Source organism: Demequina sediminis (genome assembly GCF_039545075.1).
In the GTDB taxonomy this organism is placed as follows: domain Bacteria; phylum Actinomycetota; class Actinomycetes; order Actinomycetales; family Demequinaceae; genus Demequina; species Demequina sediminis.
This window is the reverse complement of the sequence record NZ_BAABRR010000002.1, coordinates 111,395-166,669: the sequence shown is the minus strand read 5'-3', so window position 1 is coordinate 166,669 and position 55,275 is coordinate 111,395. Positions and strand designations below refer to the sequence as shown.

The 55,275-nt window shown below is 71.4% G+C and carries 55 protein-coding genes, 3 tRNA genes and 1 pseudogene (1 of these 59 running past the window's edge); 36 read left to right on the top strand and 23 right to left on the bottom strand.

Annotation, left to right across the window (positions count from 1 at the left end; all coding sequences use genetic code 11):
* Positions 1–222, bottom strand: the start of a protein-coding gene (locus tag ABEA62_RS02805; RefSeq protein ID WP_345378450.1) for a glycoside hydrolase domain-containing protein. Its footprint begins 2,001 nt before the window's first position; only the first 222 of its 2,223 coding nucleotides appear in the window; its start codon is at positions 220–222; the stop codon falls past the left edge of the window.
* Between the two features lie 225 nt (positions 223–447).
* Here ABEA62_RS02805 and ABEA62_RS02800 point away from each other — a divergent pair.
* Positions 448–523: transfer RNA gene (locus ABEA62_RS02800), tRNA-Ala, on the top strand.
* Between the two features lie 92 nt (positions 524–615).
* Complete coding sequence (locus ABEA62_RS02795; protein WP_286214042.1) at positions 616–1,350, top strand: SDR family NAD(P)-dependent oxidoreductase; 735 nt, start codon at positions 616–618, stop codon at positions 1,348–1,350.
* Here the strand turns inward: ABEA62_RS02795 and ABEA62_RS02790 are convergent.
* Both ABEA62_RS02790 and ABEA62_RS02785 read right to left on the bottom strand, forming a co-directional pair.
* Positions 1,347–1,679 (bottom strand): hypothetical protein, encoded by a 333-nt coding sequence (locus ABEA62_RS02790; protein WP_286214040.1) that lies wholly within the window; start codon positions 1,677–1,679, stop codon positions 1,347–1,349. The two genes, ABEA62_RS02795 and ABEA62_RS02790, sit on opposite strands and share 4 nt — an antisense overlap.
* 32 nt (positions 1,680–1,711) lie before the next feature.
* Positions 1,712–1,897 carry a hypothetical protein gene (locus ABEA62_RS02785; protein ID WP_345378446.1) on the bottom strand — a complete coding sequence of 62 codons (186 nt, stop codon included), beginning with the start codon at positions 1,895–1,897 and terminating at the stop codon, positions 1,712–1,714.
* Between ABEA62_RS02785 and ABEA62_RS02780 the strand changes: the two genes are divergently transcribed.
* A complete protein-coding gene (locus tag ABEA62_RS02780) occupies positions 1,896–2,843 on the top strand; it encodes an FKBP-type peptidyl-prolyl cis-trans isomerase (protein WP_286214039.1) in 948 nt (315 codons plus the stop codon). The genes ABEA62_RS02785 and ABEA62_RS02780 overlap by 2 nt on opposite strands.
* Before the next feature lie 80 nt (positions 2,844–2,923).
* Here ABEA62_RS02780 and ABEA62_RS02775 read toward each other — a convergent pair whose 3' ends face one another.
* Positions 2,924–3,145 carry a hypothetical protein gene (locus tag ABEA62_RS02775; RefSeq protein WP_345378443.1) on the bottom strand — a complete coding sequence of 74 codons (222 nt, stop codon included), beginning with the start codon at positions 3,143–3,145 and terminating at the stop codon, positions 2,924–2,926.
* A 253-nt stretch (positions 3,146–3,398) separates the two neighbouring features.
* Between ABEA62_RS02775 and ABEA62_RS02770 the strand changes: the two genes are divergently transcribed.
* Positions 3,399–4,202, top strand: coding sequence for a transglutaminase-like domain-containing protein (locus tag ABEA62_RS02770; protein WP_286214034.1), 804 nt, complete (start codon positions 3,399–3,401; stop codon positions 4,200–4,202).
* Between the two features lie 14 nt (positions 4,203–4,216).
* Here ABEA62_RS02770 and ABEA62_RS02765 read toward each other — a convergent pair whose 3' ends face one another.
* On the bottom strand, positions 4,217–5,254 hold the full coding sequence (locus ABEA62_RS02765) for an ornithine cyclodeaminase (RefSeq protein ID WP_286214032.1): 1,038 nt from the start codon (positions 5,252–5,254) through the stop codon (positions 4,217–4,219).
* 218 nt (positions 5,255–5,472) lie between these two features.
* Here ABEA62_RS02765 and ABEA62_RS02760 point away from each other — a divergent pair, with 218 nt between their 5' ends.
* Entirely contained in the window at positions 5,473–5,916 is a 444-nt protein-coding gene (locus ABEA62_RS02760) for an Lrp/AsnC family transcriptional regulator (RefSeq protein WP_286214030.1), read from the top strand.
* A 9-nt stretch (positions 5,917–5,925) separates the two neighbouring features.
* Here the strand turns inward: ABEA62_RS02760 and ABEA62_RS02755 are convergent, their stop codons facing one another.
* Positions 5,926–7,440, bottom strand: a complete 1,515-nt coding sequence (locus ABEA62_RS02755) for a dolichyl-phosphate-mannose--protein mannosyltransferase (protein ID WP_286214029.1) — start codon at positions 7,438–7,440, stop codon at positions 5,926–5,928.
* 55 nt (positions 7,441–7,495) lie between these two features.
* Here ABEA62_RS02755 and rsmI point away from each other — a divergent pair, with 55 nt between their 5' ends.
* The 7 genes from rsmI (at position 7,496) to ABEA62_RS02720 (ending at position 14,611) form a co-directional block, all read left to right on the top strand.
* Positions 7,496–8,335, top strand: a complete 840-nt coding sequence (rsmI, locus tag ABEA62_RS02750) for a 16S rRNA (cytidine(1402)-2'-O)-methyltransferase (protein ID WP_286214027.1) — start codon at positions 7,496–7,498, stop codon at positions 8,333–8,335.
* A complete protein-coding gene (locus ABEA62_RS02745) occupies positions 8,332–9,195 on the top strand; it encodes a M15 family metallopeptidase (RefSeq protein ID WP_345378438.1) in 864 nt (287 codons plus the stop codon). The genes rsmI and ABEA62_RS02745 overlap by 4 nt, the downstream gene beginning before the upstream one ends.
* Before the next feature lie 43 nt (positions 9,196–9,238).
* Complete coding sequence (gene metG, locus ABEA62_RS02740; RefSeq protein WP_286214024.1) at positions 9,239–11,023, top strand: methionine--tRNA ligase; 1,785 nt, start codon at positions 9,239–9,241, stop codon at positions 11,021–11,023.
* Positions 11,024–11,026: 3 nt separating this feature from the next.
* Positions 11,027–11,875, top strand: a complete 849-nt coding sequence (locus ABEA62_RS02735; protein ID WP_345378434.1) for a TatD family hydrolase — start codon at positions 11,027–11,029, stop codon at positions 11,873–11,875.
* Positions 11,876–12,087: 212 nt separating this feature from the next.
* Positions 12,088–12,813: an aggregation-promoting factor C-terminal-like domain-containing protein gene (locus tag ABEA62_RS02730; protein WP_286214023.1), complete on the top strand. Its 726-nt coding sequence runs from the start codon at positions 12,088–12,090 to the stop codon at positions 12,811–12,813.
* Positions 12,814–12,818: 5 nt separating this feature from the next.
* Positions 12,819–13,682, top strand: coding sequence for a 16S rRNA (adenine(1518)-N(6)/adenine(1519)-N(6))-dimethyltransferase RsmA (gene rsmA / locus ABEA62_RS02725; protein WP_286214021.1), 864 nt, complete (start codon positions 12,819–12,821; stop codon positions 13,680–13,682).
* Positions 13,679–14,611, top strand: a complete 933-nt coding sequence (locus ABEA62_RS02720) for a 4-(cytidine 5'-diphospho)-2-C-methyl-D-erythritol kinase (RefSeq protein WP_286214020.1) — start codon at positions 13,679–13,681, stop codon at positions 14,609–14,611. Before rsmA ends, ABEA62_RS02720 begins: the two co-directional genes overlap by 4 nt.
* Positions 14,612–14,618: 7 nt before the next feature.
* Here ABEA62_RS02720 and mscL read toward each other — a convergent pair whose 3' ends face one another.
* The gene (gene mscL, locus ABEA62_RS02715) at positions 14,619–15,014 is read right to left on the bottom strand and encodes a large conductance mechanosensitive channel protein MscL (protein WP_286214019.1); all 396 of its coding nucleotides are present in this window, start codon (positions 15,012–15,014) and stop codon (positions 14,619–14,621) included.
* 63 nt (positions 15,015–15,077) lie between these two features.
* The gene (locus tag ABEA62_RS02710; protein WP_286216726.1) at positions 15,078–15,674 is read right to left on the bottom strand and encodes a TetR/AcrR family transcriptional regulator; all 597 of its coding nucleotides are present in this window, start codon (positions 15,672–15,674) and stop codon (positions 15,078–15,080) included.
* A gap of 108 nt (positions 15,675–15,782) precedes the next feature.
* On the opposite strand from ABEA62_RS02710, the gene ABEA62_RS02705 reads away from it, so the two are divergent.
* The 5 genes from ABEA62_RS02705 (at position 15,783) to ABEA62_RS02685 (ending at position 22,168) form a co-directional block, all read left to right on the top strand.
* Positions 15,783–15,854, top strand: a tRNA-Gln gene (locus tag ABEA62_RS02705).
* Between the two features lie 125 nt (positions 15,855–15,979).
* Positions 15,980–17,527: a bifunctional UDP-N-acetylglucosamine diphosphorylase/glucosamine-1-phosphate N-acetyltransferase GlmU gene (gene glmU, locus ABEA62_RS02700; protein ID WP_345378558.1), complete on the top strand. Its 1,548-nt coding sequence runs from the start codon at positions 15,980–15,982 to the stop codon at positions 17,525–17,527.
* Complete coding sequence (locus ABEA62_RS02695) at positions 17,524–18,504, top strand: ribose-phosphate diphosphokinase (RefSeq protein ID WP_286214018.1); 981 nt, start codon at positions 17,524–17,526, stop codon at positions 18,502–18,504. Before glmU ends, ABEA62_RS02695 begins: the two co-directional genes overlap by 4 nt.
* Positions 18,505–18,605: 101 nt before the next feature.
* Positions 18,606–21,119, top strand: coding sequence for a sodium-translocating pyrophosphatase (locus tag ABEA62_RS02690; RefSeq protein ID WP_425557951.1), 2,514 nt, complete (start codon positions 18,606–18,608; stop codon positions 21,117–21,119).
* Positions 21,116–22,168 (top strand): glycosyltransferase family protein, encoded by a 1,053-nt coding sequence (locus ABEA62_RS02685; protein ID WP_286214017.1) that lies wholly within the window; start codon positions 21,116–21,118, stop codon positions 22,166–22,168. The genes ABEA62_RS02690 and ABEA62_RS02685 overlap by 4 nt, the downstream gene beginning before the upstream one ends.
* Here ABEA62_RS02685 and ABEA62_RS02680 read toward each other — a convergent pair.
* Entirely contained in the window at positions 22,114–22,839 is a 726-nt protein-coding gene (locus tag ABEA62_RS02680) for a phosphatase PAP2 family protein (protein ID WP_286216724.1), read from the bottom strand. The two genes, ABEA62_RS02685 and ABEA62_RS02680, sit on opposite strands and share 55 nt — an antisense overlap.
* Positions 22,840–22,844: 5 nt before the next feature.
* Positions 22,845–23,642 (bottom strand): DUF1206 domain-containing protein, encoded by a 798-nt coding sequence (locus tag ABEA62_RS02675; protein WP_345378429.1) that lies wholly within the window; start codon positions 23,640–23,642, stop codon positions 22,845–22,847.
* 212 nt (positions 23,643–23,854) lie between these two features.
* On the opposite strand from ABEA62_RS02675, the gene ABEA62_RS02670 reads away from it, so the two are divergent.
* The 5 genes from ABEA62_RS02670 (at position 23,855) to ABEA62_RS02650 (ending at position 30,002) form a co-directional block, all read left to right on the top strand.
* Entirely contained in the window at positions 23,855–24,442 is a 588-nt protein-coding gene (locus ABEA62_RS02670) for a 50S ribosomal protein L25/general stress protein Ctc (RefSeq protein WP_286214015.1), read from the top strand.
* A gap of 76 nt (positions 24,443–24,518) precedes the next feature.
* Entirely contained in the window at positions 24,519–25,091 is a 573-nt protein-coding gene (pth, locus tag ABEA62_RS02665) for an aminoacyl-tRNA hydrolase (RefSeq protein WP_286216723.1), read from the top strand.
* A 149-nt stretch (positions 25,092–25,240) separates the two neighbouring features.
* On the top strand, positions 25,241–25,993 hold the full coding sequence (locus tag ABEA62_RS02660) for an HAD family hydrolase (RefSeq protein WP_286214013.1): 753 nt from the start codon (positions 25,241–25,243) through the stop codon (positions 25,991–25,993).
* Positions 25,990–28,509 (top strand): glycoside hydrolase family 65 protein, encoded by a 2,520-nt coding sequence (locus tag ABEA62_RS02655; protein WP_286214012.1) that lies wholly within the window; start codon positions 25,990–25,992, stop codon positions 28,507–28,509. The genes ABEA62_RS02660 and ABEA62_RS02655 overlap by 4 nt, the downstream gene beginning before the upstream one ends.
* A 65-nt stretch (positions 28,510–28,574) precedes the next feature.
* Positions 28,575–30,002, top strand: coding sequence for an HNH endonuclease signature motif containing protein (locus ABEA62_RS02650; protein WP_286214010.1), 1,428 nt, complete (start codon positions 28,575–28,577; stop codon positions 30,000–30,002).
* Between the two features lie 37 nt (positions 30,003–30,039).
* On the opposite strand, the gene ABEA62_RS02645 is transcribed toward ABEA62_RS02650, so the two are convergent.
* Genes ABEA62_RS02645 through ABEA62_RS02620 form a run of 6 tightly spaced genes read right to left on the bottom strand, consistent with a single transcriptional unit; the run spans position 30,040 to position 35,812 of the window.
* Positions 30,040–30,804 carry an amino acid ABC transporter ATP-binding protein gene (locus ABEA62_RS02645; RefSeq protein WP_286214009.1) on the bottom strand — a complete coding sequence of 255 codons (765 nt, stop codon included), beginning with the start codon at positions 30,802–30,804 and terminating at the stop codon, positions 30,040–30,042.
* Positions 30,801–31,661: an amino acid ABC transporter permease gene (locus ABEA62_RS02640; protein WP_286214007.1), complete on the bottom strand. Its 861-nt coding sequence runs from the start codon at positions 31,659–31,661 to the stop codon at positions 30,801–30,803. Before ABEA62_RS02640 ends, ABEA62_RS02645 begins: the two co-directional genes overlap by 4 nt.
* A 7-nt stretch (positions 31,662–31,668) precedes the next feature.
* The gene (locus ABEA62_RS02635; RefSeq protein WP_286214005.1) at positions 31,669–32,526 is read right to left on the bottom strand and encodes an ABC transporter substrate-binding protein; all 858 of its coding nucleotides are present in this window, start codon (positions 32,524–32,526) and stop codon (positions 31,669–31,671) included.
* Positions 32,527–32,583: 57 nt separating this feature from the next.
* On the bottom strand, positions 32,584–33,024 hold the full coding sequence (locus ABEA62_RS02630; protein ID WP_286214004.1) for a cupin domain-containing protein: 441 nt from the start codon (positions 33,022–33,024) through the stop codon (positions 32,584–32,586).
* Positions 33,021–34,346 carry an amidohydrolase family protein gene (locus ABEA62_RS02625; RefSeq protein WP_286214003.1) on the bottom strand — a complete coding sequence of 442 codons (1,326 nt, stop codon included), beginning with the start codon at positions 34,344–34,346 and terminating at the stop codon, positions 33,021–33,023. The genes ABEA62_RS02630 and ABEA62_RS02625 overlap by 4 nt, the downstream gene beginning before the upstream one ends.
* Positions 34,343–35,812: an adenosylhomocysteinase gene (locus ABEA62_RS02620; protein ID WP_286214002.1), complete on the bottom strand. Its 1,470-nt coding sequence runs from the start codon at positions 35,810–35,812 to the stop codon at positions 34,343–34,345. The genes ABEA62_RS02625 and ABEA62_RS02620 overlap by 4 nt, the downstream gene beginning before the upstream one ends.
* 141 nt (positions 35,813–35,953) lie before the next feature.
* Between ABEA62_RS02620 and ABEA62_RS02615 the strand changes: the two genes are divergently transcribed.
* From ABEA62_RS02615 to ABEA62_RS02565, 11 genes are all read left to right on the top strand, one after another.
* Positions 35,954–36,424: an S-ribosylhomocysteine lyase gene (locus tag ABEA62_RS02615; RefSeq protein ID WP_425557950.1), complete on the top strand. Its 471-nt coding sequence runs from the start codon at positions 35,954–35,956 to the stop codon at positions 36,422–36,424.
* On the top strand, positions 36,421–37,131 hold the full coding sequence (mtnN, locus tag ABEA62_RS02610) for a 5'-methylthioadenosine/S-adenosylhomocysteine nucleosidase (protein WP_286214001.1): 711 nt from the start codon (positions 36,421–36,423) through the stop codon (positions 37,129–37,131). The genes ABEA62_RS02615 and mtnN overlap by 4 nt, the downstream gene beginning before the upstream one ends.
* Positions 37,132–37,180: 49 nt before the next feature.
* Positions 37,181–40,711 (top strand): transcription-repair coupling factor, encoded by a 3,531-nt coding sequence (gene mfd / locus ABEA62_RS02605; RefSeq protein ID WP_425557949.1) that lies wholly within the window; start codon positions 37,181–37,183, stop codon positions 40,709–40,711.
* Between the two features lie 5 nt (positions 40,712–40,716).
* Positions 40,717–41,334, top strand: coding sequence for a hypothetical protein (locus ABEA62_RS02600; protein WP_286213998.1), 618 nt, complete (start codon positions 40,717–40,719; stop codon positions 41,332–41,334).
* Positions 41,327–41,977 (top strand): nucleoside triphosphate pyrophosphohydrolase, encoded by a 651-nt coding sequence (locus tag ABEA62_RS02595; RefSeq protein ID WP_286213997.1) that lies wholly within the window; start codon positions 41,327–41,329, stop codon positions 41,975–41,977. The genes ABEA62_RS02600 and ABEA62_RS02595 overlap by 8 nt, the downstream gene beginning before the upstream one ends.
* 77 nt (positions 41,978–42,054) lie before the next feature.
* The gene (gene eno / locus ABEA62_RS02590; RefSeq protein ID WP_286213996.1) at positions 42,055–43,335 is read left to right on the top strand and encodes a phosphopyruvate hydratase; all 1,281 of its coding nucleotides are present in this window, start codon (positions 42,055–42,057) and stop codon (positions 43,333–43,335) included.
* Between the two features lie 101 nt (positions 43,336–43,436).
* Positions 43,437–43,979, top strand: a complete 543-nt coding sequence (locus ABEA62_RS02585; RefSeq protein ID WP_286213994.1) for an FtsB family cell division protein — start codon at positions 43,437–43,439, stop codon at positions 43,977–43,979.
* Between the two features lie 10 nt (positions 43,980–43,989).
* Positions 43,990–44,496, top strand: coding sequence for a DUF501 domain-containing protein (locus ABEA62_RS02580; RefSeq protein ID WP_286213992.1), 507 nt, complete (start codon positions 43,990–43,992; stop codon positions 44,494–44,496).
* Between the two features lie 25 nt (positions 44,497–44,521).
* Positions 44,522–45,499: a Ppx/GppA phosphatase family protein gene (locus ABEA62_RS02575; RefSeq protein WP_286213989.1), complete on the top strand. Its 978-nt coding sequence runs from the start codon at positions 44,522–44,524 to the stop codon at positions 45,497–45,499.
* A 4-nt stretch (positions 45,500–45,503) separates the two neighbouring features.
* A tRNA-Leu gene (locus ABEA62_RS02570) sits at positions 45,504–45,577 on the top strand.
* A 36-nt stretch (positions 45,578–45,613) separates the two neighbouring features.
* Complete coding sequence (locus tag ABEA62_RS02565; RefSeq protein WP_286213988.1) at positions 45,614–46,153, top strand: YaeQ family protein; 540 nt, start codon at positions 45,614–45,616, stop codon at positions 46,151–46,153.
* Between the two features lie 26 nt (positions 46,154–46,179).
* Here ABEA62_RS02565 and ABEA62_RS02560 read toward each other — a convergent pair whose 3' ends face one another.
* The 5 genes and pseudogenes from ABEA62_RS02560 to ABEA62_RS02540 all read right to left on the bottom strand — a co-directional run bounded on the left by ABEA62_RS02560 (position 46,180) and on the right by ABEA62_RS02540 (position 50,586).
* Entirely contained in the window at positions 46,180–47,046 is an 867-nt protein-coding gene (locus ABEA62_RS02560; RefSeq protein WP_286213986.1) for a methylenetetrahydrofolate reductase, read from the bottom strand.
* A gap of 22 nt (positions 47,047–47,068) precedes the next feature.
* On the bottom strand, positions 47,069–48,178 hold the full coding sequence (locus ABEA62_RS02555; RefSeq protein ID WP_286213985.1) for a putative PEP-binding protein: 1,110 nt from the start codon (positions 48,176–48,178) through the stop codon (positions 47,069–47,071).
* 80 nt (positions 48,179–48,258) lie between these two features.
* Positions 48,259–48,858: pseudogene (locus tag ABEA62_RS02550) on the bottom strand (PTS sugar transporter subunit IIA); the annotation flags it as partial.
* A 19-nt stretch (positions 48,859–48,877) separates the two neighbouring features.
* Positions 48,878–49,828, bottom strand: a complete 951-nt coding sequence (pfkB, locus tag ABEA62_RS02545; protein WP_345378410.1) for a 1-phosphofructokinase — start codon at positions 49,826–49,828, stop codon at positions 48,878–48,880.
* A complete protein-coding gene (locus ABEA62_RS02540) occupies positions 49,825–50,586 on the bottom strand; it encodes a DeoR/GlpR family DNA-binding transcription regulator (RefSeq protein WP_345378408.1) in 762 nt (253 codons plus the stop codon). Before ABEA62_RS02540 ends, pfkB begins: the two co-directional genes overlap by 4 nt.
* 225 nt (positions 50,587–50,811) lie before the next feature.
* Between ABEA62_RS02540 and ABEA62_RS02535 the strand changes: the two genes are divergently transcribed.
* Positions 50,812–51,633, top strand: a complete 822-nt coding sequence (locus tag ABEA62_RS02535; RefSeq protein WP_286213983.1) for a Bax inhibitor-1/YccA family protein — start codon at positions 50,812–50,814, stop codon at positions 51,631–51,633.
* Between the two features lie 70 nt (positions 51,634–51,703).
* Here the strand turns inward: ABEA62_RS02535 and msrA are convergent, their stop codons facing one another.
* Positions 51,704–52,348, bottom strand: coding sequence for a peptide-methionine (S)-S-oxide reductase MsrA (gene msrA, locus ABEA62_RS02530; protein ID WP_286213982.1), 645 nt, complete (start codon positions 52,346–52,348; stop codon positions 51,704–51,706).
* A 70-nt stretch (positions 52,349–52,418) separates the two neighbouring features.
* On the opposite strand from msrA, the gene ABEA62_RS02525 reads away from it, so the two are divergent.
* Together ABEA62_RS02525 and rlmC are read left to right on the top strand one after the other, a co-directional pair.
* The gene (locus ABEA62_RS02525; RefSeq protein ID WP_286213981.1) at positions 52,419–53,651 is read left to right on the top strand and encodes an AI-2E family transporter; all 1,233 of its coding nucleotides are present in this window, start codon (positions 52,419–52,421) and stop codon (positions 53,649–53,651) included.
* Between the two features lie 9 nt (positions 53,652–53,660).
* The gene (rlmC, locus tag ABEA62_RS02520; RefSeq protein ID WP_345378404.1) at positions 53,661–54,803 is read left to right on the top strand and encodes a 23S rRNA (uracil(747)-C(5))-methyltransferase RlmC; all 1,143 of its coding nucleotides are present in this window, start codon (positions 53,661–53,663) and stop codon (positions 54,801–54,803) included.
* Here the strand turns inward: rlmC and greA are convergent.
* The gene (gene greA, locus ABEA62_RS02515) at positions 54,793–55,275 is read right to left on the bottom strand and encodes a transcription elongation factor GreA (RefSeq protein ID WP_286213979.1); all 483 of its coding nucleotides are present in this window, start codon (positions 55,273–55,275) and stop codon (positions 54,793–54,795) included. The two genes, rlmC and greA, sit on opposite strands and share 11 nt — an antisense overlap.

Below are 55,275 nucleotides of genomic sequence, written 5' to 3'. Positions count from 1 at the left end.
CAGGCGCGTGGGGACGCCCTCGGTCGAGAGGTCATAGAGGCCGTAGCCCGTGGGGTAGGCACCCGAGTAGGCGCAGGCCGACACCATGCCGAGGGGGAAGCACGCCCCCGGGTGGGTGTTGCCCACCTGCGGCTTGGGCCACCACCACGTGGCGGCGAGACCGGTCGGGGCGGGCAACGCGGTGGCCTCGGTGCCGATGAATGGATCGACGTCGTCGTACACGGCACCTCCTCCCGAGTGGCGGGCGCGCTCCCTTGCGCGTCCCCTTGGTCGAGACGGTAGGCGCCCGCCGTGTCCGTCCCATTGCGCAAGTGTGACGAACTCTTTAACTCTTCGCGCGGCGAGGCAGCGGGGCGGGTGGCGGAGGGACGATGCCGGGGCCGGCTCGGGCGGCCGCAGTCGGTGTTCGCGGGCCATCCGGCGGGGTGCTAATCTATTCGAGCACTTGGGGCTGTGGCGCAGTTGGTAGCGCGTCTCGTTCGCAATGAGAAGGTCAGGGGTTCGATTCCCCTCAGCTCCACCACGGAAGGGCCCGCCACGGCGGGCCCTTCGACGTTTCCGCCCCCGCCGGCGACGCGGCATGCTGGTGACCTCAGCCACGGACGGGGAGCACACATGTCACAGCGCACGGCGGTCGTCACCGGAGCCAGCAGCGGAATCGGCGCCGCGAGCGCACGCGCCCTGGCGGCGGACGGGTGGCGCGTCATCGTCGGCGCGCGGCGGGTCGATCGCCTCGAGGCGCTCGCGGGAGAGATCGGCGCGACCGCGATCGAGCTCGACGTCACGGACCAGTCCTCAGTGGACGCCTTCTGCGCTCGCCTTGACGCGTGCGACCTGCTGGTCAACAACGCGGGTGGAGCCTTCGGCTCCGCGTCCATCGCGGACGCCGACCTCGACCAGTGGCAGGCGATGTACGACGTCAACGTGCTCGGGACGCTCCGCATGACCAAGGCGCTGCTGCCCGCGCTCATCGCGAGCGGTGACGGCCAGGTCATCACGATCGGCTCGATCGCGGCGCGCGAGCCCTATAGGGGCGGCGGCGGGTACAACGCGGCCAAGCACGCCGTCGCGGCCCTCACCAGGGTGCTGCGCATCGAGATGCTGGGCCAGCCGGTGCGCGTGTGCGAGATCGACCCCGGCATGGTCGAGACCGAGTTCTCCCTGGTCCGCTTCGACGGCGACGCCGACAAGGCCGCGCAGGTCTACCAGGGCCTTACCCCCATGGCGGCCGAGGACATCGCCGAGGCCGTGCGCTGGGTCGCGGCGCGCCCGAAGCACGTCAACATCGACCAGATGACGATCCTCGCGACCGCGCAGATCTCCGCGCAGGTCGCCCACCGCGAGCCCTAGGCGGCTCCGGGCTCCGGCTCCGGCTCCGCGCGCGCGGTGAGTTCGACGCTCGCCCACACGTCGAGGTAGACCTTGAGACCGAGCGTGGTCGCGCGCACCCGTGGACATGGCAGCCCCATGGATGCCGTGGCGGACCAGGCGCCCCGGCATGTGCGGCCCGCCGCGATGAGCGAGCGCAGCCCGCCCGCGTGCCACTGTGCGCGCTCGGCCGCGATGAGGTCCGAGCCCGGATCGAGCCTGCCGAGCCATCGCGCGAACAAGAGCGATGCGATGCCGCCCGCGCTCGCGACCGCATAGATCGGCGGCGAGGCCTCGGTGGAACGGGGCACGAGACCTCCAGGTGGCGCGCACCGTTCGGGTCTCATCCTGCCGTGCCGATGCCCGGAGCGCGCGGGGTACCCTGGTCGGGCGCTCGCGCGCGTTGGCTCACAGTTTGCTGAGAATCGACGCGATCGGGGAACCAGAAGGACCGCCCGTCGGTTGCCTGGGCGAACCCGCGCAGCGCGCCTGCCGCGACGGCCGCGGAGAACCCCGTGAGGAGATTCATGAAGAAGAACGTGCTCACCGCGTCCGCGCTCGGCATCCTTGCCGTGCTCGGCCTCGCCGCGTGCAGCCCCGCGTCGGAGACGGGCGGCTCGCCGTCGCCCTCTGCCTCCGCCTCGGCAGACACCTCCGCGGCCGATGCCGCGGCGCTCGAGACCATCACGTGGGAGGACGTCGACGGCGTCCCCTCGCTGACCTTCGACACCCCGTTCACGGTGGGCAACGTCGCGACCCGCGCGATCAACGCCGGCGATGGCGACACGATCGAGGCCGGCCAGAACGTGGCGCTCGACTACGTGGTCTACGCGGGCGCCGACGCGTCGCAGATCTACTCGACCTACGACTCCGGCGTCCCCGAGGTCGTCAGCCTCGTCGAGGGCCAGGTTGTCGCCGACCTCTACGACGCGCTCGTGGGACAGCAGGTGGGCGCCGACCTTCTCTACGTCTACCCCGACGACTCGACCGAGGACGGCACGGCCGTCATCATGGCCGTCACCGTCGCCTCCGCGGTGACCCCGCTCGAGAAGGCCGAGGGCACGGCCGTCGAGCCGGCGGCGGGCCTTCCCGCCGTGACGCTCGACGAGACCGGCAAGCCGTCGATCGACTTCGCCGGCGCGGGCGACATGCCGACCGAGCTCGTGGTCCAGCCGCTCATCGAGGGCGAGGGTGCCGAGGTCGCCGAGGGCGACCAGGTCACCGTCCACTACACCGGTTGGCTGTGGGACGGCGAGCAGTTCGACTCGTCATGGGACCGCGGCGCCGCGGCGTCGTTCACCCTCTCGTCCGGCTCGCTGATCGACGGCTGGGTGCAGGGGCTCGCGGGACAGACCGTCGGCAGCCAGGTGCTGCTCGTGGTGCCGCCGGAGCTCGCGTACGGCGAAGAGGAGTCGGATTCGATTCCCGCGAACTCGACGCTCGTGTTCGTGGTCGACATCCTCGCCGCGAACTAACGCGGCACACACGACAGCGGCCCCGGCGGAAGCCGGGGCCGCTGTCGTTGTCTCTGGGGGGGGGACGATGCCCCACGTGCCTACGCGGCATCGTCGCCTTCCGCGGCATCGTCCTCAATGACTGCGTACGTGTGGCCGGTGTTCTTGACGATCGCGGCAAGGAGCGGCGCGGCAGGTAGCGCCAAGGAGGCGCACCTCGGGTCGGCGCGCGCGACGCTCGGCTCCATGGCCATGGAGGACAGTCGGGGGCTGGTGACGTCGTTCGCGATCCGTGCATCGATGAGCACCCACGCCAGCAGCACGACTTCCCCCCCGATGCCTGTGCCGATGAAAGGGACACGCGTCGACACGAACCGTACGAACAGCGCGGGCGGAGTGGTGTCGATCAGGTCGAGACCCCGGTGGTCAAGACGACATTGGCGCGACGACGCCCACGACTCCGCACAGTGCATCCACGGCGGTGGCTGACATACCGGTCAGCTCGCTCGCGACCGGTCTGCCGCTTCTGCGCCCGGGCTCTCCGGGGGTGGAGGGGGGCCGTGACAGGATGCGCACATGGAACGTCGACTCAGCGCCCGGCTCGATCTGCACGCCTCGGGTCCCGCACGACTCGTGCTCGCCGTGGCGGTGAGTGACGGCCACGACCGCGAGGAGTCCCTCGCCGTGACCCAGGCGGGGCGCGAGTGCGCGTGGAGCGAGCTCGCCGATTCCCACGGGGGCCGCCTGCACGTCGTGGACGTGGGGGAGGGGCCCGTGAACGTCGCGTACGACGCCCTGGTGCGGGGCATGGCGGCTCCGGTCGCCGTTGCGCCGCTCGACGAGGTGACGTACCTGCGGCCCAGCCGCTATTGCGAGTCGGACACGCTGGGGCCCACGGCGGTCGCGCAGTTCGGCGGACTCGCGGGGCACGCGCTGGTGGAGGCGGTCGCCGCGTGGGTGCGCGGGAGCCTCGCGTACGTGTCGGGGGCGAGTTCCCCCACGGATGGGGCGGCGGCGACGATGCTCGCGCGGGCGGGTGTGTGCCGTGACTTCGCCCACCTGGTGGTCGCGCTGCTGCGTGCGTGCGACCTGCCCGCGCGGGTGGTCGCGGTCTACGCCCCCGGCCTCGAGCCGATGGACTTCCACGCGGTCGCGGAGGCGCTGGTCGACGGCGAGTGGTGGGTGATCGACGCCACGGGTCTCGCGCCGCGGTCGACCATGGTGCGCATCGCGACCGGCCGCGACGCGGCGGACACGGCCTTCCTCACGAGCATCGGCGAGGGCGTCGACCTGGTGTCGATGTCCGTGAGCGCCACCGCGCAGCCCTTCACGGTGGAGGACGCCGTCGACGGCCCGGGCGCGCGTGTGCGGCTCGGCTGAGACTCGCGCGGACTCTACGCCAGTCGCCACGCGACGCGGGGCGCCGCGACCAGCGAGAACAGGTCCTTGGGGTCGGCGGGATCGGCGATGAGGTCGACGCTGCCCGCGTGCGCGGTGCCGCCCACGCGATCGAGGAGGAACCGCAGGGCGGTGAAGTCCTCGAGCGCAAAGCCCACCGAGTCGAAGAGCGTCACGTCCGCCTCGCTCTCGCGCCCAGGTGCCCCGCCCGTGAGGACCCGCCACAGCTCCGTCACGGGATGGTCGGCCGCCACCTGCTGAATCTCGCCCTCGACGCGCGTCTGCGGCTCGTACTCGACGAAGACGCTTGAGCGGCGTACCAGCGCCGCATCGAGCTCTGTCTTTCCGGGGCAGTCGCCGCCGATCGCGTTGAGGTGCACGCCCGGCGCGACCATGGCGTCCGTGAGAACCGTCGCGTAGGCCTTGTCCGCGGTGCATGTGGTGATGATGTCCGCGCCCTCCGCCGCGTCCGCCGCGGAGCGCGCCCTCACGAGCTCCACCCCAAGGGAATCGGCGTGACGCTCGAGCTTGTCGAGGGCCGCGGGGTCGGTGTCCCATGCGCGCACGGTGTCGATGCCCACGACGTCCCGCATGCCCAGGATCTGGAACTCCGCCTGGCTGCCGGCGCCGATCAGGCCGAGCACGCGGGAGCCCGGGCGCGCGAGGTGGCGCGCGGCCATCGCCGAGGTCGAGGCGGTCCGCAGCGCCGTGAGGATCGTCATCTCGGCGAGCAGCACGGGATAGCCGCTCGCGACATCCGCGAGCATGCCGAATGCGGTCACCGTCTGGAGCCCGCGCGAGGGATTACCGGGGTGTCCGTTGACGTACTTGAAGCCGTAGGATGCCGCGTCCGCGATGGGCATGAGCTCGATCACTCCCACCGGGGAGTGGGAGGCCACGCGCGCGACCTTGTCGAACTCCGGCCACCGCCGGAAGTCCGCCTCGAGGTAGGGAACCAGGTCGCGAATCAGCGCGGCGGCGCCGTGCTCTCCGACCCACTGGCGCATGAGCGGGACGTCGACGAAGGTCACCATGGTTGCTCCTCGGTGGTGAGGGGAGTGGCGGGAACTCTCGAGGCCTCCCAGGGGTTGAGGGAGGGGGACGCGACGATGCGCGAGTGGCCGAGCATGGACGTCATGGTTCCTCCTCCCACGCCCAGTGTTTCAGTGAATAGTTGATGGTTTCGTCCTGAGTGCGCGGCATCCGTGCGAGAATAGGCGCTCACGTGCAGGTTGCTTGCGAAGGGGTGGAGATGTCGATCGACGATCTGGACCGGCGGATCATCGACGAGCTGCGGATCGACGGTCGCGCGAGCTACGCGGAGATGGGCACGCGGATCGGGCTGTCGCCCTCGGCGGTCAAGAGGCGTGTCGACCGCATGGTCGCCGACCACGTGATCCAGGGCTTCCGCGTAAGGCTCGACCCGGATCTCGACGGCGCCGGAACCGAGGCTCACGTCGAGCTCTTCTGCCGCGGCACGGTGGCGCCCGAGGACCTGCGCCGCATCCTCGAGGGCATCCCCAACGTGGTCGAGGCGTTCACGGTGACCGGTCAGGCCGACGCTATCGTGCGCCTGCGGGCGGCGACGATGCCGGACCTAGAGGCGGCGCTCGAGAAGGTGCGCCTCGCGCCTCAGGTCGACAAGACTCGCTCGGCGATCATCCTGTCCAGGCTGGTCGAGAACCGCGAGGGATAGCCGCGCGGCTCATACCCAGCTGGGCAGCCACATGTGGAGTTGCCAGTAGCCGAACGGGATGGGCGTGCCCACCCATAGCGGCATGAAGAGCGCGGACACCACGAGGATGGCCGCGACCACGCCGCCCGCGACAAGGACGCCCCTGCGCGACCACCCGCCTTCCAGCCGATCCGGCTGGGCGATCCGCCGCAGCGCCCACACGAGCACGAGCACCATGAAGGGCGCGAACGCGACCGAGTAGAACGTGAAGATCGTGCGGTAGGCGTACGGCAGCCACGGCACCCAGCCCGCGAGCACTCCGGCCGCGACCGTGAGTGCGAGCACGTCGCGGTGGCGGAGCACGCGCCACAGCGCCCACGCGAGCGCGGCGGACGCGAGCCACCACAGCACGGGGTTGCCCAGCGCGTGGATCGCGCTCACGCACCGCTCGGCTCCGCACGCCGCGTCGACGTCCTCGAAGTGGAAGGCCGTGGGCCGCCACTGGAGGGGCCAGAACCACGGATTCGACATGTACGGGTGTTCCGTGGTGAGCCCCGTGTGGAAGTCCCACATCTGCTGGTGGTAGTGGAGCAGGGAGTTCAGCGAGTCGGGCAGCCACGTGACGCCCTCGCCGGGGTTGTCACGCGCCCAGTTCCTGCCGTACGAGCCGTCCGTGACGAACCAGTTCGCCCACGTCGCGACGTAGACCACCGGGACCATCACGAGCGTCGCGACTCCCGCGGGCACTGCGCGCGCCAGCGTCCCCGCGAACCACCGCTCGACCCCGACCGCGCGGCGATCGACGGCGTCCCACAGGACGGACAGCAGCAGGAAGGCCGCCGCGAAGTACAACCCCGACCACTTGGTCGACGCCGCGAGGGCGAAGGCGAGGATCGCCGCGAGCCGCCACCAGCGCACCCCGGTGCGAGGGCCGAGGCCCGCGAGCGGGGCATCGGCGCCCCATCCCGCCGCGGCGCGCGCTGCCGCCGCGCGGCGCTCGAGGAGGGCGCGGGTGCGGTCCCTGTCGATCACGAGCAGCCAGAAGCCCAGCACCACGAAGAACGTGAGGAAGCCATCGAGCAGCCCGGTGCGCGACAGCACGATCGCCTGGCCGTCGACCGCGATGAGCACGCCGGCCACTGCGCCCCACACCGTCGACCGGAACAGGCGCCGCGCGGCGAGCGCGACCATGACCGCGATCGCGGCGCCGAGCACCGCTCCCACCACGCGCCAGCCGAACGGCTCGTTGCCGAAGACCGCGATGCCCAGCGCGATGAGCAGCTTGCCGACCATGGGGTGCACCACGAAGTCGCCCTCGGTGGTGAGTCCCGAGGTGTCTCCAGTCGCGAACGCGGCGTCGTCGCCCGTCCAGTCCCCCTCGAAGCCGAGCGCGGTGAGCGAGTAGGCGCCGCGCACGTAGAAAACTTCGTCGAAGACCAGGGCATGGGGCTCCGAGAGCGCGGCGAGGCGCAGCAGCGCGGCGAGGGCTCCCACGCCGGTGGCCATGAGGGCGGCGCGCCAGCGCCACAGCGTCGCGAGATTCACACGCGAAGCCTAGCCGGGAGGCTCCCGCGCGAGTGCCGTGTGGGACAGTGGGGGCATGACTGGCCGGATCGTGCTCGCGGCGACCCCGATCGGTAACGCGGGGGATGCCTCCGACCGGCTCCGTGACGCGCTCGCGACCGCCGACGTCGTCGCCGCAGAGGACACGCGCCGCACGCGCGACCTCGCGACGCGTCTGGGGCTGCGGATCGGCGGCGAGCTGATCGCCGTGCACGACCACAACGAGGGCGAGCGTGCCGCCGTGCTCGTCGAGCGTGCGGCGGCGGGCCAGACGGTCGTGGTCGTGTCCGATGCCGGGATGCCCACCGTCTCTGACCCCGGCTTCCGCGTCGTCGAGGCCGCGGCCGCGGCGGGCGTGGACGTCACCGTCCTGCCCGGGCCGTCCGCCGCGCTGACGGCGCTCGCGCTGTCGGGACTGCCCACGGATCGCTTCGCGTTCGAGGGTTTCCTGCCGCGCAAGGCGGGCGAGCGCGCGGGCAGGCTCGCGTCCCTCGCGACGGAGGACCGCACGCTCGTGTTCTTCGAGGCTCCGCACCGGCTCGCCGCCACGCTCGCCGCGATGGCGCACGCGTGGGGCGGCCAGCGCCGCGCGGCGGTGTCGCGCGAGCTCACCAAGACGTATGAGGAGACGCGGCGCGGCACGCTCGACGAGCTGGCGGAGTGGGCCAGCGCGTCCGAGCCGCGGGGAGAGATCGTCATCACGGTCGGCGGGCGCCCGGTCGAGTCGCTCGGCCTGCCAGCTCTCGTGGCGGAGGTGCTCGCGCGCGCCGCCTCGGGTGAGCGCGCGAAGGACGCGGTCGCGGACGTCGCGGCGACCGCTGGCGTGCCCAGCCGCGAGCTGTACGCCGCGGTGCTCGAAGCGCGGTCCTCGCGATGAGGGTCTCGCACGCGCCGGTGTATCGGCGCAGGCGGTTCGTCGCGGCCGCGTGCGCGGTGGCGATCGTCGGCATGGGGCTGGGCATGCTGACTGCGGAACTGTGGAGCGTGCACTTCGGCAGCCGCGTGGAGGCCGCGCCCGTGGCCCCGGTGACGCCGGGCTCGGCGACCCCGGCATCGTCCCCCCTTGCCTCCGACGCGCCCACCTCGAGCGCCACTCCCGTGGTGACGGCCTCGCCAGCGCCGGTCGCCTCGCCGGTGCTGGGTTTTGACGCCAGCGCCCACAGCGTGGACGACCCCGACTCGATCTGGGTCGTGGTCAACAAGGCGCGGCCGATGGTCCCCCAGGACTACGAGCCCGCGGATCTCGAGACCGTCGAGGGGGCGAGTGGCACGCGTCTGCGTGCGGAGGCCGCGGCGGCGCTCGCGGGCCTGCGGGACGCGGCGCGCGCGGCGGACGCCGACTTCGCGATGTCGACCGGCTTCCGCGACCGCGACCTCCAGGGCTCGCTCTACACGACCTACGTCGAGCGGTCGGGCCAGGTGCGCGCGGATCGCTATTCGGCGCGCCCCGGGTTCTCGGAGCACCAGACCGGTCTCTCCGTCGACGTGCACGCGGGAGGCTGCGACCTGCAGTCGTGCTTCGCGGTCACCCCGGCGGGGAGGTTCCTCGCCGAGCACGCGTGGGAGCACGGGTTCATCGTGCGCTATCCCGAGGGCAAGGAGGACGTCACGGGATACATCTTCGAGCCGTGGCACCTGCGCTACGTCGGCACCGAGTTGGCGGCCGAGATGAGGGCGCGCGGGGTCGCCACGCTCGAGGAGTTCTTCGGCCTCGATCCCGCCCCCGACTACTCCTAGCGGCCCGGATTCGGGCCGCCCGGCGAACACTAGGATGGTCGCCATGTCACGCATCCTGTCCGCCGTCGCCTGGCCGTACGCGAACGGTCCCCGCCACATTGGTCACGTCGCCGGCTTCGGCGTCCCGTCGGACGTCTTCAGCCGGTACATGCGCCTCGCGGGCCACGACGTCCTCATGGTGTCGGGCACGGACGAGCACGGGACGCCCATCCTCGTGCAGGCCGAGGGCGAGGGGGTGAGCCCCCAGGAGCTCGCCGACCGCTACAACAGGGTGATCGTCGAGGACCTCACGGCGCTCGGCCTCAGCTACGACCTCTTCACGCGCACCACGACGGGCAACCACTACCAGGTCGCGCAGGCGATGTTCCGTGCCGTCCACGCGAATGGCTACATGATCTCGCAGACCACGCGCGGCGCGATCTCGCCGTCGACGGGCCGCACCCTGCCCGACCGCTACATCGAGGGCACGTGCCCCCTCTGTGGCTACGACGGCGCGCGCGGCGACCAGTGCGACAACTGCGGCAACCAGCTCGACGCGATCGACCTCAAGAACCCCGTCAGCCGGATCAACGGCGAGACCCCCAAGTTCGTCGAGACCGAGCACTTCTTCCTCGACCTGCCCGCGCTGGTGCAGCCCCTCACCGACTGGCTGGGCGCGCGCCACGGTTGGCGCCCCAACGTGCTCAACTTCTCGCGCAACCTGCTCGCCGACGTACGCCCGCGCGCGATGACGCGTGACATCGACTGGGGCATCCCCGTCCCGCTCGAGGGCTGGGAGGACAATCCCGCCAAGCGACTCTATGTGTGGTTCGACGCGGTGATCGGCTACTTGTCCGCGAGCATCGAGTGGGCGCGCCGCTCGGGCGATCCCGACGCGTGGCGGCTGTGGTGGAACGACCCCGCCGCGTTGTCCTACTACTTCATGGGCAAGGACAACATCACCTTCCACTCGCAGATCTGGCCCGGCGAGCTCATCGCGGCCAACGGCCGCGGGGCGCGCGGCGGACAGCTGAGCGAGTTCGGGGACCTGCAGCTGCCCACCGAGGTGGTGTCGAGCGAGTTCCTCACGATGGAGTCCGCTAAGTTCTCGTCGTCGCGCGGACACGTGATCTACGTGCGCGACATGCTCTCGCGCTACCAGCCCGACGCGCTGCGCTACTTCATTGCCGTCGCGGGCCCCGAGACGTCGGACGCGGACTTCACGTGGGCCGAGTTCAAGCGCCGCACCAACGACGAGCTGGTCGCGGGCTGGGGCAACCTGGTCAATCGCACCGCGTCGCTGCTGCACAAGAACGTGGGCGAGATCCCCGCGCTGGGAGAGCTCGCGGACATTGACCGCGCGGCCCTTGCCGCGTCGGAGGCCGCGTTCGGGCAGGTGGGGGAACTCATCGCGACGCAGCGTCAGCGCGCCGCGGTCTCCGAGGCCATGCGCGTGATCGGCGATGCGAACAAGTACCTCGCCGAGACCGCGCCGTGGAAGCTCAAGAACGAGGACCCCGCGCGCATGCGCACCGTGCTCGCGGTGGCGGCCCAGCTGGTGTCCGACGCGAACACGATGATGTCGCCGTTCCTGCCGCACAGCGCGCAGAAGGTGCACGAGGCGCTGGGCGGCACGGGCGTGCTCTCCCCCATGCCCCAGATGGTCGAGGTCGACGACCTTGACCTGCCCGACCGCCACTACCCCGTCATCCAGGGCGACTACCGCGGCGGGGCGTGGGAGCGCACCCCGCTCGTGGCGGGCACGCCGGTGCCTCCGCCGTCACCGGTCTTCACCAAGCTCGACGACGACATGGTCGAGTCCGAGCTCGCGCGGATGGCGGACGAGTAGCCGATGCGTGCGGGAGCCTGGCCCCCCGCGCCCGAGGCGCTGCCGGTGGCCGTGGTCGACAACCACTGCCACCTCGAGTTCCCCGCGGGGGAGCCCGAGCTGACGGTCGAGGCGCGCCTCGCCGAGGCGGCGGCGGTGGGCGTGGACCGCGTGGTGCAGATTGGCTGCGAGCTCGAGTCGGCGCGCTGGACGGCCGATGCCGTGGAGACCTTTCCGTCCCTCGTGGGCGGGGTGGCGCTCCATCCCAACGAGGCGCCTCTGCACGCGGCGGGCACCCATCCGAGCGGGGTGGGTTACGCCGACGCCTTCGCCGAGATCGCGGCGATCGCGCGGGGCGAGCGCATCCGCGTGATCGGGGAGACCGGCCTGGACTTCTTCCGGACCTCCGAGGACGGGCGCGACGCCCAGGTGGCCGCGTTTCGCGACCACATCGCGCTCGCCAAGGAACTCGACCTACCCCTGCAAATCCACGACCGCGACGCCCACGCCGAGGTTCTCGACGTGCTCGAGCGAGACGGCGCCCCCGAGCGCACGGTGTTCCACTGCTTCTCTGGCGACGCCGCGATGGCGCGGCTGTGTGCTCACCGCGGCTACTACCTGTCCTTCGCGGGAACGGTCACGTTCAGGAACGCGGCGGGCCTGCGTGCCGCGCTCGCGGTGACCCCGCTCGAGCGCGTCCTCGTCGAGACCGACGCGCCCTTCCTGACCCCTCATCCGCACCGCGGTGCGCCCAACGCTCCCTATCTGGTGCCGCTCACGATGCGCACCATCGCGCAGGTCAAGGAGGTCGATCTGGGGCTCGCGTGCACCACGATCTCGCGGACGACGGAAAGCCTGTACGGTCCCTGGTAGACCGGCGGATGTGGGCCATCCCACACGTCGTGCCCTTCAGGCTCGGCTGGCGCGTTCCGTGATCACTATGAGATAAAGGGCGTCAGAGAAGGCGACCGTGGCGGCTGTGATGCCCGGCCGCAGACGAGAGGACCTACGTGAGTTATCGACGTTCCAACCCCATGCCCGGGGGCCGGCGCGAGCGCCGCAACCGGCGCGGTGCGAGGATCCGAGTGCTGACCCAGGTGGGCGCCTCCGTCGCGATCGGATCCTTCGCGATCGGCTCGATCGCGGCCGCCGCGGTGCCCGCGCTCGACGCGAATCGCGAGCTCGCCATTCAGGCTGACCTCGCGGCGCTGCCCGAGATCGCCACGGATTCCGATGCCGCGGTCGTGACCACCGAGACTGAAGAGGTCGCGCTCGAGCCGGGCTCGGTCAAGAAGGACGACCCCAACCTCGAGAAGGGCACCGAGCAGGTGGTGACCGAGGGCAAGGCAGGCTCCGAGGTCGTGACGTACGACGTCACCTACGTGGGCGGCGTCGAGGTGTCGCGCGTCGAGAGCGTCACGGTGACCGTCGAGCCCCCGACTGACGAGGTCATCGCGGTCGGCACGCGCGAGGAGCCCGCCGTCCCCGCGACCTCCTCCGTCTCGCCGGGCACCGCCCGCGCGCTCGGTCAGCAGATCGCCGCGGACATGTATGGCTGGTCGGGAGACCAGTGGGCATGCCTCGACGCGCTGTGGGCCCGCGAGTCCGGCTGGAATCCCAACGCCCACAACCCGTCGTCGGGTGCGCACGGCATCCCGCAGGCGTTGCCGGGATCCAAGATGGCATCCGCGGGAGCTGACTGGGCCACCAACCCGTCGACGCAGATTCGCTGGGGACTGGGCTACATCAAGGGCCGCTACGGCACGCCGTGCGGAGCGTGGAACCACTCCGAGACTAAGGGCTGGTACTAGAGCCGGTGGCGCGCCTCCTTGGTCCCACCGACATCCGTCACCTCGCCCAGGCGCTCGACACCGCCCCCCACAAGAAGTGGGGACAGAACTTCGTGGTCGATGCCGGCACGGTCCGCCGCATCGCCCGACTGTCCGGCGTCGGCGCGGGCGACCACGTGGTCGAGGTGGGGCCTGGGCTCGGCTCGCTGACACTCGCGCTGCTGGAGACGGGCGCCGACGTCACCGCGGTCGAGATCGACCCCGTTCTCGCCGGTGCGCTACCCGCCACCGTGGCCGAGCGCGCGCCCGAGGAGGCCGCCCGCTTCACGTGCCTTCCCGCGGATGCCCTGCGCATCGGCGCCGCCGACCTGCCCGACCCGCCCACGGCGCTCGTCGCGAACCTCCCGTACAACGTGTCCGTGCCGGTGATCCTGCACTTCCTCGAGACCTTCCCGAGCCTCGAGCGCGTGCTCGTCATGGTGCAGGCCGAGGTCGCCGATCGGCTCGCCGCCCCGCACGGGTCACGCACGTACGGCGTGCCGTCCGCGAAGGCCGCGTGGTACTGCGCCGTGCGCCGCGCGGGCGACGTGGGCAGGGCGGTGTTCTGGCCCGTGCCGCGTGTCGATTCGGCCCTCGTCCTCATGGAGCGGCGCGAGCCGCCGGCGACCACCGCCTCGCGGGCGGAGGTCTTCGCTGTGGTGGACGCCGCGTTCTCGCAGCGGCGCAAGGCACTGCGCGGTGCGCTGTCGACGCTCGCGGGCTCGCCCGCTGCCGCGGAGGCGGCGCTGCGCGGCGCGGGCATCGAGCCGCTCACGCGCGGCGAGCAGCTGACGATCGTCGACTTCGCACGGATTGCCGAATCTCTCGCCTCTGGCAGGCTGGACCAATGACCAGGACCGTCCGCGCGAAGGCGCCCGCCAAGGTGAACCTGCAGCTCACCGTGGGCCCCCGCAGCGAGGACGGCTACCACCCGCTCGCGACGGTGTTTCAGGCGCTCGACCTGTGGGAGATCGTCGAGGCGACTCCTCGCACCGACGGCCGCATCACGCTCGCGGTCGACGCCGCGGCCGGATCGCTGATCGACACGGCCGGGGTTCCCGTCGACGAGTCGAACCTCGCGTGGCGCGCCGCCGAGCTGCTCGCGGAGTCCTACGGCATCGCGGACGGCGTCGACCTGAGGATCGTCAAGGGAGTCCCCGTCGCCGGCGGGATGGCGGGAGGATCGGCCGATGCTGCCGCGGCCCTCGTCGCGTGCGCGGAGGCCTGGGACGTGGGGGCCTCGCGCGGGGCACTCGCTGGCCTCGCGGCCCGCCTGGGTGCGGACGTGCCGTTCAGCCTCCACGGCCACACGGCGGTCGGCATGGGCAGGGGCGACGTGCTCACCCCGGCGATGTCACACGGACAGTTCCACTGGGTGATCGCGACGCAGGCCGCGGGGTTGTCGACGCCGCTCGTCTTCGCGGAGTACGACCGCAGGGTCGACGAGGGCGCGCAGTCGCCCTCCGAGCTCGCGGTGTGCACCGAGGTCATGACGGCGCTCATGGCGGGGGACCCGGTCGCGCTGGGGGCCTCCCTCACCAACGACCTCGAGGCGCCCGCCCTCGCGCTCATGCCCCGACTCATGCAGGTGCTCGAGGCGGCCGAGGCCGCCGACGCGTGCGGCGCGATCGTGTCGGGATCGGGCCCCACGGTGGTGGCGCTCGCGCGCTCGCGTCAGCACGCGCTCGCGATCGCGGCTCACCTGCGCGCCGCCAAGGTGGCCGATGCCGTGCTCACCGCATCGGGCCCGGCCGGCGGGACCGTGGTGATTCAGGACTGACCCGAGGTCAGGCGGAGGGCCTGGCCTTGAGCGCGTCGCGGATCTCGGTGAGCAGCTCGATCTCGGTGGGCGAGACGGCCTCGTCGGGCGCGGGCTCGTCCTTCTTGCGGCGTGCGGCGAGCGCGTTGAGCGGCGCGACCACCATGAAGTACACCGCAGCGGCGACGGTAAGGAACGTGAAGAGTGCGTCGAGCACGAGGCCGATCGAGAACTCGGCGCCGTTGACCGTGAAGTTGCCCACCGACGTGAGGTCGGGCTCGCCGAAGATGGCGGCCACGAGCGGCGTGATGACGCCGGTGACGATCGCGGTGACCACCGCGGTGAAGGCGGTGCCGATCACGACGGCGACCGCGAGGTCGACCACGTTGCCGCGCGTGATGAAGGCCTTGAATCCCTGGATCATTGCGTCTCCCGAGGTAGCGGTGCGCCCGTGCCGGCGCACACCAGCACTCTAGCGACTGGCGGCTCAGCTTTCAGGGAGATCCGGGCGCCTCTCGAGCGAGGACAGCCCATTCCACGCGAGATTCACCAGGTGGGCAGCGACCACGTGCTTCGACGGCTCGCGGACCTCCGCCCAGTGCTGACCCGTGAGCGCGACCATGCCCACCAGCATCTGCGAGTAGAACGGCGCCGCGGCCGGATCCAGTCCACGCTTGCGGAACTGGTCCGCGAGCAGGCCCTCGACCTGGGCGGAGACGTCGCCCAGCAGCGAGGAGAACGTCCCCGAGGCCTGCGCGACGGGGGAGTCGCGCGCGAGGATGCGGAAGCCGTCGGGGGAGTCCTCGATGTAGCCCAGCAGCGCGAGCGCCGCGCGCTCGACGAGCTGGCGGGGATGCGCCTTCTGCGACAGCGCCCCGGTGAGCGCCCCCAGCAGCCCCTCGACCTCGCGGTCGACGATGACCGCGTACATGCCCTCCTTGCCGCCGAAGTGTTCGTAGACCACGGGCTTCGAGACGTCGGCGCGGGACGCGATCTCCTCGACGGACGTGCCCTCGAATCCCTTCTCTGCGAAGAGAGCGCGACCCACGGTCAGCAGCTGCTCGCGGCGCTCGCGCGCTGTCATGCGCGAGCGGGGGATGCGGCGTGGTTCGAGGGTCACGGGGTCCAGTGTGCCGTGAATCCTGGCAGACTGGTCGCCCGGGAAGCGGCGCGCCCCGCGCGACCGCCCCGTTCCGCCCTGGTGTAACGGCAGCATGCGGGCCTTTGGAGCCCTGCGGTAGAGGTTCGAATCCTCTGGGCGGAGCCGTGACGGTCGGCCTCCCGGCGACGGGACGGCGCGGTCGCCGGGATAGACTGACCCCACCGTCCGCCCCGCCGGGGTTCGCTACGTGAGGAGACCCGTTGACCCCGACTCCACCCGCAGCAGTGATGATCCTGGCCGCAGGGGCGGGCACGCGCATGAAGTCCTCCACCCCCAAGGTGCTGCACCGGATCGCCGGACGCACGCTGGTGGAGCACGCGCTCGCCGCCGCCGCGGAGCTCGACACCCGTCGTACCGTCGTCGTCGTGCGGCACGAGCGCGAGGCGGTCGCCGCGCACGTCGCGCAGGCCGCGCCGCATGCGCTCATCGCGGATCAGGACGCCGTCCCCGGCACCGGCAGCGCGGTGCGCTGCGGGCTGTCGACGCTCGATGCGACCACGGTCGCCGCGGCGGTCGCCGCCGGTGCGGTCGGCGACCGCGCCGTCCTCGACAGCCAGGTGCAGGGATCGATCGTCGTCACGAGCGGGGACGTGCCTCTGGTCGACGGCGCGCTGCTCGGCGCGCTCGTCGAGGCGCACGACGCGCAGGGCAACGCCGTCACTGTCCTCACCGCGGAGGTGCCCGACGCGAGCGGCTACGGACGGATCGTGCGCGACGCCACGGGCGCCGTGCTGAGGATCGTCGAGCACCGTGACGCGACGGACGCCGAGCTCTCGATCCGCGAGATCAACGCGGGCATCTACGTGTTCGACGCCGGACACCTGCGTGACGCCCTCGCGCGCCTCACGACCGACAACGCCCAGGGCGAGCTCTACCTCACCGACGTGCTCGGACTCGCGCGCGAGGCCGGCGGGCGCGTGGGCGCGCTCGTCGCCCCCGACGCGAGCGCCGTCGAGGGAGTGAACGACCGCGTCCAGCTTGCCGCGGCGGGCGCCGCGCTCAACACGCGGATCGTCGAGCGGTGGATGCGCGACGGCGTCACCGTCGTCGACCCCGCCACGACGTGGATCGACGCCGGCGTGGTGCTCGAGCCCGACGCGGTCGTGCTGCCCGGCACGCAACTCCACGGTGCGACGCGCGTGGCCGCGCACGCCTCCGTCGGACCCGACACGACTCTCACCGACGTCGAGGTGGGTGAGGGCGCGACCGTGATCCGCACGCACGGCTCGGGCGCGCGCATCGGTCCCGGCGCCACCGTGGGCCCCTTCACGTTCCTGCGCCCCGGCACCGTGCTGGGTGCCGACGGCAAGATCGGCGCGTTCGTCGAGACCAAGAACGCGTCCATCGGCGCGCATTCGAAGGTCCCTCACCTCAGCTACGTGGGCGACGCGACCGTGGGCGAGCACTCGAACATCGGTGCCGGCACGATCTTCGTCAACTACGACGGCGTCACCAAGTCCTCGTCACATGTGGGCAGCCACGTGCGCATCGGCTCCGACAACACGCTCATCGCGCCCGTCGAGATCGGTGACGGCGCCTATACGGGCGCGGGGGCCATCGTCCGTCACGACGTCCCCGCGGGGGCGTTGTCCCTCAACGCCGTCCCGCAGCAGGTGGTGGAGGGATGGGTCGAGCGTCGCCGCCCCGGCACGCCGTCCGCCGAGGCCGCCAGGGCCGCGCAGGACGGAGCCGTCGCGAGGGCACTATCGTCGGGGGCGCAAGAGGAGCGGGCCGCGGCTGCGCATCACACCGTTAAGGACAAGGGAGAAGCATGAACGCCGTCATCTCGAACCCGAGCGAGCGCCGCCTGGTCCTCGCGGGTGGCAGGGCCCACCCCGAGCTGGCCGAGGCCGTCGCCGAGAACCTCGGCATCGACCTCCTCCCCACCACCGCCTACACGTTCGCGAACGGCGAGCTGTACGTGCGCTTCGGCGAATCGGTGCGCGGAGCGGACGCGTTCGTGCTGCAGTCTCACGCCGCCCCCATCAATGAGGCGATCATGGAGCACCTCATCATGGTCGACGCGATGAAGCGCGCCTCCGCCAAGCGCATCACGGTGATCATCCCCAGCTACGGCTACGCGCGACAGGACAAGAAGCACAAGGGACGCGAGCCGATCTCGGCGCGACTCATGGCGGATCTGTTCAAGACGGCGGGCGCGGATCGCGTGATGTCGGTCGACCTGCACACCGCGCAGATTCAGGGTTTCTTCGACGGCCCCGTCGATCACCTGTGGGCGATGCCGATGCTCGCGGACTACGTCAAGAGCCGCGTCTCGCCAGGCAACCTCACGATCGTCTCTCCCGACGCGGGCCGCGTGCGCCTCGCGGACCAGTGGTCCGACCACCTGGGTGCGCCGCTCGCGATCATCCACAAGCGTCGCGACCCCTCCGTGCCCAACCAGGTCAAGGTCCACGAGCTCGTGGGTGAGGTCGAGGGCCGCACGTGTGTCCTGGTCGACGACATGATCGACACGGGCGGCACGATCGTCCAGGCCGCGGAGGCGCTGTTCGAGAACGGCGCCAAGGACGTCATCGTCGCGTCGACGCACGGCCTGCTGTCGGGTCCCGCGGTCGAGCGCCTCCAGAACTCGGGAGTGTCCGAGGTCGTGGTGACGGACACGCTGCCCATCTCGGAGGACAAGAACTTCGAGAAGCTCACCGTGCTGTCGATCGCGCCGCTCATCGCGCGTGCGGTGCGCGAGGTCTTCGACGACGGCTCGGTGACGAGCCTGTTCGACGGCAACGTCTGAGCCTTCCTCCGCCCGCCTAGGTCCTAGGTCACCCCGCGCATCGTCGCGGCGCGCCTAGCCTGCGAATCGTCCCCCCATTTCGGTCGATTCCAGGGGTAAGAATGTTCCAAAGGCGGAACCGGTTCCTTGTCATGGCGCTCGCCGGCGGCGGCGCCCTCGCGCTGTCCGGCTGCACCGGCGGCCACATCGACGGCGGCGAGGCGAGCCTCACGCTGCCGGAGCTGTCGGACGTGAGCATCGCGGGAGGCGTCTCGGGCAGCGCGCTGCTCATCGGCGGCCTGCTCGTCACCGTGCTGGGCCTCGCGTTCGGCGTGAGCGTGCTGTCGCGCATCCGGCGGCTGCCGGTGCACGCGTCGATGCGCGAGGTCTCCGAGCTCATCTACGAGACCTCGAAGGCGTACCTGGTCCAGCAGGGCAAGTTCCTGCTCGCGCTGTGGGGCGTGATCGCGTCGGTGATCGTGCTCTACTACGGCGTCTTGGTCGGCTTCGGGTGGGGTCGCGTCGCGGTGGTCATCGCGTTCAGCCTGATCGGCATGGCGGGGTCGTACTCGGTCGCGTGGTTCGGGATTCGCGTCAACACATACGCGAACTCGCGGACGTCGTTCGCGGCGCTCGATGGCAAGCCGCTACCGCTTCACCGCATCCCGCTCCAGGCAGGCATGAGCATCGGCATGGTGCTCATCAGCCTCGAGCTGCTCATGATGCTCGTGATCCTGCTGTTCCTGCCGCGCGAGATCGCGGGAGCGTGTTTCATCGGCTTCGCGATCGGCGAGTCGCTCGGCGCCGCGGCCCTGCGCATCGCGGGTGGAATCTTCACCAAGATCGCGGACATCGGCTCCGACCTCATGAAGATTGCGTTCAAGATCAAGGAGGACGATGCCCGCAACCCGGGCGTCATCGCGGACTGCGTGGGCGACAACGCGGGCGACTCGGTGGGCCCTTCGGCGGACGGCTTCGAGACCTACGGGGTCACGGGTGTCGCGCTCGTGACGTTCCTCCTGCTCGCTGTCCACGACCCCGGCATCCAGGCGATGCTGCTCGTGTGGATCTTCGCGGTGCGCGCCGCGATGCTGCTCGCGTCCTCCGTGTCGTATCTCCTCAACGACGCCTGGGCGCGGCGCCGCTACGCGAGCGCGACGCGCATGGACTTCGAGCACCCGCTCACGTCGCTCGTGTGGCTCACCTCCGCCGTCTCGATCGGCGCGACGTACCTCACGGCGTTCTGGGTGATCGGCGACATGGCCGACGGCATGTGGTGGAAGCTCGCGACCATCGTGTCGTGCGGCACGCTTGCCGGCGCGCTCATCCCCGAGCTCGTCAAGGTCTTCACGTCGACCTCGAGCCGCCACGTGCGCGAGGTCGTCAAGAGCTCTCGCGAGGGCGGGCCGTCGCTCAACATCCTGTCGGGACTCGTCGCGGGCAACTTCTCGGGCTACTGGCTGGGCATGGCGATCGTGGCGCTCATGGGCGGCGCGTATCTCATCTCCGAGCTGGGACTCGAGCAGATCATGCTCGCGCCCGCGGTGTTCGCGTTCGGGCTCGTCGCGTTCGGGTTCCTTGGCATGGGGCCCGTGACCATCGCGGTCGACTCGTACGGCCCGGTCACCGACAACGCGCAGAGCGTCTACGAGCTGTCCGTCATCGAGGAGGTCGACGGCATCGACGAGGAGCTGCGCCGCGACTTCGGCATCGACCCCCAGTGGGACCGCGCGAAGCAGATGCTCGAGGAGAACGACGGAGCGGGCAACACCTTCAAGGCCACCGCCAAGCCCGTGCTCATCGGCACCGCGGTGGTGGGTGCGACCACGATGATCTTCTCGATCATCATCTCGCTCACCGACGGCCTCACGACGGGCATCGAGAACCTCTCGCTCATCCATCCGCCGTTCCTGCTCGGCCTCATCACGGGCGGCGCGACCATCTACTGGTTCACCGGCGCGTCGATTCAGGCCGTCACGACCGGCTCGTACCGAGCCGTCGAGTACATCAAGGACACGATCCGGCTCGACGGCGCGTCCAAGGCCTCGACCGAGGACTCGCGTCGCGTGGTCGAGATCTGCACGCAGTATGCGCAGCAGGGGATGATCAACATCTTCCTGGGGGTGTTCTTCGCGACGCTGGCCTTCGCGTTCGTCGAGCCCTACTTCTTCATCGGTTACCTCATCTCGATCGCGCTGTTCGGCCTCTACCAGGCGATCTTCATGGCGAACGCGGGAGGGGCGTGGGACAACGCCAAGAAGATCGTCGAGGTGGACCTGCACGCCAAGGGCACCGCGCTCCACGAGGCGACGATCGTGGGCGACACGGTGGGCGACCCCTACAAGGACACGTCCTCGGTCGCGCTCAACCCGGTCATCAAGTTCACGACGCTGTTTGGCCTGCTCGCGGTCGAGCTCGCGGTGGGTCTCACGGCGCAGGGCAATCAGGTGCTCGTGTACTGGCTCGCGGCCGCATTCCTGGCGGCCTCCGCGTTCTTCGTGCATCGCTCGTTCTACGGCATGCGCATTCGCGCGAGCCTCGAGGGGGACAGGGACGATGCCGGGGAGGCCGCTCCCGCATCGTCCGGTGACGAGGTGGCAGGCGGTCGCTCGGCCGAGGCCGCGGCGCGCGCATGACCGCGGTCGCGATCCTCTGCGACGGCGTGACCGTCGTGGAGGGTCGCGTCGCGGGGCACGATGCGCGGGCCACCCTGGTGCGCCGCCTCCAGCGGCTCTTCCCCGGGGCCGCTCTCGTGGGGCCGCGGGCGCAGCGGGCGGAGGGCTTCGCCGTGGTGCCGCTCGCGCTCGTGGACCCGCGCACCACGGTCGTGATCAACATGGACGTGGTGAGCTCGCCCGCGGTGTGGCGCACGCTCGCCGCGGGCGGCGCCGAGCCGCGAATCGCGAACTTCGTGTGGTGGAACACGTCGCAGTTCACCCATCCCGTCCAGCGCGCCTCGCTGGCCCTCGCGTGCGCCCTGTTTCCCACGTTCGCGAACTCGGAGCGCACCGCGACCGAGGTACGCGAGATCGTCGCGGCGCTAACGGTCCCGTCACTCGCCGAGGGGGCCCGCATCGACTGGTCCAACCTGGGCATCCGGCTGGGCCACGTGCAGCCTCGCGAGGAACCGGCGGTGCCGGTGGTGCTCTATCCCGCGATTCGGCTGTCCGAGCGCAAGCAGCCGCGACTGTTCCTCGACGTGGTCGAGAGGGTGCGTCGGCGCACCCCGATTCGCGTCGAGATGCGCCTTGAGGAGGCGCACCTCATCTCCGAGGACGCGATTCGCCTGTCGCGCAAGGACTGGGCGTGGGTCGGGCCCCTCACCGCGACGCGCGAGGACTACTACTACCGGCTCGCCCGCACCACGGCCTTCCTCGCGACCGCGCGGGACGAGTCCTACGGGCTCGAGTACGTCGAGGCGATGGTGGCCGGCGCGGTCGGGGTGTTCCCCGACCGTCCCTGGGCGAGGGCGCTGCTGCCCGCCGGCTACCCGCTGTTGTATGCCGACCCGGCATCCGCGGAGCACCTGCTGCTGCGCGCCGTCACGGATCCCGCGGGCTGCCGCGCCGAGCTCGACGCTGTCGCGGGTGGCGACTTCGTGGGCTGGCTCAGGCGCCACCACGACGACACTCAGTTCGAGGAGCGCTTCTCCGCCGCGCTCGCGCGCTGGTTCCCCGAGGACTGAATCCCCGAGGACTGGTCGCGCGCGGGGAGCCAGCACCATGCGATGAGTGCGCACGTCGCTCCCACGGCGAGACCCGCGACCACATCGGTGGGATGGTGCATGCCGCGATAGACGCGCGCGAGCGCGACCCCGACCGGCACGAGCGCGCACACGACGATCACCACGACGCGCAGCCCTGCATGACGAATCCGCGTCGCCATGAGCGCGAATGCGAGGTACACCGCGGCCGAAGCCCCCGTGTGGCCGCTCGGGAAGCTCGAGGTGGGCGGGGCGTGGTCGAGCTGGTCGACGTCGGGGCGGTCGCGGCCCACCACGATCGAGCTCGTGAGGAACACGGCGGCCTCGAGCGAGAGGGCGAGCGGGGGGACCACCGCGAACCACCATTGGCCCGTCCGCCACCACACGAGTCCCGCGACCACGAGGCACGTCGCGATCATGACCTGCGTGTCCGCGAGACCCGAGACCACGGCGGTGACGGAGTCGAGCGTGGGAGTGCGGTTGTCGACGAACCACTGGCTGATGTCGCGCTCGGAGACGTCGAGCGCGGCGAGAGCGAATCCCGCTCCCACCACGACGATCCAGAGGACCGCCGTGGGGACGAGGACGCGCGTGAGAAGAGCACGGCCCGCCTGCGCCGCGGTGGGCGCGACGGCGCCGGGTCCGGGGTGCATCGCCGTCACATCCGCGCGTAGCGCGCGCGGGCGAACGAGTACAGGCCGTACGCGGCGAAGCCGGCTCCGACGAGCACGACGATGACGGCGCCGCCCGGCAGGTCGAGCAACTGCTCGACGGCGCCGTCGATGCCCTGCGCCTTGTCGGGATCGGCGGTCAGGGCGGCCAGCGCGAACAGCACGCCGACGACCCCGAGCGCGATGCCCTTGGCGATGTAGCCGACCGTGCCGAGCGCACGTACTCCCGTGCCGAGCTCGCGACCGGGCAGCGCGCGGAGGTCCCGCAGGAATCTCTTGGTCGCACCCTTGTGCACGTGATAGACGGCGCCCGCGAGCAGGCCGACCCCCACGGCGGCCACGAGGATCCGCCCGGCGGGCGCACCCATCAGCGTCGCGGCGAGGCCCTGCGCCTCTTGGTCGCCGCTCGAGCCGCCGCCCGAGCCCCTCGCGATCGACGCGGCCGACAGCGCGAGGGCCCCGTACAGGACGGCCTTGCCCGCCGCCTTGGCACGGTCCATGCCGTCGCCGCGGCCGCGCAGCGCGTCGGCGAGTTGCCACAGCGCGAGCGCGACGAACGCCGCGGCGGAGGCCCACAGGATCGCGGCACCCGCCGGCGCATCGCGCAGGCTCTGGAGCGCGGAGTCGGAGTCCGCCTCGCCCCCCGAACCGAGTCCGATGCGGATGATCACGAAGCCGATGACCAGGTGAAGGACCCCGGAGACGGCGTATCCCGCCCGTGCCAGCTTTTCCCAGATGTCGCCCGAGGTTCCGGCGCGGGCGCTACTCGCCGATGAGGTGGCCATGCTCCCTCCAACGGCGTTCCCGCCGAGCGCATTCCGCCCACCCGGCCCCGGCTTCGTCTCCGCTCCTGCCCGCGAGTGGCGCGGGGTGCCGCGCGTCGGGTAAAGTAGCGCAGTTCCTCGGCGAGGCTGGGACGCGTACCCGGCGTGATCGACGCGGCAGATGCGTGCAGCCCTGCCTTGCCTTGGCCCCATCTGACGCAAGAGGAGACCTCATGTCCGACAAGCTCACGCTCACCGCCGAGAAGCGCACCGAGTTCGGCAAGGGCGCGGCCCGCCGTGCTCGCGCCGCTCACCAGACGCCCGCCGTCATCTACGGCCACGGCACCGAGCCGGTCCACATCGTGCTCCCCGCGCACGACACGATGCTCGCGCTCAAGCACTCGAACGCGCTGCTCACCATCAAGCTCGAGGATGACTCGCTCGTCGCGATCGTCAAGGACGTTCAGCGCGACCCGGTCCGCCGTCTCATCGAGCACGTCGACCTGCAGCTCGTGAACAAGGGCGAGAAGATCACCGTCGACGTGCCGCTGCACATCGTGGGCGAGTCCTTCCCCGGCACCATTCACGTCACCGAGTACTCCTCGCTGCAGCTTGAGGCCGATGCGACCGACCTTCCCGAGGGCATCGACCTGTCGATCGAGGGCCTCACCGAGGGCACCAAGGTCCACGCGTCCGACGTTCCGCTGCCCAAGGGTGCGACGCTCGTGACGGACCCCGACGCGGTCGTCGTGACCGTGCTGGCCCCGCGCGGCGCGGCCAGCGACGACGACGAGGCGGGCGCCGAGTCCGCCGCGGAGTAAGCGCATCTCGATGTTCGCCCGGCTCGCCCACCTGTGGGCGCGCCGGGCGTCGTCGTCTGTGGGAGAGGACATCGACGTGACGGACCTCGTGGTGGGCCTGGGCAATCCCGGTCCCGAGTACGAGCACACGCGGCACAATGTTGGCGCGATGGTGGCGGACGAGCTCGCGCGCCGCGGCGGGGGAGGGCTCGCCGTCAACAAGAAGACGCACACGCGATCCGCGACCGTGAGGCTGGCGGGCCGCGGCGTCGTGATCGGCGTGCCGATGTCGTTCATGAACCTCTCGGGCGGCCCCACGTCCTCGCTCGCGAAGTATCACTCGGTCGCCCCGACCGAGGTCATCGTGGTCCACGACGAGCTCGACATCCCGTTCGGGACCGTCAAGATCAAGCGCGGTGGAGGCTCTGCCGGCCACAACGGGCTGCGCGACGTCACCAAGGCGCTCGGCACCCCCGACTACGTGCGGGTGCGCGTCGGCATCGGCCGCCCGCCGGGGCGCATGGACGCCGCGACGTTCGTGCTCAAGCCGTTCTCCGCCGCCGAGCGCAAGGAGCTGCCGTTCCTCGTGGACGATGCCGCGGACGCCGTCGAGGAGATTCTCGCCTCCGGCGTCGAGGCCGCACAGATGAGGTTCCACACCAAGGGTTGATCGGACGGACGGCACCGGCTCGACAGCACGGGGGAGGGCGTCGCTAGTATCGATGAGACGAGCCGCGCGTGCCGCCGGATGACCCTGGGGCACGCGCGTTCGACTGAGTGCGGTCCCCCCGGCCGCCTCTCGAGCTGGAGGGAGACCCCGTGACGACCGAGACCAGCCCCTGGCGCATCCCGCTCGCGCCCGACGCGAGCTTTGGGGCCGCGCTGTTCGACCTGGATGGTGTGCTGACGCCGACGGCCGACGTGCACATGGCCGCCTGGTGGCGCATGTTCACCGACTACTTCGACGCGCATGGCATCACGCCTGCCTACACGGACGCGGACTACTTCGCCCATGTGGACGGCAAGCCTCGCTACGACGGTGTGCGCGCATGCCTCGCCTCGCGCGGCGTGACGCTTCCGGAAGGAAGCCCGGACGATGCCCCCGGCACCGAGACAATCTGCGGCGTGGGCAACACCAAGAACGAGGCCTTCTCCGCGATCCTGCGGGACGAGGGTGTGACGCCGTACCCCGGCTCGGTCGCGCTCATCGATCACCTCGAGGAGATCGGCTGCCCCATGGCGGTGGTCTCGAGCTCGCGCAACGCGCCGGCCGTGCTCGCCGCGGCGGGACTCGCGCACCGCTTCGAGGTGGTCGTCGACGGTCAGCTCGCGGCGGACCACGGCATTGCGGGCAAGCCCGCTCCCGACACCTACCTGTATGCCGCCGAGCTGCTGGGCGTGCCGCGCGAGGCCGCGGTCGTGGTCGAGGACGCGATGTCGGGCGTGGCGGCCGGCAAGGCCGGCGGCTTCGGCCTCGTGGTGGGCGTCGATCGCGGCGCGGGGGCCGAGGAGCTGCTCGAGGGCGGCGCCGACGTGATCGTCACCGACCTTGCCGAGCTGGTGGCGCGGTGAAGGCCGCGCACCGCGCGCTCGGCGACACGAGCGCTCCCGACTACGTCGACCGCCTGCGCTTTCCCGCCGACCCGTGGCGTCTGGTCGAGACGGAGTTCGACGCGTCCGACATGGGCACGACCGAGACCCTGTTCGCGGTCGGCAACGGCTACCTCGGGCTGCGCGGCAACGTCGAGGAGGGCCACGACGCCCACGCGCACGGCACGTTCATCAACGGCTTTCACGAGACGTGGCGCATCCGCCACGCGGAGGAGGCCTACGGCTTCGCGCGCACCGGCCAGACCATCGTCAACGTGCCGGACCCCAAGACCATCCGCCTCTACGTCGACGACGAGCCCCTCCTGCTCTCGGTCGCGGACCTGCCCGAGTATTCGCGCACGCTCGACATGCGCACGGGGGTGCTCACGCGCGACCTGCTGTGGCGCACCCCCGCGGGCAACCGCGTGCGGGTGCGCTCGCGGCGCATGGTGTCGTTCGTCCAGCGTCACCTCGCGATCATGCAGTTCGAGGTGACGCTGCTCGACAAGGAGGCGCCCGTCGCGATCTCCTCGCAGCTCCTCAACCGCCAGGCGGGGGCCGACGAGTACCGCTCGAGCCCCGGCGCGTCCGCGGCATTCGACCCGCGCAAGTCCGAGTCGCTCAGCGAGCGCGTGCTCGAGCCGCGCATCCACCGTGCGCACGGGGACCACCTCATGCTCGGCTACGAGTGCGCCAACTCCGGCATGACGCTCGCGGTCGCGATGGAGCACGAGGTCGAGTTCGACGGCGAGGTGGAGCGCGACACCGAGGTCCAGCCCGACTACGCGAAGGCCGTCTTCCGCTTCCGTGCGGCGCCCGGGCGCACGTTCACGCTCACCAAGGTGGTGTCGTACCACTCGTCCCGCGTGGTGCCCGCGCGCGAGTTGGGGGACCGCTGTCACCGCACGCTCTCGCGCGTGCGCTCGGAGGGCGTGGCCAAGCAGTTTAAGGACCAGGAGGACTGGCTCGCGGACTTCTGGTCCCGGTCCGACGTCGAGGTCGACGGCGACGACCGCGTGCAGCAGGCGATCCGCTGGAACCTCTTCCAACTCGCGCAGGCTGCCGCCCGCGGCGACGGTCAGGGCGTGCCTGCCAAGGGAGTCACCGGCTCCGGCTACAGCGGCCACTACTTCTGGGACACCGAGATCTACGTGGTGCCCTTCTTCGTCTACACGTCGCCGGGGATCGCCAGAAACGCGCTGCGGTATCGGTACACGATGTTGCCCAAGGCCGTCGATCGCGCGGGCGAGCTCGCGCAGCACGGCGCGCTCTTCCCGTGGCGGACCATCAACGGCGAGGAGGCCTCGGCGTATTACGCGGCGGGCACCGCGCAGTACCACATCGACGCCGACATCTCCTTCGCGATCGACAAGTACGTCAAGGCCACGGGGGACGACGAGTTCCTCGCGCGTGAGGGCATCGACATCCTGGTGCAGACCGCGCGCATGTGGGCCGACCTGGGCTTCTGGCGCAACCTCAAGGGCGACGGCTCAAGCTTCCGCATTCACGGCGTCACGGGCCCGGACGAGTACACGACGGTCGTCAACGACAACCTCTACACGAACGTCATGGCGCGCTCCAATCTCCGCTCCGCCGCGGCATCGGTCCGCAAGCTGGCCTCGCTGTGGCCCGACCAGTACCGCAAGATGGTCGCGCGGCTTGGCCTCGACGATGCCGAGGTGGTCGAGTGGGAGTCCGCCGCCGAGGCCATGGCGATCCTGTGGGACGAGGACCTGGGCATCCACCCGCAGGACGCGCTCTTCCACGAGCGCGAACTGTGGGACCTCGAGAACACGCCTCCCGAGAAGCGGCCGCTGCTGCTGCACTTCCATCCGCTGGTGATCTACCGCTTCCAGGTGCTCAAGCAGGCGGACGTGGTGCTCGCGCTGTTCCTCCAGGGCGACCAGTTCACCGCCGAGGAGAAGAAGGCGGACTTCGACTACTACGACCCCATCACCACCGGCGACTCGACGCTGTCGGGTGTGGTGCAGTCGATCATGGCGTCCGAGGTGGGCTATCACGAGCTCGCGCTGCGCTACTTCTGGGACGGGCTGTTCGTCGACATCGCTGACCTTCACTCGAATACCGCCGACGGCGTGCACGTCGCGTCGGCGGGAGGAGTGTGGTCCGCCCTCGTCCACGGCTTCGGCGGGATGCGCGACTACGGCGGCGTGTTGTCGTTCGACCCGCGCCTCCCGGCGAGCTGGCCCGAGATGCGCTTCCGGCTCACCCAGCGCGGCACGCGGCTCCTCGTGACGCTGCGTCAGCACGAGATCGCGTTCACCGTGGAGGAGGGCCAGGGCCTCACCGTCATGGTGCGCGGCGAGCGCGTGAGCATCCTGCGCGGCGAGGACGTGGTCGTCGACCTTCCGGATCAGGGGCCGCGCCTGAGGGGCGCCCCGGATGCGGCGGCGTTCCACGGGACGATGCGCGCAGACGGGTCGGTCGTGACGGCGTCGCTTCCCGCCGTGGTCGAGCAGGAGGCCGAGGGCGAGTAGCCCGCGTGGGGACGACTGTCCGGATTGTCCGGTTCGCTGTCGGTGGGTGGTGATGGACTTGTTCCATGACCACGATGGCGGTGCCGGAGGTGCGCGACGCACGCGGTGCGCTCGACGTCCGCGAGGCACTGCGCGCGCGCGTCGACGCGGCGGGCGACCTCACGGACTGGGACCTCACCGCGCTCGCGCGTGATCTGGTCGACCGCCGTCGCGAGGTCGACCTCATGCTCGCGCGGGTCACGGCGGAGGTCGGCGCGCGTTCCGGTCAGGGCGCGAGCGGGCTGGCGCGTCGGCGCGGCTTTCGCGGCTCGGATCAGCTCGTCGCGAGCCTCACGGGCGGGACGGTCGCGGAGGCCGAGCGGCTGCGCGTCCTGGGCACGGCGCTCGAGGGGCGGGTGGACGATGCCCCCGGCGGGGCCGCCGTGCTGCCTCACCTGGCGTGGGCGGCGCGCGAGCGCCACCTCAGCCCCGATGCGTTCGTGCTCCTGCGCGGGGTGCTGATGCGCCATCCGGACGCGTGCGACGGCGACGGGGTGCCCGTGGATGCCGCGGTGCGCGCGACGCCGCTCGGGCGCCAGCCGCTCGCGCGCGTCGAGCGGGTCGCTGTCGACAGGGCGGTGGCGCTACCGCTGCGCTCGGTGCGCGCGCTGGTGGCGCAGCTCGAGGCCGGGCTCACGCCGGCTCGCGTGGCCGAGGAGAACTACGAGGAGCTGCACGCGTCGCGCCTCGCGTCGTTTCGCGAGGAGGCCAACGGCATGGTCTTCGTGTCCGCGATGCTCGATCCGCTGACGGCCGCCCCGCTGATGGCGGCGGTGGACGGTTACGTCGCGCACGCGCTGCGGGCGCGTCGAGATGACGGTGTGGGCGGGCAGGATGCTGGAGATCGCCCCACCACCGCGCAACTGCGCGCCGACGCGCTCGGCTGGCTGGGGCGGCACGCGACGGGTTGCCGCCAGCCCCACGATGCCGTGAGGACCACGGTGTCGATTCGCGTGTCGCTTGCGGACCTGCGGGCGGGCGACGGCTACGGCACGGTGGACGGCATCACGATGCCGATCCCCGTGGGCGTGCTGCGCAGGCACGCGGTCGACGCGGAGGTGGTGCCGACCGTGCTCGGGATGGGCTCCGAGATCCTCGACCACGGCCGCGCCAAGCGTCTGTTCACCGCCGCGCAGCGCCGCGCGATCGCCGAGCGGGACAGGGGCTGCGCGTTCTGCGGAGCGCCGCCGCGCTTCTGCGACGTGCACCACCTCCACGAGTGGCAGTACGGCGGGCTGACGAACGTGCGCGACGGGATCATGCTGTGCGTCGGGTGTCACCACTGGATCCATCGCGAGGGGTGGGCGATCCGCTGGAGGCGGGGGAGCCCCGAGTTCGTGCCTCCGGCCGCTGTGGACCCGCGGCGCACCCCACGTCAGGGCTACCAGGCGCGCGTCAGGCTCGACCGGGTGACGTCGCCGCGCCTCGACACGCTGGGCGTGAGGCGCACATAGGGCGACGCGGCCAACCGAGACGGACGCGTGCCGCGACCTAACGGTGCGTGATGCGCGCGAGGAACTCGCGGGTCTCGGGCTCGCGGGGCGCGTCGAAGATCTGCTCGGGGGTGCCGGTCTCGAGGGGGCGTCCGCCGTGCATGAAGACGATGCGGTCGGCGACGGAGCGTGCGAAGGACATCTCGTGCGTCGCCATGAGAATCGTCGAGCCCTGGTTCTTGAGGTCGCGCACGAGGTCGAGCACCTCGCCCACGAGCATGGGGTCGAGGGCCGAGGTGATCTCGTCGAGCAGCAGGAGTTCGGGATCGGTCATGATCGCGCGCACGATCGCCACGCGCTGCTGCTGACCGCCGGACAGCCGGTCGGGGTAGTCGCGGACCTTGTCGCCGAGGCCGAAGGTCTCGAGCAGCCCGATCGCGCGGTCGCGTGCGACATCGGGAGCGATCCCGTGGACCTTGCGGGCCGCGAGCGTGACGTTGTCGATCACGCGCATGTGCGGGAACAGGTTGAAGTGCTGGAAGACCACGCCGATGCGCGCTCGCACCTTGTCGACGTCGACCGCGGGGTCGGTGATGTCGTCCCCGCTGAGGAGGATGCGGCCGTCGTCGAACCTCTCGATGAGGTTGATCGTGCGCATGAGCGTGGACTTGCCCGAGCCCGAGGCGCCGATCACCACGACCACCTCGTGGCTCGCGATCTCGAGGTCGACCCCACGCAGCACGTGGTTGTCGCCGAAGAGCTTGTGAACGCCCTGCAGCTCGAGGACTGTCGCGTGGGCGGCGGAGGGGTGGGCGGCGGTCATACGGTGCCTCCCGTCTGCTCTCGCGTGGCCATGCGCGCGGAGACGTGGTCGGTGAGACGGATCATCGGGAAGCTGAGCGCGACGAACAGGAGCCCGGCGACCACGTAGGGCGTGAAATTGTAAGTCGTCGCCTGCACGATCTGCGCCTGGCGAATCGCGTCGACCGCGCCGAGCACGGAGATCAGGCCCACGTCCTTCTGCATCGACACGAAGTCGTTCATGAGCGCGGGCACCACCTTGCGCAGCGCCTGCGGGATGACCACGAGGCGCAGGGTCTTGGCATGGGACAGGCCCAGCGACCGCGCCGCGACGCGCTGCGACGGGTGGACGGCTTCCATGCCCGCGCGCAGCACCTCGGCGACGTACGCCGAGTAGCACAGCGAAATCGCTATCGTGCCGAGCACGGCGACCGGGATGCGCACCTCGGGGTTGAGCCCCGGAATGCCGAAGCCCACGAGGTACAGCACGATCAGCACGGGCAGGCCGCGGAAGAGATCCGTGTAGCCGGTCGCGAGAGCGCGCACGGGGAAGAACACCGGCCCGCGCAGCGACCTCATCACGGCCAAGAGCGTGCCCACGATCGCGACGACGATGGTCGCGAAAAACAGCACCCGGATGTTGAGCCACAGGCCCTCAAGGATGCGGGGGAAGGACTCCGCCGCAATCTCGACGTTGAAGAACGTCTGGCGCACCGCCTCCCAATTGGGAGAGGTCACCACGAGCCAGCCCGCGATCGCCGCGAAGGCGACCGTCGAGACCAGCGCGATGAGGACCGAACGGCGCGAGGCGCGCCTGCGGTGAAGCCTGCGATCGAGTTCGAGCGCGCTCGGCTGCCACGCTGCCGTCCGGTCCGTCATCGTGCGACTACTGCAGGACGGGGACGCCGGCGGCCTCGGACAGCCACTCGGTCTCGAGCGCCGCGAGCGTGCCGTCCTCGCGCAGGGCGTCGACGGCCGCGGTGACGGCGGTGGTCAGCGCGGAGCCCTTGGGAAGCACGAACGCGAACTCGTCGCCGCCCTCGGTGCCCTCGAACTGGCCCACGATCGTGCCGTTCTCGACCTCGACGTAGGCCGAATAGAACGCGCCGGGCAGGTCCGTCACGAAGGCGTCGATCTGGCCCGCGTTGAGCGCACCCACGACATCCGCAACCGAGTTGTAGACGGAGAGGTTGTCCTCGCCGAGCGCCTCGGCGGCCACGGTGTAGGAGGTGGTGCCCACGGCGACGCCGACGGTCGAACCCGTGAGGTCGGCGATCGAGGAGGCTTCCGCCGCGGGGCTGCCGTCGACCGCGACGAGCGCCTGCGACGTGACGTAGTAGGGGCTCGAGAAGTCGACGGCCTGCGCGCGCTCCTCGGTGACCGAGAACTGCTGGATGTTGAGGTCCCAGTCCTTGGCGCCGGGCGCGATCGCGGCGTCGAAGGCCGAGCGGACCCACACGACGTCCTCGGCCGCGAAGCCCAGCTCCTCCGCGACGGCGTAGGCCACGGCGGCCTCGAAGCCCTCACCGGACTCGGGGGCGTCGCCGATCACCCAGGGCTCGTACGCGGGCTCGCCGGTGGCGATCGTGAGCTTGCCCTCGGTGAGGGTCTCGAGGGCGGCCTCGGCGGCGGGAGCGGAGGCGGACGGCGACGGCGTCTCCTCGGCCGATGAGGAGCAGCCGGCCATCATCACCGCGGACAGAGAGGCGGTCGCGAAGAGGGTGGCACGCACACGGGTATTCATGGTTGCTCCTTGGAAGGAAAAGGGGGTGGGAGGCGCGGCGCCCGTGGCCGCGCGGGATCATTCTAGCCGCGACGCGAGGCGCCAATCCGCGAAGTCGAAGCCGGGGGACACCATGCAACTCACGAGCGCCTCGGCGTCGTCCGTGAGGCGCGCCGACTGCCACGTTCCCGCGGGCACCAGGCACTGCGCCACGTGGCCCGACGCGAGGTCGGGGCCGAGCGTCACGGACACGGGAGAGTCGGAGGGGTGCTCGCCGTCGCCGCCCAGGCTCACCTCGAGCGCGCCCGGTCCGTGCCAGAGCCACAACTCGTCCGAGCTCACGACGTGCCACGCGCTCACCTCGCCGGGAGTCAGCAGGTAGTGGATGCAGGTCGCCGCGGGCCGCGCGCCACCGGGGGTGACCACGTGGTGAGAGGCGGTGTAGGTGCGGCGAAACCAGCCGCCCTCGGGGTGGGCCTCGAGGCCCAGGACGCGCGCGGTGGTGGGGATGGCGGTCATGCGGGGGACGCTCCCGTCTGCTCGGTGAAGGCCGGGCGCGCGGCTCGCACCCGACCGGAGATCACGGTGGCCGCCGCGCGGCCCTCGCCCGCCGCGGCCACCTCCGCCAGCGCATCGGCCGCATTCGCGACCGGCACGTCGAGGAAGGTGAGGTCCGCGCGCGCTCCTACCGCCAAATACCCCGTGCGATCGGGTCCCACGTGAAGACCCATCGCGCGGGCGCCGCCCAGCGTCGCGGCCGCGATGAGCCGCTCGGGCAGGTCCGCGCCGCGGTATCCCTGGGCGCGGGCGATCCGGTGGAGCTCCGCGACGTCGGCCAAGAGGTCGAGGCTCGGGGAGCTCGACAGTGAATCCGTGCCCACCGCGATCGGGCTGCCCTCGGTGAGGTAGGCCGCGACGGGAGGCTCGTCGAGGCCGATGACCGCGTTCGAGCGCGGGCACAGCGCGACCGACGTTCCGCGCGCGCGCAGGATCGCGCGGTCGGACTCGGTCATGTAGACGCCGTGAGCGATGTGGCAGTCCGGGCCGAGGACCCCGAGGTGATCCACGTAGTCCGTCGCGGACGTGCCGTAGCCCGCCTGGCGCAGGTCGGCGAGGCTCGTGAGGCCGCGGGCGTGCCAGGGCTCGGCGACCGCGTCGGCGTCGGACGCGGCATGCTGGAACTCGCGCTCGATGGCCGACTCGCCCAGGTGAATGTGGAGGCGGCTGCCGCGCTCGCGGACGATGTCGGGGATCTCGAGCAGCGGCGCGATCTCGAGCGAGTAGGGCGCATGCGGGGACAGCCCGGTGCCGGGAGGCGAGGGCAGTGCCGCGAGCGCGGCCTCGACCTGGTCCCTGCCGCGGGCGACCCACTCCTCGTTGGTCCAGTCGATGACCTCCCAGTAGGTGATGCCGTGCAGGCCGGCGTCGTGCAGCGCGCGCATCGCCTCGAGGTCCGTCACGACGTCCGCGACCGCGGTGGTGCCGGCCTCAAGGGCCAGCCGTGCACCGGTCGCGGCGTCGGCGGCCCAGTCGTGCGGGTGCGCGTAGACCGGGTTAAAGGCGCGCGCCCAGTCGTCGAATCCCTGGTAGGAGCCGCGTCCGACCTCGGCCATGCCCGTGTACTGCAGGTGCGTGTGCGCATTGACGAGCCCGGGGATGAGGACGCCGGGCCAGTGCACGTGGCGAGCGTCGAGGCCACGCTCGGCGAGGGAGCCCGCGACCCAGTGGCGCTCGCCCACGTGCAGGATGCGGCCGTCGCGCACCGCGATCGCGCCGTCGAGGATGGGAGGCGCGGTGACGGGCACCACGAGCGCGGCGGAGTACAGCGTGACGTCGCTCATCGGGCGCTCCGGTAGCGGCGCGAGCGCCAGTCGGAGTCGGCGGCGGTGCGGCGGGCGGGCGAGAGGACGATGCCGCGCTCGCGGGCCGCAACCGCGGCCACGTGGGACACCGCGGGCTCGGGCAGCGCGTGGACACCCACGCCGGGCCGGAACTCGACCAGGTGGCGAATCGCCGCGAACTGCGTCGCGAAGGACAGATCCATGATCTCGATCGGGTTGCCCTCGGCCGCGGTGACGTTGATGCAACCCCCGCGGTCGAGCACCAGGGTGTCGGTCGCGAGGTCGAGGTCGAGGTGAGGGATCCGCGTCGGCCCCAGCGTCACGGGCTCGAGGTCCGCGCCATCGAGGTCGACCTCGTCGGGCACGCCGCCCGCGACCGCGACGATCGCCGCCGCCTCGAGCAGGTCCCGCGTGATGGTGTGCGCGACGCCCGTGCACGAGATCACGAGCGCCCCCTGCACAAGGTCCGCGGCCCGTCCCACCGCGAAGCCGTCGTGCGCGGCCAGCAGCGCGCGCAGGGGATCGGCCTCGGCGACGCTCACGTGCGCGCCGAGCGCGTCGAGGTGCGCCGCGACGCCCTCGCCCACCGGCCCGTAGCCGATCACGAGGACGGGGACGTCGCGCACGGTCGCGTCTACGTGCTCGATGAGGTCGGCGATCGCGAACACGCAGCTCTGACCCGTGCCGTAGCGGTTGTCGAAGCCGGTCTTGGTCGCGGCGTCGTTGACCGCGATCACGGGGGTCGCGAGCACCCCGACGCGGCTCATGGTCCGCAGCGGTGCGAGTCCCGAGGTCGTCTCCTCGGTCACCCCGATCCATGCCGCGACGAGCTCGGGCGCTGACTCGTGCGCGAGCCGCACCAGGTGGCTGCCGTCGTCGACCACGACGTCGTAGCCGCGGTGCAGCCAGGCGAGGGCGGCCTCGCGCTCCGCGTCGCCCGCGAGCGTCGCGTCCGCATCGACGGTCACGCCGCGCTTGCGCAGGGCATCTGCCACCTCGGGGTCGGTCTCGTCGGGGTGGGCGTACACGGACACGTCGGCCCCTGCGTCGCGCAGCAGCAGCGCGAGGTTCGCGGTCTTGGGCTCGAGGGTCATCGACACCCCGATCCTGAGCCCGGCCACGGTGCCCGCGCTCGCGAGCTCGGCGGCCAGCGCCGTCGAGACGGGCATGTGGGCGCGCGCGAAGTCGAGCCTGCCGGCGGCATCTCCTCGCGAGGCCAGCGGCCGCCCGCCCAGGGCGAGCGAGGCATCGTCCCCGCGCACCTCGATGTCGAGCACGTCGGGACCCTCGGCATCGTCCTCCACGAGCACGGCGCCGAGCGCGCGGGCCATCCTCGCGACGGCGAGGGCAACGGTGGTGTCCTCGGACTCGGCGCTCACGCGGACCGGCCGGCCGGCGATCAGCAGGTTGGTCTCGCGGGCGAAGCGGCGGAGGATCCGCTCGGCGGTGGCGTGCGGATCGGTCATGGCCAAAGTCTAGGAGCGCCGCGGGGGACCGCTCGCGTCCACACCCCCACCCGCATTACCCTCGAATGTCCGGCGGCGCCGACGATGAATGTCATGCAGGCGAAGCGTCGGACCGCCGCCCCCCGTGCAAGGAGCCTTCCCGTGACAGACATGCCAAGGATGAACGTCGAGTCGTTCAACCTCGATCACACCGCGGTGGCCGCGCCGTTCATTCGGCTGGCCGACCGCAAGGAGTTGCCTCACGGCGACGTGCTGACCAAGTTCGATGTTCGCTTTACCCAACCCAACGTCGCGCACCTGGATATGCCCGCGGTCCATTCGATCGAGCACGCGTTTGCGGAGTGCGTGCGTCGCCACAGCGCGGACGTCATCGACTTCGGCCCCATGGGCTGCCAGACGGGCTTCTACCTGATCATGAGCGGTGATCACACGCCCGAAGCCATCAGGGACCTCGTGTTGGCGACGATCGCCGAGATGCTCACGCTCGATGCGGTTCCCGCCGCCAACGAGGTCCAGTGTGGCTGGGGCGCGCACCACTCGCTCGCGGCGATGCGCGAGGCGATCACGGCGTTCGCCGCCCACGAGTCCGAGCTGCTGGACGTCATGCGGTGAGCGCGCCCATCATGCCGGCCGTCCTGGTCGCGATGCCCGAGGAGGCGCAGGCCTTTCTCGATCTCGCCGATCACCACGAGGGACTGAACTCGCCCGACGATGCGTGGATCGTCACGTCGGGCGAGCTCACCTACCTGCTGGTGGTCACCCGCATCGGCATGGTCGCCGCGGCACGCGCGACGGCCCTGGTCGCCCACGGCGTGATCGGCGGGATCGCGCCCTCCGTGATCGTGTCCGCCGGCACGTGCGGAGGCATCCCTGGGCACGTCCAGGTGGGTGACATCGTCGCACCGTGCTGCTCGCTGGACTGGTCGGCCGACTCGACGTCCGTCGGCTACGAATACGGCCAGGTGCCCGGCCATGCCGAGTTCCATGAGTCCGACGAGCGGCTGGTCGAGCTGGCGGTTGCCGCGGGGGCGAAGAAGGGCTATCTGGCCTCCGCCAACGCCTTCGCGGTCGCCGAGTCCGTCGATCTCATTCGCGAGCGCTTCCCGAAGGTCATCGCGACCGACATGGAGTCCGCCGCGGTGTCGCAGGTGGCCGCCAGTGCAGGCATCCCCTTCCTGTCCGTGCGCTGCGTCTCCGACATGTGTCAGGGCGACGGCGGGGTCGAGTTCGACGAGCACCTCGACGACGCCGCGGCACGATCGGCACGCGCGACGCTCGATGTCCTCGCGCGCGCGGCGCAGGAGGGCGCCCTGGCCTGACCGCGGGGGCTCGTAGGATGGCGGTGCCGGACGTTTCCGGTCGTTCGGCATGCCCTGGAGGACCCCTGTGACCACAACCGTGCCCGCCGCGCCCCTCGCCCCGCTGCTCGGAGACTGGGCCGATGCGCGCCTGGGCGAGGTCGCCCATGTGCAGGCCCCCACGGTGGCCGCCGCGCCGCTGCTCGCGCGCGCGGCCGCGGACGGCGAGGGTCCGCTGCTCGCGATCACCGCGACCGGCGGCGACGCGGAGAAGCTCGCCGCGGCGCTGTCCGCCTACGTCGACCCGCGCACCGTCGCGCTGTTCCCCTCGTGGGAGACGCTTCCGCACGAGCGGCTCAGCCCGCGCTCGGACACCGTCGCGCGGCGCCTCGCGACGCTGCGTCGACTGGTCCACCCCGAGCGTGCCGAGGCCGAGAGCGGCCTGCCGACCCCGCGCATCGTCGTGGCGCCGCTGCGCGCTGCGATCCAGCCGCTCGTGCCGGGCATCGCGGACCTCGAGCCGGTGCTGCTGCGCGTGGGGGACGTGCGCGACCTGACGGAGCTCACCGCGGCGCTCGCGGATGCCGCCTACACGCGCGTCGACATGGTCGAGCGGCGCGGGGAGTTCGCCGTGCGCGGCGGAATCGTCGACGTCTTCCCTCCCACCGACCCCCATCCGGTGCGCGTCGAGTTCTTCGGCGACGAGGTCGAGTCGCTGCGCTCGTTCTCCGTCGCGGACCAGCGCTCGCTGGCCGACGTCGACCGGCTGTGGGCGCCGCCGTGCCGCGAGCTGCTGCTGACCGAGGACGTGCGGGCGCGCGCCGCGACGCTCGTGGACCGCATCCCCGCCGCCGCGGACCTGCTCGCGCGCATCGCGGACGGCCACGCGGTCGAGGGCATGGAGTCGCTCATCCCCGCGCTGCTCACGCGCCTGCAGGCGCTCACCGACGTCCTGCCGCGCGACACGCGCGTGGTCGCGATCGAGCCCGAGCGACTCGCGCGCCGCGCCGAGGACCTGCAGCGCACCGCGCAGGAGTTCCTGGCGGCGGCATGGGTGAGTGCGACCGCGGGCGCCGACGCCCCCATCGAGGCTGACGCCGCGTTCCTCTCCCTCGAGGAGCTGCGCGACGGCGCCGAGGACCGCGGCCTCGGGTGGACCTCCGTGGGCCCTTTCGGCGCGGCCGGAGCGGTCGAGTCGGGCATCGCCGAGGTCGAGGACCACCGCGGCCGCCTCGCCGCGGCGCTCGATGCGGTGCGCGCGCGACTTGCGGACGGGTGGCGCGTCGTGATCGTCGCGGCGAGCCCTGGCAGCGCGCAGCGCACGGTCGAACAGTGCGCCGAACACGACCTTCCGGCGCGCCTCGCCGCGCACGGGGACGATGCGGGGGACGGCGTGGTCGCGGTGCTCGCCAACGTCGACGGCGGCGGCTTCCAGGTGGCCGAGTCGCGGCTGATGGTGCTCCACGAGAGCGACCTCACCGGCCGCGCCGCGACGGCCGCAGGGCCCAAGGTGAAGACCGCGTCGCGGCGCCGTGCGGTCGTGGACCCGCTGCAGCTGCGGCCGGGCGACTTCGTGGTGCACGAGGGCCACGGCGTCGGCCGGTTCGTCGAGCTCACCAAGCGCACGGTGCGCGGCGTTGAGCGCGAGTACCTGGTGATCGAGTACGCGCCGTCCAAGCGCGGCGGCCCCGGTGACCGCCTGTCGGTCCCCACGGACCAGCTGGACCTGGTCACCAAGTACGTGGGCGGGGAGGCGCCCTCGGTCAACAAGATGGGCGGCGCCGACTGGGCCAAGACCAAGGGCAGGGCGCGCAAGGCGATCAAGGAGATCGCCGCCGAGCTGATCCGCCTCTACAGCGCGCGCATGGCGACCAAGGGCCGCGAGTTCGGCCCGGACACGCCGTGGCAGCGCGAGCTCGAGGAGTCCTTCCCGTTCGTCGAGACCCCTGACCAGTTGTCGACCATCGACGAGGTCAAGGAGGACATGGAGAAGGCCGTCCCCATGGACCGTCTCGTGTGTGGCGACGTGGGATTCGGCAAGACCGAGGTCGCAGTGAGGGCGGCGTTCAAGGCCATCCAGGACGGCACGCAGGTCGCGGTGCTGTGTCCCACCACGCTGCTCGTCAAGCAGCACGTCGACACCTTCACCGAGCGCTTCGCCCAGTTCCCCGTGAAGATCGCCGCGCTGTCGCGCTTCCAGTCCGACAAGGAGGCCAAGGAGGTCATCGCTGGCCTCGCGGACGGCACGATCGACCTGGTGATCGGCACCCACCGCCTCATCACGGGATCCGTGCGCTTCAAGGACCTGGGGTTGATCGTCATCGACGAGGAGCAGCGCTTCGGCGTCGAGCACAAGGAGACGCTCAAGGCGCTGCGCACGGACGTCGACGTGCTCGCGATGTCGGCTACGCCCATCCCGCGCACGCTCGAGATGGCCGTGACGGGCATCCGCGAGATGTCGACCCTCGCGACCCCTCCCGAGGAGCGCCACCCGATCCTCACGTATGTGGGTCCCCACGAGGACGCGCAGGTGATTGCCGCGATCCGCCGCGAACTGCTGCGCGACGGTCAGGTCTTCTACATCCACAACTCCGTGAAGTCCATCGCGCGCGCCGCCCTCAAGATCGGCGAGCTGGTCCCCGAGGCGCGCGTCGCCGTCGCTCACGGTCAGATGAGCGAGAAGCAGCTCGAGCAGGTGATCGTCGACTACTACGACAAGAAGTACGACGTCCTCGTGTGCACGACGATCGTCGAGACGGGACTCGACATCTCGAATGCCAACACCCTGATCGTCGAGCGCGCGGACGCCTTCGGGTTGTCGCAGCTGCACCAGCTGCGCGGTCGCGTGGGTCGCGGCCGCGAACGCGCGTACGCATACTTCCTCTACCCGCCCGAGCGCACACTCACCGAGACCGCGCACGACCGCCTCCAGACCATCGCCGCCAACACGGACCTGGGCTCGGGCATGGCCGTCGCGATGAAGGACCTCGAGATCCGCGGCGCGGGCAACCTGCTGGGCGCCGAGCAGTCGGGGCACATCGAGGGCGTGGGCTTCGACCTCTACATCCGCATGGTGGGGGAGGCGGTGGCGGGCTTCCGCGGCGAGGGCGAGGAGGAGCGGGCGCCGATGACGGTGGACCTGCCGATCGACGCGCACCTGCCCACCGAGTACATCGAGCACGAGCGGCTGCGCCTCGAGGCGTACCGGAAGATCGCCGACGCGGACTCCGAGGAGGCGCTCGCCGGCATCGAGGAGGAGCTCGACGACCGCTACGGCACGCTCCCCGAGCCCGTGTCCAACCTGCTCGCGGTCGCGCGGCTGCGCCTCGAGCTGCGCGCCGCGGGCATCCACGATGTGGTCGCGCAGGGCCGCTACATCCGGTTCAGCCCGCTCGAGCTGCCCGACTCCGCGGCGATGCGCCTCACGCGGCTGTTCCCTGGCACCCTGCTGAAGCCTGCGGTGCGTCAGGCGCTGGTCCCCGCGCCGATGACGGCCCGCGTGGGAGGAAAGCCGGTCGAGGGGCTCGACGTGCTCGACTGGGTGCGCACGGTCCTCCAGGCGACGCGCGCGCAGCTGCCCAGCGCGGCGACATTAGGATGAGGGCCATGACGTTCCGCCCGCGCCTCGCCGCCGCGGCCTTCGCCGCATCGTCCCTCCTGCTCGCCGGCTGTGCCGTCCCCGGGCAGGGCACCCCAGGAGTCGCGCTCACGGTCGACGAGACCACCGTCACGACCGCGGAGCTCGACGCGCTCGCGGCACAGTGGGCCGAGGACAGCGACGGGCTCGCCGTGCCCGATCGCCGCGCGCTCGCGACCTTCGCCGCGATGGGTCCCGCGTTGCTCGCGGCCACCGAGGCGCAGGGCGCCCCGATCCGCGAGGCCGACGCCCTCACGATTACGACCGCGTGGTTCGAGAACGCGGGCGCGACGGATCCGGAGCCGTCCGACGAGGTGGTCGAGTCCTCGCGCGCAATGCTCGCGCTGTACGTGCTCGCGTACTCCGACCCCACGTTCGAGGGCATTCGTGAGATCGCCAACCGCGCCGCGGCCGAGGGCGAGTTCTCGCCCCGCGTGGGCGAGTTCTCGTCGGACGCGCTGATCGAGTCGATCAACGCGGCGGTGGGCACCGCGGAGTCGGCCGGACTGGGCAACTTCTCCTTCATCACCTTCCTGGGCGTGTCGGGCTTCTCCGACACCACGGCACCCTGGGCGGCGCGTGGCTGACGGCCTCGACCGCCTGGTGGAGGTGATGGACCGCCTCCGCTCTCCCGGCGGCTGCGCGTGGGATGCGGAGCAGACCCACGCGTCGCTCGCCCCGTACGCGCTCGAAGAGGCGCATGAGCTGGTCGAGGCGATCGAGTCGGGCTCGCGCGAGCACCTGCGCGAGGAGCTCGGCGACGTCCTGCTTCAGGTGGTGTTCCACGCACGCGTCGCGCAGGAGCACCCCGACGATCCCTTCGACCTCGATGCGATCGCGCAGGTGTGTGCCGACAAGCTCGTCACGCGCCATCCGCACGTCTTCGAGGACGATGCCGGGGCGGCGACTCCCGCGGAGCACCTGCGGCGGTGGGACAGGATCAAGAACGAGACGTCGGGTCGCGAGTCCGTCATGGACGGCATCCCCGCGACGCTCGGCGCGCTCGCGCGCGCGCAGAAGGTGCTCGGCAGGGCCGAGCGTGCAGGTCTCGCGGTCGCTCATCCCCAGGGCGACGGCGTGGGCGACGCGCTGCTCGCGCTCGTGGCCCGCGCGCAGGCCGAGGGCCGCGACGCGGAGGCCGAGCTGAGGGCCGCGACGCGCCGGCTCGAGGCCGCCGCGCGGGCCTCGGAGTCCGGCCCGGATCGCGTCACCGAAGGTTCATCCGAGTAGGACGAACGTCGCTCAGCGCACGCCCGCGCGCATCGTTAGACTCCCTAGAGGTCCATCCATTCAAGCGAAGGAGCATCATGGCCAGCATTGAGGCCGTCGGAGCCCGCGAGATCCTCGACTCTCGCGGCAACCCCACCGTCGAGGTCGAGGTCGCGCTCGAGGACGGCACGTTCGCACGTGCGGCCGTCCCGTCGGGCGCGTCGACCGGCGCGTTCGAGGCAGTCGAGCGCCGCGACGGCGACAAGGGTCGTTACCTGGGCAAGGGCGTCGAGCAGGCCGTTGACGCGGTCATCGACGAGATCGCCCCCGAGATCGTTGGTCTCGACGCCACCGAGCAGCGCATCATCGACCAGATCATGCTCGACCTCGACGGCACCGACAACAAGGGCAAGCTGGGCGCGAACGCGATCCTGGGCGTGTCCCTTGCGGTCGCGAAGGCCGCCGCCGACTCGGCCGACATCGCGCTGTTCCGCTACGTGGGTGGCCCGAACGCCCACGTGCTGCCCGTCCCGATGATGAACATCCTCAACGGTGGGTCGCACGCCGACTCCAACGTCGACATCCAGGAGTTCATGATCGCCCCCGTGGGCGCCCCCACCTTCCGTGAGGCGCTGCGCTCGGGTGCCGAGGTCTACCACGCCCTTAAGTCCGTGCTCAAGGAGCGCGGCCTGGCCACCGGCCTGGGCGACGAGGGTGGCTTCGCCCCCAACCTGCCGTCGAACCGCGACGCCCTGGACCTGATCCTGGTCGCGATCGAGAAGGCCGGCTTCACGCCCGGCGAGGACATCGCGCTCGCGCTCGACGTCGCCGCGACCGAGTTCTTCAAGGACGGCGCGTACCAGTGGGAGGGTGGCACCAAGACCCCCGACGAGATGATCGCGTTCTACGAGTCGCTGGTCGCGGACTACCCGCTGGTCTCGATCGAGGACCCGCTGTCCGAGGACGAGTGGGGCTCGTGGTCCGGCCTCGTCTCGAAGGTCGGCGACAAGGTGCAGATCGTGGGTGACGACCTCTTCGTCACCAACCCGGTGCGCCTCCAGCGCGGCATCGACGAGAAGGCGGCCAACGCCCTGCTCGTCAAGCTCAACCAGATCGGCACGCTGTCCGAGACCTCCGACGCGGTGCAGATGGCGCAGCGCGCCGGCTTCTCCGCCATGGTGTCGCACCGCTCCGGTGAGACCGAGGACGTCACGATCGCCGACCTGTCCGTCGCGTACAACGCCGGCCAGATCAAGACCGGTGCCCCGGCGCGCGGCGAGCGCATCAACAAGTACAACCAGCTGCTCCGCATCGAGGAGGAGCTGGACGACGCCGCCCGCTACGCGGGCAAGGCCGCCTTCCCGCGCAAGTACGCGTAAGCGGTCTCACGGCTCGAACCGACGGGCGCGCCTCCTCACGGGGGCGCGCCCGTTCGGCGTTTCTGAACCGGTGGGGAGCCGCGTCCGGGGACAATGGCGGGGTGTCACCCACCGCCCCCCGCCGTCGCACCGGTCCGTCGACCGGAGGCGTGCGCATCCCCAAGTCCCGCGCCGCGAGCCGCCCGGGCGGTCCATCGAGCCAGGCGCGCACCCAGCCCGCACGCAACCGGATCGAGCCCGCCGCCGCACGCGGGTCGTGGGTGACCGCGATGGGATGGCGCCTCGTGGTGCTTGCCGGGGTCGTGGTGCTCGCAGCCGCGGTGCTGTTGCCCTCGCTGCGCTCGTACTTCCGTCAGCAGGAGGAACTCGCCGCACTGCGTGCCGAGGCCGAGACCGCGCAACAGGAGGTCGAGGACCTTGCTGCGGAGACCGCGCGCTGGGAGGACCCCGCGTTCGTGGTGGCCCAGGCGCGTGAGCGGCTGGCCTACGTGTTCCCCGGCGAGACGCCGTACCGCGTGATCGACCCCGAGACGGTCGAGGGCTCCGCGGATGGCACCGCCGCCGCGACGGGTGCCGTCACCGAGGAGGAGGACGGCACCTGGTACACCCGGCTGTGGAAGTCGGTCGACGAGGCGGGCGACTAGACTCCTGCGGGTGAACGACACCCCTGCCACCGCACGCGACGTCGCGGTTCTCGCCGCGCAGTTGGGACGCGAGCCGCGCGGGATCGTGGCGATTGCCGCGCGCTGCGTGTGCGGCAACCCCACCGTGGTCCACACCGCGCCGCGCCTTCCCGACGGCACGCCGTTCCCGACGCAGTACTACCTCACACATCCCGACGCGGTCGCCGCCGTGTCGACGCTCGAGGCGAACGGCGTGATGAAGACGATGCAGGAGTCGCTGCGCGAGGACGAGGACCTCGCGGCCGCGTACCGCGCCGCGCACGAGCGCTACCTCGGCGAGCGCTACGCACTCGGGGACGTGCCCGAGATTCACGGGATCTCCGCGGGCGGCATGCCCGACCGCGTCAAGTGCCTCCACGTGCTCGTGGGCCACGCGCTCGCCGCGGGACCGGGCGTCAATCCGCTCGGCGACCGCGCGCTCGCGCTCATCGCGGACAGCTGGCGTCCCGATCGCTGCACGTGCGCGGTCGAGGTCTGAGTCGCCGCTGACTAGGCTGGTCCCCATGCGTGTAGCCGCCATTGATTGCGGGACCAACTCGATCCGCCTGCTGATCGCCGACGTCGACCTCGACGCGGGGACCCTGACGGACGTGGTCCGGACCATGACCGTGGTGCGCCTGGGGCAGGGCGTCGACCGGACGGGTGAGTTCGCCGCCGAGGCGCTCGAGCGCACCTTCGCGGCCACGGACCTCTACGCGGCGCAGTGCCGCGAGCACGGCGTCGAGGCGATCCGCTTCGTGGCGACGTCCGCGACGCGCGATGCGCGCAACCGTGACGTGTTCCTGTCGGGGATCGAGCAGCGTCTCGGGGTGACCCCCGAGGTGATCTCGGGCGCGGAGGAGGCAGCGCTGTCGTTCAGGGGCGCCACCGGCGCCCTCGACGCCGCTCACGACGCCCCGTTCCTGGTGGTCGACCTGGGTGGCGGCTCGACCGAGGTGGTGCTGGGCACCGATCGCCCCGAGTTCGCGCACTCGATGGACGTGGGCTGCGTGCGCATGACGGAGCGCCACCTCGCTGGCGACCCGCCCTCCGCGGCGCAGGTGGCCGATGCCGAACGCGACGTGCACGACGCGATCGACCTCGCCCTCGCAGGCGTGCCCGTCGAGCGCACGGCGACTCTCGTGGGGCTGGCGGGGTCCATCACGACGGTGACCGCGCACGCGCTCGGCCTCCCGGAGTACGACCGCGCCGCCATCAACGGCGCCGTGATCGACATCGACGACGCGATCAAGGCGTGCGACGAGCTGCTTGCCTCGTCGCGCGCCGAACGCGCCGCACTGGGCTTCATGCACCCCGGTCGCGTGGACGTCATCGGCGCGGGCGCTCTCGTGTGGAAGACCGTGATGCAGCGCGTGCGCGCGGCCGTGGTCGACGCGGGCGGGCGCCTGCCCCACGTGGTGACGAGCGAGCACGACATCCTCGACGGCATCGCGTTCTCTGCGGCGGAGCGCGCGGCGGAACGGCCCGCCGAGGAGCGCTAGTCCGGCCCCCGTAGCCCAACTGGCAGAGGCAGCCGACTTAAAATCGGCACAGCGCGGGTTCGAACCCCGCCGGGGGCACCGTGGCCGTCGCGGCGGCCCGTAGGCTGGTGCGCCATGGCTGCCGGTGCGACTGTTCACACGTTCGAGACTCACCTCGCCGACGTGGACAGGGCGATCTACGAGGAGTTCTCGCTCCGCGTCGCGCGCCACCCGTCGGAGACGTCCGCCTTCATGGTGACGCGCGTGCTCGCGTACTGCCTCGAGTACGAGGACGGGATCGGCTTCAGCGAGGGCATCTCCACCGCGGACGAGCCGGCCGTGATCGCGCGCGACCTCACCGGGCTCGTCACCGCGTGGATCGAGGTCGGTCAGCCCGAGGCGGAGCGACTGCACCGGGGCAGCCGCCTTGCCGCGCGCACCGCCGTGTATACGCAGCACGACCCGGCAAAGGTGCTCGCGCGCTGGGAAGGCAAGCGCATCCACCGCCGCGAGGAGATTCGCCTCCACAGCTTCGACCCCGGCTTCGTGGAGGCTGCCGCCTCGCTGGTCGCGCGGCGCAACGCGCTCACCGTCTCGGTCACGGAGCGTCACCTCTATGTCGAGCTCAACGGCACGAGCCTCGATTCCGCGATCCACACCCGTCCCCTGGGCTGAGCTGGCGCGTGCGCCCTGCGAGGTGCTCAGTGCCCGTTTTCGACGATTCTGGGCACTGAGCACCTCCGCGCGCGCACGGCCCAGTCGATCGCCGCGTCGAGCGTGCCGAACGTGAACAGGTGGAGGCGCACGTCGCCGTGCGCCGCCTCGAGGCGGCCGGCGAGGTCGGCGACGAAGCGGTCGGGACCCGCGGTGCCCGCGAGCGAGGCGAGAGAGAAGCCGTACTTGCGCGCGATGCCCGCACTCGTGGCGACGCCGCAGCGGCGCGCGAAGGCGACGAGGCGGCGCACGCCCGCGGGGCCGGGCACGCCCACGCGGATCGGAAGGTCGATCCCCGTCTCGCGCACGCGCTCGATCCACTGCGCGACCGCCTCGGCGTCGAACGAGAACTGCGTGGTGATGGTGCCCGCGAGGCCCTGGTCCGCGATCGCGGCGGCCTTGTCGCGCAGCGCCGCCCCCAGGAAAGCGTCCCCGATCGCGGGATGCCCCGCGGGATAGCCCGCGATTCCCACCTCGATCACCCCGGCCGCGGGGAGCAGGCCGGACGTGACGACATCGAGGGCCGAGCCGTAGGGCCCCGCCGCCACGCGCGGGTCGCCGCCCACCAGGAACAAGCGCTCCTGCGCGTGGTGCGCCCGCAGGCCCTCAAGCGTCGCGCGCAGCTCGGCCTCGGACGCGACGCGGCGCGCCGCGAGGTGGGGGACCGGCACGAGCCGGACCCGCCCTGCGGCGGCGGCCGCCTCGCGACGCTCGGCCGCGCTCTCCGTGGACAGGTGCGTGATGCTGACGCGCGTGCCCACGGGCACGTCCGCGGCGCGTGCGACGAGGGTCGCCGCGTCTCGAGCGGTGGTCTCGAGGGACAGGTCCTCAAGCAGGGCGGCGGACCGATGCAACGACAGGCCTCCTTCGGGGCCCCTAGAGTATCGCGGTGAGCTCGGCGCTCGCGGCGGCCCGCACCGCCTCGCGTGCCTCGGACGCGGATCGTGCGGCGCGTGCGCGGCCCGCCAGTTCCCGGCACTCGTCGAGCGTGTGGACGGACAGCGCGAGACGCACCGCGGGCACCTTGGACGGTGCCATCGACAGGCTTGACACGCCGAGGCCAGCGAGCACGAGAGCGAGGTAGGGGTCTCCCGCCGACTCGCCGCACACGCCGCACACGCCGATCGGCTTGCCGGTGACCGCGCCGCCCTCGCACGCCGCCGCGACCACGTCGAGCACGGCGGGCTGCCATGGGTCGAGGAGGTCGGACAGCTCGCCCTCCATGCGGTCCGCCGCCATCGTGTACTGCGCAAGATCGTTGGTGCCCAGGGAGCCGAAGTCGACGTCCTCGAGCACGTGGCGTGAGCGCAGCGCCGCGGCCGGCACCTCGATCATCACGCCCGCCTTGGGAAGGCCCACCGCGCGCACGCGCGCCGCGAACCACGCGGCCTCATCGGCCGTCGCGACCATGGGCGCCATCACCCGCACGTCGGCGCCGGTCTCGCGCGCCGCGATCGCGAGCGCCTCGAGCTGCGAGTCGAGCACCTCGGGCATCGCCTGGCACAGGCGCAGGCCCCGGCGGCCGAGCGCGGGGTTCTCCTCTTCGCCCAGGTTCGCGAACGCGAGCGGCTTGTCGGCGCCCGCGTCGAGCGTGCGCACGACGACGCGGCGGCCGGGGAAGGGGGCGAGCACCCGCCGGTAGACCTCGGCCTGCTCCTCGACGGTCGGCATCGTCTGCGCGGACAGGTAGACGAACTCCGTGCGGAACAGTCCGACGCCCTCGAGGTCGAGCGCGCCCGCGGCCTCGGCATCGTCCACCCCGCCGATGTTCGCCAGCAGGGCGACGGCGTGGCCGTCGCGGGTCGCACCCGCCCCGGACACCCCCGCGAGGGCCGCGGCGAGGGCCTCGCGGCGCTCGCGCTGCGCCTCGATGAGCGCCATGTCGGGCTCGAGGGTGACCTCGCCCGAGTCGCCGTCGACGGCGACGAGCGTCCCGGCGGCGATCGCCGTCGCGCCGTGGAGCTGAACCACCGCGGGGATGCCCATCTGCGCGGCGAGGATCGCGGTGTGGGACGTGCGCCCGCCGAGCCCTGCGTCTCGACGATCATCGTGTGGCCGGCGTCCTTGGCCGCGCGCTCGAGGGCCTCGGCGGCCATGTACGTGTGCGCGATGCCGGTGGGGCAGGACGTCACTCCCACGAGCGTGAGTCCGGACGATGCCGGTGCCGCGGCCGATTCGGGCGCAGCAGCGACGGGGGCGGGGGTGGGTGCGGGGGCGACGGTGACGTCACCGACCTCGGCCTCGACGATCGCGACGACCTCGTCACGCGTGGTCGCGGCGGCGAGCGCCGCCTTGAACTCCTTCTTCATGAGGGCCTTGGCCAGCTTGGGAAGGACCTGCATGTGCGCCTCGGAGGCGCCCTCGGGTGCGGCGATGAGGAACACGAGGGTGGCGGGTCCGTCCTTGGCCCCCCAGTCGATGCCGTCGGCGCGGCCGAACGCGAGGGTGGGCTCCGTGATGGCCGCGCTGCGCGCGTGGGGGATCGCGATGCCGCCGGGCAGGCCCGTCGCCATCGTCTCCTCGCGCTTGCGGACGTCGGCGAGGAAGCCGTCGAGATCGGTGCAGCGACCCGTCGCGACCAGGGTCTCGGCGAGCGTCCGCGTCGCGGCGTGCCGATCCTCCGCGGCGAGGTCGAGCACGACCTGCTGCTCGTGGATGAGTGACATGGGGTGTTCCTTTCTGCGGTCAGCGCTGACCGAGTGCCATTGCGCGTGAGGGGGAATGCGTGAGGTCCACGGGGATGCCGCGGAGATCTGCGGGGGTGGGGACGCGGCTGCCCGGGAGGGTGACCGCCGCGGCGCCCCAGAGGACGCCTTCCGTGAGGGCCTGCGCCGTGGAGACGCCGCGCGACAGGCCGTGCAGGAGGCCGGCGAGCATGCAGTCGCCGGCTCCCACGGTGGACACGGGCGCGCCGATCGTGGCGCGCGCGTGGATGACCTCGTCGGCCGTGACGAGCACGGCGCCGTCGGCGCCCAGGCTCACGGCGACCATGCCGAGCCCCTGACTGACGAGTTCCTGCGCTGCGGCGATCACGTCGCCGAGCGTGGGAAGGCTGTGGTCGACGAGCTCGGCGAGCTCCTCGTGGTTGGGCTTGATGAGGTCGGGCGACGCCGCGACGGCGGCGGTGAAGGGCTCGCCCGAGCCATCGATCGCGACGCGGCGGCCGTCCGCGTGTGCCGCGGCGACCAGCTGAGCGTAGAAGTCCGTCGGGGCGCCGGGGGGAAGGCTTCCGCAGCCGACGATCCACGCGGCGTCAGCGGCGGCGCTCGACGTCGCGTCGAGCAGCGCGGCGACCTCGGAGGGGGAGAGCTCCGGGCCCGGCTCGTTGATCTTGGTCGTGGTCCCGTCCGCCTCGAGCAGGGAGACGTTCATGCGCGCGGCGCCCGCGATGGGCACGGAGAGCCGTGGGACGGCCGCCTCGTCGAGGAGCTCCTCGAGCAGGCGGCCCTCGGGGCCGCCCACCGGCAGGACCGCGAGCGCGGATCCACCCTGTGCGGTCACGGCGCGCGCGACGTTGAGACCCTTCCCGCCCGCGTCGACGCGCACGTGGGTGGCGCGGTTGACCTCGCCGTGCGCGAGCGTCGCGACCGTGACGGCGCGATCGACGCTGGGGTTGGGTGTGAGCGTGACGATCATGCGGTCACCACCTCCGGTCCGGCGGCGCGCAGCTCCTCGGCCGCGTCGTCCGCGAGGTCGGCGTCGGTGACGACGACGTCGACGTGATCAAGGGATGCGAAGCGGTGAAGGTGATCGTCATCCGCCTTCGACGAGTCGGTCGCGACCACCACACGGCGCGCGGCGTCGACCATGGCGCGCTTGACACGCGCCTCTTCAGGGTCGGGCGTGGTGAGCCCGCGCGCGGCCGAGATTCCGTTGGTGCCCACGACCGCGACATCCGCCACGATGTCCGCGAGAGCGCGCACGGCCCAGTCGCCCACCGCCGCGGCCGTGACGCCTCGCACGCGACCGCCGAGCAGGTAGAGCGTGATCCCCGGCCGGGTCGCGAGCACGGTCGCCGCGGGGAGGGAGTCGGTGATGACCGTGAGCTCGGCATCGTGGGGGAGGAGCTCGACGATCGCCTGAGTGGTGGATCCCGCGTCCAGGATGACGGTGCCACCCGCGGGGAGCTCCTCGAGCACGCGAGCCGCGATGCGTCGCTTGACGTCGGTGCGGCGCTGCGTGCGGGACGCGAGCGTGGGCTCGATCTCGAGCCGCTCGACGGGAATCGCGCCGCCGTGGACGCGGCGCACGGAGCCGCGGCTCTCGAGCGCGGTGAGGTCCCTGCGAATCGTCTCGGGGGTGACGGCCAAGGCATCGGCCAGCGCGGTGACCTCGACGCGGCCCGCGGCGCGCGCCTCGGCGAGGATGCGCTGCTGTCGCTCCGTCGCGTACATCTGGTGACTCCCTTGTCTGGGTCCGGTGGCCGGATTCCCACATGAAACCACAGACTCAAACACAAAGCAACAGGAACGGAAGTGGGGACGGGTCTGCGTCCCGCTCGGCCGGACGGCGTCGAGCCTGCAACACCGGCGCTTCCTGGGACGTTGATGATGCAGACCGCCCCTTTATCCCCGCGCACCCCATGACTAGACTGAGGCGGTCATCCCCAAGGAGGAACCGTGGCAAGTCCGGTGTTCAGCAACGCCAAGGAGTTCAAGTCCGACCCGCTGCTCGCGCAGACCAGCACCGCCGATCTCGAGCGCCAGTACCAGCAGCCGGCAGGCACGCCCGGGTACGTCGCCGAGGAGCGGATGTCGTACACCGGCGTGATCAACAAGACCACGGGCCTCGTGCTGCTCACGTTCGTCATGGGCGCGGTGGGCTACGTCACGGTCGCCGACAGCCCGTCCGTGATGTTGGCCGCGCTCGGCGCGGGAATCGTCGCGTTCGTGATCGGCCTGGTTGCCGCGTTCAAGCGCACCCCCGGCCCCGCGCTGGTGGGCATCTACGCGGTCGCCGAGGGCTTCTTCCTCGGAGCGATCTCGATCGCTATCGAGCAGCAGTTCAACGCCCCCGGTGCCGCCCTGCAGGCGCTTGTCGCGACCGCGATCACCTTCATGGTGTGCCTGTGGCTCTACCGCTCGGGCAAGGTCCGCTACACGAGCAAGCTGCGCAAGATCTTCCTCATCGGCGGCATCTCGTACCTGCTGTTCAGCCTCGCCAACCTGGGCTACATGATCTTCAGCCCCGACTCGGGCGCGTTCGGCTGGCGCACGGACCTCGAGATCCTCGGCCTCCCGCTCGGCGTCGTGATCGGCGCCGTCGCGATCCTGCTGGCGTGCATCTCGCTGATCGGCGACTTCGACTTCATCGACAACGGCGTGAAGTCGGGCGCCGAGAAGAAGCTCGAGTGGAAGGCCGCATTCGGCCTCTTGGTCACGCTCGTGTGGCTCTACATCGAGTTCCTGCGCATCATCGCGATCTTCTCCGGGCGTGACTAGAGCGCGCTCACCCGTCTGACGACGAAGGCCCCGACCATGCGGTCGGGGCCTTCGTCGTTGGCTGTGGGGACTATGCGTAGCTGACCTGGCAGAAGCCGTGGTTGCAGTAGCCGCCCGGATTCTTGTGCAGGTATCCCTGGTGGTAGTCCTCGGCGTAGTAGAACTCGCCGTCGCCCGCCTCGCGTGCCGCGGCGATCTGCGTCGAGATCACGCCAAACCCGCGCTCCGCGAGGCGCGACTGGTACGTCTCGCGCGACTCCTGGGCCGCGGCGAGCTGGGCCTCGGTGGTCGCGAAGATCGCGCTGCGGTACTGCGTCCCGATGTCGCCGCCCTGGCGGTTGGGCGTCGTGGGGTCGTGGTTCTCCCAGAAGGCCGCGAGGAGGTCGTCGAGCGACACCGCGGCGGGGTCGTACACCACCTGGACGGTCTCGGTGTGGCCCGTGCGTGCGGTGCACGTCTCCTGGTAGGTGGGGTTGCGGGTCCATCCGCCCATGTAGCCCACCGCCGTCGAGTACACACCGGGGGTCTGCCAGAAGATCCGCTCCGCGCCCCAGAAGCAGCCCATCGCGACGTAAAGGACCTCGTGTCCCTCGGGCCACGGGCCCTTGAGGGGTGTGCCGAGTACCACGTGGCGCTCCGCGATCTGCATCGCGATCTCGCGGCCGGGTAGGGCCTGGTCCTGGGTGATCATGGTGGTCTTGTCGAGTCCGAGCATCGGCGCTCCCTTCCGCCTGACGAACGCTCCCGGGCCCGGTTCTGTTCCACCCCCGCGCTAGGCTCGCGACATGCCAGACACGCCCGATGAGCAGCCTCCCGCCGACGTCACGGTCGAGCACGTTCCGTTGTGGCTGAGGGTCTCCGCCGCGTGGTCGTGGAGGCTCATCGTCGTGGGCGTCATCGCGTACGTCGCCTTCAGGGGCTTCACGACCCTGGCGTCGATCATGCTTCCGCTGGGGATCGCGCTGCTCATCGCGGCGCCGCTCGAGCAGCTCGTGAGCCGACTGCAGCGCTGGCGCATCCCGCGCGCGCTCGGCGCCGCCCTTGCCATCGTGGGCCTCATCGCCATCGTGCTGGGCCTCGGGGTCGCCGCCGGCAGTTCCGTCGTGTCGGGCTTCAGCGAGCTCCAGCAGGCCGCGGTGCAGGGCTTCGACCAGTTCCTCGACTGGCTCGTGCAGGGACCCATCCACATGGAGCGCGCGCAGATCGACGAGCTGCTGGGCAACGCCCAGAAGACCCTCCAGGACAACGCGTGGGGCGTCGCGACCGGCGCGTTCTCGGTCACGGGCACGATCGGCACGCTGTTCGCCGGCTCGATCATCGCGCTGTTTGCGCTGTTCTTCTTCCTCAAGGACGGCCGCTCGCTGTGGCTGTGGTTTGTGCAGCTGCTGCCCGCCCGCCGCGGCGCGCGCATCGACCGCGCGGGCATGACCGCGTGGCTCACGCTGCGCCGCTACACCGAGACCAGCGTGTTCGTGGCATTCATCGACGCCGTGGGAATCGGCGTGGGCGCGTGGCTGCTCGGCCTGCCGCTCGCGCTGCCCATCGCGATCTTCGTGTTCCTGCTGTCCTTCATCCCGCTGTTCGGAGCGACCATCTCGGGCGCGATCGCGGTGGCGGTCGCGCTGGTCGACGGAGGCGTCACCACCGCGGTGTGGATGGCCGTGATCGTGCTCGCGGTCCAGCAGATCGAGGGCAATATCCTCTATCCCTGGCTGTTCGGCAAGGCGGCGTCGCTTCACCCGCTCGCGATCCTGCTCACGGTGTCGACGGGCACGATCCTGCTGGGACTGGTGGGTGCGGTCATCGCGGTTCCGATCGTCTCGTTCTGCTACGCATTCGCGCGCTCGCTGCACCGCCAGTACTCCGACGCCGAGGCGCCGACCGACAGTGGCGCGATCCTCACCGAGCACCCGCGTGACGCGCTCCGCAAGGCACGCGAGGCGATCGCGAAGACCGGCGAGATCCGGGTGAGGGGGCGTCCTCACGCGGACGACGACGCGAGCGAGCCGCGCGCCTAGACTCGGCGGGTGCGCTGCGCCTATTTCGACTCGGGGGGGTGCCGCTCGTGCACCCTCATCGAGGTGCCGCACGCGACACAGATCGCGACCAAGCAGGCCCACCTCGAGGGCCTGATCGGCCGCCCGGTCGACTGGCTGCCGCCGCTCGTGAGCGCGGAGTCGGGCTTTCGCGCGAAGGCCAAGATGGTGGTGGGGGGCACCGTTGACTCTCCCACGGTGGGCATCCTCGACGCCGCGGGCCGCGGCGTCGACCTGCGTGACTGCCCCCTCTACCCACCCGGCCTGACGGCATCGTTCCCCGTCCTGGCGGACTTCATCACGAGGGCGGGCCTCACGCCCTACGACGTGCCCGCGCGGCGCGGCGAGCTCAAGCACGTGATCGTCACCCTGTCTCCGGACGGAGAGGTGATGGCGCGTCTCGTGCTGCGGTCGACCGAGTCGCTCACGCGCATCCGCAAGCACCTGCCGTGGCTGCTCGAGCGGCTTCCGAGCCTCGCGGTGGTCACCGCCAACATCCTGCCCGTCCACGCAGCGGTCCTCGAGGGCGAGCGCGAGGACGTGCTCACCTCGCGCGACTCTCTCGCGATGGACATGGGCGATGTGGTGCTCCACCTGCGCCCGCAGAGCTTCTTCCAGACCAACACGGCGGTGGCGCGCGCCCTGTATGCGCAGGTCGCGGGGTGGGTGGACGATGCCGGGGCGGGCTCGGTCTGGGACCTGTACTGCGGAGTGGGCGGCTTTGCCCTGCACTGCGTCGCGCCCGGACGGACCGTCGTGGGCGTCGAGGTGAGCGAGCAGGCGATCGAGAGCGCGCGGCTCAGTGCTGCCGAGATGGCAAACGCCGGCGTCGCGGGCGCGGACCTCGCGAGCTTCGTCGCGGCGGACGCGACGACGTGGGCCGCGGAGCAGGGCCGCGCGCCCGACCTCGTGATCGTCAACCCCCCGCGGCGCGGGATCGGGGCCGATCTCGCCTCATGGCTCGAGGGCTCGGGCGTGCGGACGGTCGTCTACTCAAGCTGCAACGCCGTCACGCTCGCGCGCGACCTCGCGGCGATGCCGAGCCTGCGACCGGTACGCGGCCGCCTCCTCGACATGTTCCCTCACACCGAGCACTACGAGGCCGTGGTGCTGCTCGAGAGGGTCAGCCGGTGAAGGGCTCCGCCGCGATCACGGTGACGGTGATTTGCTTGCCGTTGGGCGCCTCGTAGGACGTCTCGTCGCCCGCCTTGCGGCCCAGCAGCGCGGCGCCCAGCGGCGACTGCGCGCTGAACACGTCGAGATCCGTGCCGTCGGCGATCTCGCGCGAGCCCACGAGGAAGCGCATCTCGCGGCCCATCACCTCTGCCGTGACGACGGTGCCGGAGGCAATCGTGCCGTCGAAGGTCGGCTCGCCCACGGTCGCGTCCGCGAGCTTGCGGCGCAGTTCCTCGATGCGCGCCTCCATCTTCGCCTGCTCGTCGCGCGCGGCGTGGTAGCCGCCGTTCTCCTTGAGGTCGCCCTCCTGGCGACGCTCGTCGATCTCCTTGGCGATCGCGGCGCGGCCCACGTTGACCAAATGGTCGTACTCGGCCTGCAGGCGGTCGTATGCCTCCTGGGTCAGCCAGGTTCCGGTGGTCTCGGTCAC

What these genes read in the sequence shown, in the direction of transcription:
- rsmI (WP_286214027.1), top strand. Translation starts at nt 7,496, where the DNA reads ATGACTGGCCGGATCGTGCTCGCGGCGACCCCGATCGGTAACGCGGGG.
- ABEA62_RS02675 (WP_345378429.1), bottom strand. Translation starts at nt 23,642, where the DNA reads ATGGCCACCTCATCGGCGAGTAGCGCCCGCGCCGGAACCTCGGGCGAC.
- ABEA62_RS02630 (WP_286214004.1), bottom strand. Translation starts at nt 33,024, where the DNA reads ATGACCGCCATCCCCACCACCGCGCGCGTCCTGGGCCTCGAGGCCCAC.
- ABEA62_RS02780 (WP_286214039.1), top strand. Translation starts at nt 1,896, where the DNA reads ATGAAGAAGAACGTGCTCACCGCGTCCGCGCTCGGCATCCTTGCCGTG.
- ABEA62_RS02785 (WP_345378446.1), bottom strand. Translation starts at nt 1,897, where the DNA reads ATGAATCTCCTCACGGGGTTCTCCGCGGCCGTCGCGGCAGGCGCGCTG.
- ABEA62_RS02600 (WP_286213998.1), top strand. Translation starts at nt 40,717, where the DNA reads ATGACGTTCCGCCCGCGCCTCGCCGCCGCGGCCTTCGCCGCATCGTCC.
- ABEA62_RS02525 (WP_286213981.1), top strand. Translation starts at nt 52,419, where the DNA reads ATGCCAGACACGCCCGATGAGCAGCCTCCCGCCGACGTCACGGTCGAG.
- ABEA62_RS02735 (WP_345378434.1), top strand. Translation starts at nt 11,027, where the DNA reads ATGCGTGCGGGAGCCTGGCCCCCCGCGCCCGAGGCGCTGCCGGTGGCC.
- glmU (WP_345378558.1), top strand. Translation starts at nt 15,980, where the DNA reads ATGATCCTGGCCGCAGGGGCGGGCACGCGCATGAAGTCCTCCACCCCC.
- ABEA62_RS02695 (WP_286214018.1), top strand. Translation starts at nt 17,524, where the DNA reads ATGAACGCCGTCATCTCGAACCCGAGCGAGCGCCGCCTGGTCCTCGCG.
- ABEA62_RS02690 (WP_425557951.1), top strand. Translation starts at nt 18,606, where the DNA reads ATGTTCCAAAGGCGGAACCGGTTCCTTGTCATGGCGCTCGCCGGCGGC.
- ABEA62_RS02765 (WP_286214032.1), bottom strand. Translation starts at nt 5,254, where the DNA reads ATGGTGACCTTCGTCGACGTCCCGCTCATGCGCCAGTGGGTCGGAGAG.
- ABEA62_RS02645 (WP_286214009.1), bottom strand. Translation starts at nt 30,804, where the DNA reads ATGACCGCCGCCCACCCCTCCGCCGCCCACGCGACAGTCCTCGAGCTG.
- ABEA62_RS02575 (WP_286213989.1), top strand. Translation starts at nt 44,522, where the DNA reads ATGCGTGTAGCCGCCATTGATTGCGGGACCAACTCGATCCGCCTGCTG.
- mfd (WP_425557949.1), top strand. Translation starts at nt 37,181, where the DNA reads ATGCCCTGGAGGACCCCTGTGACCACAACCGTGCCCGCCGCGCCCCTC.
- msrA (WP_286213982.1), bottom strand. Translation starts at nt 52,348, where the DNA reads ATGCTCGGACTCGACAAGACCACCATGATCACCCAGGACCAGGCCCTA.
- ABEA62_RS02685 (WP_286214017.1), top strand. Translation starts at nt 21,116, where the DNA reads ATGACCGCGGTCGCGATCCTCTGCGACGGCGTGACCGTCGTGGAGGGT.
- ABEA62_RS02635 (WP_286214005.1), bottom strand. Translation starts at nt 32,526, where the DNA reads ATGAATACCCGTGTGCGTGCCACCCTCTTCGCGACCGCCTCTCTGTCC.
- ABEA62_RS02795 (WP_286214042.1), top strand. Translation starts at nt 616, where the DNA reads ATGTCACAGCGCACGGCGGTCGTCACCGGAGCCAGCAGCGGAATCGGC.
- ABEA62_RS02565 (WP_286213988.1), top strand. Translation starts at nt 45,614, where the DNA reads ATGGCTGCCGGTGCGACTGTTCACACGTTCGAGACTCACCTCGCCGAC.
- ABEA62_RS02540 (WP_345378408.1), bottom strand. Translation starts at nt 50,586, where the DNA reads ATGTACGCGACGGAGCGACAGCAGCGCATCCTCGCCGAGGCGCGCGCC.
- ABEA62_RS02670 (WP_286214015.1), top strand. Translation starts at nt 23,855, where the DNA reads ATGTCCGACAAGCTCACGCTCACCGCCGAGAAGCGCACCGAGTTCGGC.
- metG (WP_286214024.1), top strand. Translation starts at nt 9,239, where the DNA reads ATGTCACGCATCCTGTCCGCCGTCGCCTGGCCGTACGCGAACGGTCCC.
- ABEA62_RS02760 (WP_286214030.1), top strand. Translation starts at nt 5,473, where the DNA reads ATGTCGATCGACGATCTGGACCGGCGGATCATCGACGAGCTGCGGATC.
- ABEA62_RS02745 (WP_345378438.1), top strand. Translation starts at nt 8,332, where the DNA reads ATGAGGGTCTCGCACGCGCCGGTGTATCGGCGCAGGCGGTTCGTCGCG.
- ABEA62_RS02555 (WP_286213985.1), bottom strand. Translation starts at nt 48,178, where the DNA reads ATGGGCATCCCCGCGGTGGTTCAGCTCCACGGCGCGACGGCGATCGCC.
- ABEA62_RS02770 (WP_286214034.1), top strand. Translation starts at nt 3,399, where the DNA reads ATGGAACGTCGACTCAGCGCCCGGCTCGATCTGCACGCCTCGGGTCCC.
- ABEA62_RS02680 (WP_286216724.1), bottom strand. Translation starts at nt 22,839, where the DNA reads ATGCACCCCGGACCCGGCGCCGTCGCGCCCACCGCGGCGCAGGCGGGC.
- eno (WP_286213996.1), top strand. Translation starts at nt 42,055, where the DNA reads ATGGCCAGCATTGAGGCCGTCGGAGCCCGCGAGATCCTCGACTCTCGC.
- ABEA62_RS02650 (WP_286214010.1), top strand. Translation starts at nt 28,575, where the DNA reads ATGACCACGATGGCGGTGCCGGAGGTGCGCGACGCACGCGGTGCGCTC.
- ABEA62_RS02625 (WP_286214003.1), bottom strand. Translation starts at nt 34,346, where the DNA reads ATGAGCGACGTCACGCTGTACTCCGCCGCGCTCGTGGTGCCCGTCACC.
- ABEA62_RS02640 (WP_286214007.1), bottom strand. Translation starts at nt 31,661, where the DNA reads ATGACGGACCGGACGGCAGCGTGGCAGCCGAGCGCGCTCGAACTCGAT.
- ABEA62_RS02720 (WP_286214020.1), top strand. Translation starts at nt 13,679, where the DNA reads ATGACCAGGACCGTCCGCGCGAAGGCGCCCGCCAAGGTGAACCTGCAG.
- mscL (WP_286214019.1), bottom strand. Translation starts at nt 15,014, where the DNA reads ATGATCCAGGGATTCAAGGCCTTCATCACGCGCGGCAACGTGGTCGAC.
- pfkB (WP_345378410.1), bottom strand. Translation starts at nt 49,828, where the DNA reads ATGATCGTCACGCTCACACCCAACCCCAGCGTCGATCGCGCCGTCACG.
- ABEA62_RS02710 (WP_286216726.1), bottom strand. Translation starts at nt 15,674, where the DNA reads ATGACAGCGCGCGAGCGCCGCGAGCAGCTGCTGACCGTGGGTCGCGCT.
- ABEA62_RS02620 (WP_286214002.1), bottom strand. Translation starts at nt 35,812, where the DNA reads ATGACCGATCCGCACGCCACCGCCGAGCGGATCCTCCGCCGCTTCGCC.